The 57,671-nt window shown below is 72.1% G+C and carries 46 protein-coding genes and 2 pseudogenes (1 of these 48 running past the window's edge); 31 read left to right on the top strand and 17 right to left on the bottom strand.

The genetic code is table 11. The features are described from left to right. The 3 genes from ACZ6IM_RS27285 to ACZ6IM_RS27275 all read right to left on the bottom strand — a co-directional run. On the bottom strand, positions 1 to 1,768 hold the 5' end (the start) of the coding sequence (locus ACZ6IM_RS27285; RefSeq protein WP_469559860.1) for a discoidin domain-containing protein. The gene continues 2,525 nt to the left of window position 1, outside the view; only the first 1,768 of its 4,293 coding nucleotides appear in the window; it begins with the start codon at positions 1,766 to 1,768; its stop codon lies off the left edge, out of view. A 258-nt stretch (positions 1,769 to 2,026) separates the two neighbouring features. Further along, positions 2,027 to 3,037: a LacI family DNA-binding transcriptional regulator gene (locus ACZ6IM_RS27280; RefSeq protein ID WP_469559857.1), complete on the bottom strand. Its 1,011-nt coding sequence runs from the start codon at positions 3,035 to 3,037 to the stop codon at positions 2,027 to 2,029. Positions 3,038 to 3,075: 38 nt separating this feature from the next. Continuing rightward, positions 3,076 to 4,020, bottom strand: coding sequence for an endonuclease/exonuclease/phosphatase family protein (locus tag ACZ6IM_RS27275; protein ID WP_052843422.1), 945 nt, complete (start codon positions 4,018 to 4,020; stop codon positions 3,076 to 3,078). 259 nt (positions 4,021 to 4,279) lie between these two features. On the opposite strand from ACZ6IM_RS27275, the gene ACZ6IM_RS27270 reads away from it, so the two are divergent. The 3 genes from ACZ6IM_RS27270 (at position 4,280) to ACZ6IM_RS27260 (ending at position 8,247) form a co-directional block, all read left to right on the top strand. Continuing rightward, positions 4,280 to 6,004 (top strand): carbohydrate-binding module family 20 domain-containing protein, encoded by a 1,725-nt coding sequence (locus ACZ6IM_RS27270; protein WP_052843420.1) that lies wholly within the window; start codon positions 4,280 to 4,282, stop codon positions 6,002 to 6,004. Positions 6,005 to 6,185: 181 nt separating this feature from the next. Beyond that, entirely contained in the window at positions 6,186 to 7,295 is a 1,110-nt protein-coding gene (locus ACZ6IM_RS27265) for a C40 family peptidase (protein ID WP_469559853.1), read from the top strand. Between the two features lie 4 nt (positions 7,296 to 7,299). Beyond that, a complete protein-coding gene (locus ACZ6IM_RS27260) occupies positions 7,300 to 8,247 on the top strand; it encodes a hypothetical protein (protein ID WP_469559850.1) in 948 nt (315 codons plus the stop codon). A 208-nt stretch (positions 8,248 to 8,455) separates the two neighbouring features. Here ACZ6IM_RS27260 and ACZ6IM_RS27255 read toward each other — a convergent pair whose 3' ends face one another. The 3 genes from ACZ6IM_RS27255 to ACZ6IM_RS27245 are packed head-to-tail and all read right to left on the bottom strand — an operon-like array spanning position 8,456 to position 10,403. Then, positions 8,456 to 8,653: a hypothetical protein gene (locus tag ACZ6IM_RS27255; protein WP_052843412.1), complete on the bottom strand. Its 198-nt coding sequence runs from the start codon at positions 8,651 to 8,653 to the stop codon at positions 8,456 to 8,458. Then, a complete protein-coding gene (locus ACZ6IM_RS27250) occupies positions 8,653 to 8,805 on the bottom strand; it encodes a hypothetical protein (protein WP_469559847.1) in 153 nt (50 codons plus the stop codon). The genes ACZ6IM_RS27255 and ACZ6IM_RS27250 overlap by 1 nt, the downstream gene beginning before the upstream one ends. After that, on the bottom strand, positions 8,802 to 10,403 hold the full coding sequence (locus ACZ6IM_RS27245; RefSeq protein WP_469560030.1) for a glycosyltransferase family 39 protein: 1,602 nt from the start codon (positions 10,401 to 10,403) through the stop codon (positions 8,802 to 8,804). The genes ACZ6IM_RS27250 and ACZ6IM_RS27245 overlap by 4 nt, the downstream gene beginning before the upstream one ends. A gap of 143 nt (positions 10,404 to 10,546) precedes the next feature. Between ACZ6IM_RS27245 and ACZ6IM_RS27240 the strand changes: the two genes are divergently transcribed. The 4 genes and pseudogenes from ACZ6IM_RS27240 to ACZ6IM_RS27225 form a co-directional block, all read left to right on the top strand. Further along, on the top strand, positions 10,547 to 11,227 hold the full coding sequence (locus ACZ6IM_RS27240; protein WP_052843410.1) for a response regulator transcription factor: 681 nt from the start codon (positions 10,547 to 10,549) through the stop codon (positions 11,225 to 11,227). Beyond that, positions 11,214 to 12,710 carry a sensor histidine kinase gene (locus ACZ6IM_RS27235; RefSeq protein WP_469559844.1) on the top strand — a complete coding sequence of 499 codons (1,497 nt, stop codon included), beginning with the start codon at positions 11,214 to 11,216 and terminating at the stop codon, positions 12,708 to 12,710. The genes ACZ6IM_RS27240 and ACZ6IM_RS27235 overlap by 14 nt, the downstream gene beginning before the upstream one ends. A gap of 131 nt (positions 12,711 to 12,841) precedes the next feature. After that, positions 12,842 to 12,982, top strand: a complete 141-nt coding sequence (locus ACZ6IM_RS27230; protein ID WP_469559841.1) for a hypothetical protein — start codon at positions 12,842 to 12,844, stop codon at positions 12,980 to 12,982. Beyond that, positions 12,979 to 13,452 (top strand): annotated as a pseudogene (locus ACZ6IM_RS27225) (nucleotidyl transferase AbiEii/AbiGii toxin family protein); the annotation flags it as partial. The gene ACZ6IM_RS27230 and the pseudogene ACZ6IM_RS27225, both read left to right, overlap by 4 nt. A gap of 221 nt (positions 13,453 to 13,673) precedes the next feature. Here ACZ6IM_RS27225 and ACZ6IM_RS27220 read toward each other — a convergent pair. Further along, a complete protein-coding gene (locus tag ACZ6IM_RS27220) occupies positions 13,674 to 14,006 on the bottom strand; it encodes a hypothetical protein (protein WP_469559838.1) in 333 nt (110 codons plus the stop codon). Here ACZ6IM_RS27220 and ACZ6IM_RS27215 point away from each other — a divergent pair. From ACZ6IM_RS27215 to ACZ6IM_RS27195, 5 genes and pseudogenes are all read left to right on the top strand, one after another. After that, positions 14,005 to 15,571: pseudogene (locus ACZ6IM_RS27215) on the top strand (RHS repeat-associated core domain-containing protein); the annotation flags it as partial. The gene ACZ6IM_RS27220 and the pseudogene ACZ6IM_RS27215 sit on opposite strands and share 2 nt — an antisense overlap. 1,144 nt (positions 15,572 to 16,715) lie before the next feature. After that, positions 16,716 to 17,402 carry a hypothetical protein gene (locus ACZ6IM_RS27210; RefSeq protein ID WP_469559835.1) on the top strand — a complete coding sequence of 229 codons (687 nt, stop codon included), beginning with the start codon at positions 16,716 to 16,718 and terminating at the stop codon, positions 17,400 to 17,402. Between the two features lie 224 nt (positions 17,403 to 17,626). Further along, on the top strand, positions 17,627 to 18,046 hold the full coding sequence (gene panD / locus ACZ6IM_RS27205; RefSeq protein ID WP_030186950.1) for an aspartate 1-decarboxylase: 420 nt from the start codon (positions 17,627 to 17,629) through the stop codon (positions 18,044 to 18,046). Between the two features lie 41 nt (positions 18,047 to 18,087). Next, entirely contained in the window at positions 18,088 to 18,432 is a 345-nt protein-coding gene (locus ACZ6IM_RS27200; protein ID WP_469559831.1) for a GNAT family N-acetyltransferase, read from the top strand. A gap of 43 nt (positions 18,433 to 18,475) precedes the next feature. After that, entirely contained in the window at positions 18,476 to 19,144 is a 669-nt protein-coding gene (locus ACZ6IM_RS27195) for an aspartate/glutamate racemase family protein (RefSeq protein ID WP_469559828.1), read from the top strand. A 411-nt stretch (positions 19,145 to 19,555) separates the two neighbouring features. Here ACZ6IM_RS27195 and gndA read toward each other — a convergent pair whose 3' ends face one another. Continuing rightward, complete coding sequence (gene gndA / locus ACZ6IM_RS27190; RefSeq protein ID WP_469559825.1) at positions 19,556 to 20,995, bottom strand: NADP-dependent phosphogluconate dehydrogenase; 1,440 nt, start codon at positions 20,993 to 20,995, stop codon at positions 19,556 to 19,558. A gap of 316 nt (positions 20,996 to 21,311) precedes the next feature. Here gndA and ACZ6IM_RS27185 point away from each other — a divergent pair, with 316 nt between their 5' ends. After that, positions 21,312 to 22,589: a transglycosylase family protein gene (locus ACZ6IM_RS27185; RefSeq protein ID WP_469559822.1), complete on the top strand. Its 1,278-nt coding sequence runs from the start codon at positions 21,312 to 21,314 to the stop codon at positions 22,587 to 22,589. Here ACZ6IM_RS27185 and ACZ6IM_RS27180 read toward each other — a convergent pair. Then, positions 22,579 to 23,808, bottom strand: coding sequence for a DMT family transporter (locus ACZ6IM_RS27180; protein ID WP_469559819.1), 1,230 nt, complete (start codon positions 23,806 to 23,808; stop codon positions 22,579 to 22,581). The two genes, ACZ6IM_RS27185 and ACZ6IM_RS27180, sit on opposite strands and share 11 nt — an antisense overlap. Before the next feature lie 227 nt (positions 23,809 to 24,035). Between ACZ6IM_RS27180 and ACZ6IM_RS27175 the strand changes: the two genes are divergently transcribed. The 7 genes from ACZ6IM_RS27175 to ACZ6IM_RS27145 all read left to right on the top strand — a co-directional run bounded on the left by ACZ6IM_RS27175 (position 24,036) and on the right by ACZ6IM_RS27145 (position 35,773). Continuing rightward, positions 24,036 to 24,833, top strand: coding sequence for a (2Fe-2S)-binding protein (locus ACZ6IM_RS27175; protein ID WP_469559817.1), 798 nt, complete (start codon positions 24,036 to 24,038; stop codon positions 24,831 to 24,833). A 37-nt stretch (positions 24,834 to 24,870) separates the two neighbouring features. Next, positions 24,871 to 26,046 (top strand): glycogen synthase, encoded by a 1,176-nt coding sequence (glgA, locus tag ACZ6IM_RS27170; RefSeq protein WP_052843391.1) that lies wholly within the window; start codon positions 24,871 to 24,873, stop codon positions 26,044 to 26,046. Between the two features lie 50 nt (positions 26,047 to 26,096). After that, positions 26,097 to 27,317 (top strand): glucose-1-phosphate adenylyltransferase, encoded by a 1,221-nt coding sequence (glgC, locus tag ACZ6IM_RS27165; RefSeq protein WP_469559812.1) that lies wholly within the window; start codon positions 26,097 to 26,099, stop codon positions 27,315 to 27,317. A 214-nt stretch (positions 27,318 to 27,531) separates the two neighbouring features. Further along, positions 27,532 to 30,150 (top strand): glycoside hydrolase family 2, encoded by a 2,619-nt coding sequence (locus ACZ6IM_RS27160; RefSeq protein WP_052843388.1) that lies wholly within the window; start codon positions 27,532 to 27,534, stop codon positions 30,148 to 30,150. 58 nt (positions 30,151 to 30,208) lie between these two features. After that, positions 30,209 to 32,527, top strand: a complete 2,319-nt coding sequence (locus ACZ6IM_RS27155) for a GH92 family glycosyl hydrolase (RefSeq protein ID WP_469559809.1) — start codon at positions 30,209 to 30,211, stop codon at positions 32,525 to 32,527. Positions 32,528 to 32,748: 221 nt separating this feature from the next. Then, positions 32,749 to 34,092, top strand: a complete 1,344-nt coding sequence (locus ACZ6IM_RS27150; RefSeq protein WP_052843383.1) for a wax ester/triacylglycerol synthase family O-acyltransferase — start codon at positions 32,749 to 32,751, stop codon at positions 34,090 to 34,092. Positions 34,093 to 34,195: 103 nt separating this feature from the next. Continuing rightward, complete coding sequence (locus ACZ6IM_RS27145) at positions 34,196 to 35,773, top strand: SDR family NAD(P)-dependent oxidoreductase (protein WP_469559806.1); 1,578 nt, start codon at positions 34,196 to 34,198, stop codon at positions 35,771 to 35,773. 48 nt (positions 35,774 to 35,821) lie between these two features. Here the strand turns inward: ACZ6IM_RS27145 and ACZ6IM_RS27140 are convergent, their stop codons facing one another. Then, a complete protein-coding gene (locus ACZ6IM_RS27140; protein WP_469559803.1) occupies positions 35,822 to 36,265 on the bottom strand; it encodes a hypothetical protein in 444 nt (147 codons plus the stop codon). A 473-nt stretch (positions 36,266 to 36,738) separates the two neighbouring features. Between ACZ6IM_RS27140 and ACZ6IM_RS27135 the strand changes: the two genes are divergently transcribed. Both ACZ6IM_RS27135 and ACZ6IM_RS27130 read left to right on the top strand, forming a co-directional pair. Beyond that, entirely contained in the window at positions 36,739 to 36,915 is a 177-nt protein-coding gene (locus ACZ6IM_RS27135; RefSeq protein ID WP_052843378.1) for a hypothetical protein, read from the top strand. A gap of 55 nt (positions 36,916 to 36,970) precedes the next feature. Next, on the top strand, positions 36,971 to 37,453 hold the full coding sequence (locus ACZ6IM_RS27130; protein ID WP_052843376.1) for a GNAT family N-acetyltransferase: 483 nt from the start codon (positions 36,971 to 36,973) through the stop codon (positions 37,451 to 37,453). Positions 37,454 to 37,458: 5 nt separating this feature from the next. Here the strand turns inward: ACZ6IM_RS27130 and ACZ6IM_RS27125 are convergent, their stop codons facing one another. Then, on the bottom strand, positions 37,459 to 38,802 hold the full coding sequence (locus tag ACZ6IM_RS27125; RefSeq protein WP_052843374.1) for an amidase family protein: 1,344 nt from the start codon (positions 38,800 to 38,802) through the stop codon (positions 37,459 to 37,461). 463 nt (positions 38,803 to 39,265) lie between these two features. Beyond that, complete coding sequence (locus ACZ6IM_RS27120; protein ID WP_469559799.1) at positions 39,266 to 40,315, bottom strand: LacI family DNA-binding transcriptional regulator; 1,050 nt, start codon at positions 40,313 to 40,315, stop codon at positions 39,266 to 39,268. A 224-nt stretch (positions 40,316 to 40,539) separates the two neighbouring features. On the opposite strand from ACZ6IM_RS27120, the gene ACZ6IM_RS27115 reads away from it, so the two are divergent. The 5 genes from ACZ6IM_RS27115 (at position 40,540) to ACZ6IM_RS27095 (ending at position 48,125) form a co-directional block, all read left to right on the top strand. Next, positions 40,540 to 41,832: an ABC transporter substrate-binding protein gene (locus ACZ6IM_RS27115; protein WP_052843369.1), complete on the top strand. Its 1,293-nt coding sequence runs from the start codon at positions 40,540 to 40,542 to the stop codon at positions 41,830 to 41,832. 6 nt (positions 41,833 to 41,838) lie between these two features. Continuing rightward, positions 41,839 to 42,768 (top strand): carbohydrate ABC transporter permease, encoded by a 930-nt coding sequence (locus ACZ6IM_RS27110; RefSeq protein WP_469559796.1) that lies wholly within the window; start codon positions 41,839 to 41,841, stop codon positions 42,766 to 42,768. Next, the gene (locus tag ACZ6IM_RS27105; RefSeq protein ID WP_469559793.1) at positions 42,765 to 43,685 is read left to right on the top strand and encodes a carbohydrate ABC transporter permease; all 921 of its coding nucleotides are present in this window, start codon (positions 42,765 to 42,767) and stop codon (positions 43,683 to 43,685) included. The genes ACZ6IM_RS27110 and ACZ6IM_RS27105 overlap by 4 nt, the downstream gene beginning before the upstream one ends. Positions 43,686 to 43,716: 31 nt before the next feature. Next, positions 43,717 to 44,964: a glycoside hydrolase 5 family protein gene (locus ACZ6IM_RS27100; RefSeq protein ID WP_469559790.1), complete on the top strand. Its 1,248-nt coding sequence runs from the start codon at positions 43,717 to 43,719 to the stop codon at positions 44,962 to 44,964. A gap of 137 nt (positions 44,965 to 45,101) precedes the next feature. Beyond that, on the top strand, positions 45,102 to 48,125 hold the full coding sequence (locus tag ACZ6IM_RS27095) for an alpha-mannosidase (RefSeq protein WP_052843360.1): 3,024 nt from the start codon (positions 45,102 to 45,104) through the stop codon (positions 48,123 to 48,125). A 51-nt stretch (positions 48,126 to 48,176) separates the two neighbouring features. Here the strand turns inward: ACZ6IM_RS27095 and ACZ6IM_RS27090 are convergent, their stop codons facing one another. Continuing rightward, positions 48,177 to 49,598, bottom strand: a complete 1,422-nt coding sequence (locus tag ACZ6IM_RS27090; RefSeq protein ID WP_469559787.1) for a lipase maturation factor family protein — start codon at positions 49,596 to 49,598, stop codon at positions 48,177 to 48,179. Between the two features lie 147 nt (positions 49,599 to 49,745). Between ACZ6IM_RS27090 and ACZ6IM_RS27085 the strand changes: the two genes are divergently transcribed. Next, entirely contained in the window at positions 49,746 to 51,836 is a 2,091-nt protein-coding gene (locus tag ACZ6IM_RS27085) for a SpoIIE family protein phosphatase (protein WP_052843356.1), read from the top strand. A gap of 36 nt (positions 51,837 to 51,872) precedes the next feature. Next, the gene (locus ACZ6IM_RS27080; RefSeq protein WP_052843354.1) at positions 51,873 to 52,736 is read left to right on the top strand and encodes an Fpg/Nei family DNA glycosylase; all 864 of its coding nucleotides are present in this window, start codon (positions 51,873 to 51,875) and stop codon (positions 52,734 to 52,736) included. Between the two features lie 39 nt (positions 52,737 to 52,775). Here ACZ6IM_RS27080 and ACZ6IM_RS27075 read toward each other — a convergent pair whose 3' ends face one another. The 3 genes from ACZ6IM_RS27075 to ACZ6IM_RS27065 all read right to left on the bottom strand — a co-directional run bounded on the left by ACZ6IM_RS27075 (position 52,776) and on the right by ACZ6IM_RS27065 (position 54,810). Then, positions 52,776 to 53,426 (bottom strand): zf-HC2 domain-containing protein, encoded by a 651-nt coding sequence (locus tag ACZ6IM_RS27075; RefSeq protein ID WP_469559784.1) that lies wholly within the window; start codon positions 53,424 to 53,426, stop codon positions 52,776 to 52,778. A gap of 172 nt (positions 53,427 to 53,598) precedes the next feature. Further along, positions 53,599 to 54,114, bottom strand: coding sequence for a hypothetical protein (locus tag ACZ6IM_RS27070; protein WP_052843350.1), 516 nt, complete (start codon positions 54,112 to 54,114; stop codon positions 53,599 to 53,601). 141 nt (positions 54,115 to 54,255) lie between these two features. Further along, complete coding sequence (locus tag ACZ6IM_RS27065) at positions 54,256 to 54,810, bottom strand: sigma-70 family RNA polymerase sigma factor (RefSeq protein WP_003977918.1); 555 nt, start codon at positions 54,808 to 54,810, stop codon at positions 54,256 to 54,258. Positions 54,811 to 55,062: 252 nt separating this feature from the next. On the opposite strand from ACZ6IM_RS27065, the gene ACZ6IM_RS27060 reads away from it, so the two are divergent. After that, positions 55,063 to 56,217, top strand: a complete 1,155-nt coding sequence (locus ACZ6IM_RS27060) for a CapA family protein (protein WP_469559780.1) — start codon at positions 55,063 to 55,065, stop codon at positions 56,215 to 56,217. Position 56,218: 1 nt separating this feature from the next. Here the strand turns inward: ACZ6IM_RS27060 and ACZ6IM_RS27055 are convergent, their stop codons facing one another. Further along, positions 56,219 to 56,692 (bottom strand): MarR family winged helix-turn-helix transcriptional regulator, encoded by a 474-nt coding sequence (locus ACZ6IM_RS27055; RefSeq protein ID WP_052843346.1) that lies wholly within the window; start codon positions 56,690 to 56,692, stop codon positions 56,219 to 56,221. A 57-nt stretch (positions 56,693 to 56,749) separates the two neighbouring features. Here ACZ6IM_RS27055 and ACZ6IM_RS27050 point away from each other — a divergent pair, with 57 nt between their 5' ends. Continuing rightward, positions 56,750 to 57,565: an alpha/beta fold hydrolase gene (locus tag ACZ6IM_RS27050; protein ID WP_052843345.1), complete on the top strand. Its 816-nt coding sequence runs from the start codon at positions 56,750 to 56,752 to the stop codon at positions 57,563 to 57,565. The last annotated feature ends 106 nt before the right edge of the window (positions 57,566 to 57,671 follow it).

Here is a 57,671-nt window from a genome sequence, read left to right as displayed (position 1 = left end):
CCAGGGAGGTGAAGCCGGACGCGTCCTGGGCGCGACCGAGCACCTGGATGTTCTGGGTGCGCTTCGACCAGCCGGCGTCGGGGTTCAGCTTGAGGACGACGCGGTCGACGTCCGCGTTCGCGCCCAGCTTCAGGGTCAGCGTGTTCGGGTAGCTGCCCGCCGCCCCCTCCCAGTAGGTGGAGGTGCTGTTGTCGTTGGCGTTCTCGGCGACGTAGGTGTGGACGACGGACGAGGCGCTGATGGGCTTGCCGACTGCCAGGTTCGAGCCCTCGCCGCCACTGCCGGTGCGGGTCACGGAGTTGCTGTTGCCCGACTCGTTGCCGGCCGCGTCCTTCGCCCGCACGAAGTAGGTCACGTTCGCCGAGGCCGGCTGGGTGTCGGTGTAGGCGGTGACGTCACCGGCGACGCTCTTGCGCAGCTGGTTGTTGGCATAGACGTCGTATCCGGTGACGCCCCTGTCGTCGGTGGAGGCGGTCCACGTCAGCTTGACCTGACCGGCGGCCGGTTCGGTGAGGGCGAGGTTCGCGGGCGCGGTGGGCGCCTGGGTGTCACCGGTGTCGGCGCGGCGGGTGACCGAGTTGCTGTTGCCCGACTGGTTGCCGGCCGCGTCCCTCGCCCGCACGTAGTAGGTGACCGCCGTGCCGGCCGGCCTGGTGTCCGTGTAGGTGGTGAGGTCACCGGCGACCGAGGTCAGCAGGTCGCCGTCGGCGTAGATGTCGTATCCCGTGACGGCTGTGTCGTCCGAGGACGCGTTCCAGGTCAGCCTGATCTGCCCGGTGGCCGGTTCGGTGAACGCGAGGTTCGCCGGGGCCGTGGGCGCCTGGGTGTCACCCGTCTGCGGGCCGTAGACCTCCAGCTCGGAGACCTGGGCCGCGGGCTGACCGGTGTTGGCCGTCACCAGGACCCGCACATAGCGCGCGGTGGCCGCGTCGAAGGTGATCGTGGCCGACTGGCCGCCCGCCGCGTCGAAGGTGTACGCCTTGTCCGCGGTCAGGTCGGTGAAGTCCGAGCCGTTGTCACTGGCCTGGATCTTCAGGGTCTGGCTGCGGTTCGGCCAGCCGTCCGGCAGCCGCAGCACGACGCGGTCGACCCGGCGCGAGGAGCCGAGGTCGGCCTGGAGCCACTGCGGCAGGGCGTTGTTGGCGCTCTCCCAGTAGGTGGCCTTGTTGCCGTCGTTGCCGTTGCCGGGGGTGTACGCGCCCGTGGAACTGCTCGCCGTCAGCCGTCGGCCGGCGGCGAGGTTCACGGACGACTCCCCGGCCCCGTGCACCTCCAGCTCGGAGAGCTGAGCCGCCTGCCACCCGGTGTTCGCCGTGATGTTCACCCGCACGAACCGGGTCTGGGTGGCGGGGAAGGACACGGTGACCGTGTTGCCCGAACCGGGATCGAAGGCGTAGGTGGCGGACGTCTTCAGCGTGCTGAAGCCCGTGCCGTCGGCGCTGCCCTGGACCGAGAGCGTCTGATCGCGGCTCTCCCAGCCGGCGGGCAGTCGCAGGACGACCTCGTCGATCCGCTCGGTGGCACCGAGGTCGGTCTGGACCCACTGGGGCAGGCTGCTGCCGCCGCTCTGCCAGTACGTGCCCTGGTTGCCGTCGGTGATGTTGGCGGCGCCGTACTCGCCGTGCGAGCTGCTCGCCGCCGTGGCGTCCCCCACGGCGATGTTGGGTCCACCGGCTGCCGTGGCCGACAGCAGCGGTCCTCCCAACGCCAGGAGACTGGTCGCGACCACCGTGCACAGGGCACGTGATCTCCAGTTCCGGTTTCTCATCTGTCCCCACATCAGGTAGACACTCAATGTTCTCTGGCATTTACGCTGAGCGCTCGCAGAGTTGCAGAGAAATGTTGAGTCGTCTACAGGGTGAGCAGCGGAAAGTCGGCACACGGCAGCGCCCGGTGGGGGCGGTGAGAACCGGGCGGGCGCCGGGGCATGCCTCGGATCAGCGGCTTTCACGGGCTACGTCGGGTAGCCGCAAGCCACTGTCATTTCCCGCAAGGAACTTGCGGTGGAGAGGGGGGCGGAGTACCGCTAGTCGGCGGCCGGCTGTGCGGTGGAGCCGCGGACGACGAGTTCCGGTTCGAAGAGCAGTTCGCCGTGGGGGACTTCGGTGCCTTGGATCTGTGCGCACAGGAGGTCGACGGCGGCGCGGCCCATGGCCTCGATGGGTTGGCGGACGGTGGTGAGGGGTGGTTCGGTGCAGGTCATGAAGGCGGAGTCGTCGTAGCCGACGACGGAGACGTCGTGGGGTACGTGGTGTCCGTGGCGGCGGGCGGCGCGGATGGCGCCGAGGGCGAGGGGGTCGCTGGCGCAGATGATGCCGGTGACGCCGCGTTCCAGGAGGCGGGTGGCGGCCGCCTGGCCGCCTTCCAGGGAGAACATGGCCCGCTCGACGAACTCCTCGGCCAGTTCCGTGCCGGCGGACCGGGCCGCCTCACGGGCCGCGGCCAGCTTCCGGCGCGAGGGGACGTGGTCGGAGGGGCCCAGCACCAGGCCGATGCGCTCGTGGCCGAGGGACGCCAGGTGCCGCCAGGACTGCTCGACCGCGACGGCGTCGTCACAGGCGATGCACGGGAAGTCGAGGTTCTCGATCGACGCGTTGATCAGCACCACGGGGATGTTGCGCTCGGCGAGCAGCCGGTAGTGGTCGTGCGGTGCGTCCGCCTGCGCGAACAGCCCGCCCGCGAACACCACGCCGGAGACCTGCTGCTGCAACAGCAGCTCGACGTAGTCGGCCTCCGAGACGCCGCCCTTGGTCTGCGTGCACAGCACCGGCGTCAGCCCCTGCTGGGCCAGGGCGCCGCCGATGACCTCCGCGAACGCGGGAAAGATCGGGTTCTGCAGCTCCGGCAGGACCAGGCCGACCAGACGGGCGCGCTCGCCCCGCAACTGGGTGGGCCGCTCGTAGCCCAGGACGTCCAGGGCGCTCAGCACGGACTGCCGGGTAGCCTCCGAGACCCCCGGCTTGCCGTTGAGCACCCGGCTGACCGTGGCCTCGCTGACCCCAACCTTCTTCGCCACCTGAGCAAGTCGTCGCGTCACGCCCGAAAGGCTAACGCAAACACCGCAAGCGGTTTGCTTCAATCCCAGACGACCCGGGCGGCGACCGGAAGGTGATCGCTGCCGGTGGCGGGCAGGGTCCGGACGGCGCCGACGGTCCCGGCGCGCGCCATCACCTGGTCGATCCGGGCCAGCGGGAACCCGGCGGGGAAGCTGAAGGCGAGACCGCGCTCGGCCACGTTCAGGGAGTCGGTCAGGGGACGCAGCGCCCGGTCGTCGACCGTGCCGTTGAGGTCGCCCAGCAGGACCACCCTGCGCAGCTCCTCCCCGGCGAGGGCGTCGCCCAGCAGACCGGCACTCTCGTCCCGCCGGGACGACGCGAGACCGTTCGCCCGCACCCGGACCGACGGCAGGTGCGCGACGTAGACGGCCACCTCGCCGCGCGGCGTGTGCGCCACGGTCCGCAGCCCGCGCTCCCACGGCTCCTCGACGCCGCGCGGCTTGATGTCGAGGGGACGGGAGCCGGTGAGCGGATGCTTCGACCAGAGCCCGACGGTGCCCCGGACCGTCCGGTACGGATAGTCGGCGGCCAGGGTCTTCGCGTAGACCTCCAGCGCCGGCGGCACCAGCTCCTCCAGCGCGACCAGGTCGGGCTCGGCACGGGCCAGGGCGCGCGCGGTGCCCTCCGGATCGGTGTTCTCGTCGCTGACGTTGTGCTGCACCACGACCAGGTCGTCGGAGTGAGGCTCCGGCGCGGGCAGGAGCAGCCCGCCGAAGAGGTACGTCCAGGCGGCCGCCGGCAGGAGCAGGGCCTGCAGCGCGAGCGCCGAGCGGCGCACCAGCGCCAGGGCGAGCAGCACCACGACGAGCACACCGAGCCACGGCAGGAAGGACTCCAGCAGACTCCCCAGCCCGCCGAAGCCGTTGGGCACGCTCCCGTGGAACGACAGCAGGAGCGCGGTGACCACCGCCACCCCGGCGAGTCCCCGTCCTGGCCCTCGCGTCCAGGCGGCCCGGTCGGTCATCGTGCCCTGTCTCCTCGTCCTCGACGGCAAATTGCAGAAACCTCTTACAGCGGCGCGGAGTTGCCCGTGGGCAGCGGTGTTGTGAAGGGATTCGACGGGGCGTGTCCAGAGGGTTGACCGTAGTTGAACGCCGCCCTTACGGTCACGACCGCAACCTCTTGCAGTCGTCTTGCTGCAACACGTTGCAAGCGTGTGCCGACTCCCCGGCCACCCCCGGCACCGCACTCCGGGACACCCGCATCCTCACACGGGAGGCTCCATGCACGGCAACACCAGCACGGCGCGAAGAGTCACCGCCACGGCGCTCGCCCTCACCGCCGGAGTGGCAGGCAGCCTCCTGGCCACCGCTGCACCGGCCCAGGCGTCTGCCCCAGGAGACAAGGACGTCACCGCGGTGATGTTCGAGTGGAAGTTCACCTCCGTCGCCCAGGCGTGCACCGACACCCTCGGACCGGCCGGTTACGGCTTCGTCCAGGTCTCGCCGCCCCAGGAGCACATCCAGGGTGGACAGTGGTGGACCTCGTACCAGCCGGTGAGCTACCGGATCGCGGGTCGGCTCGGTGACCGCGCGCAGTTCAAGAGCATGGTCGACACCTGCCACGCCGCCGGGGTGAAGGTCGTCGCCGACTCGGTCATCAACCACATGTCGGCCGGCAGCGGCACGGGCACCGGCGGTTCGTCGTACACCAAGTACGACTACCCCGGCCTCTACTCGTCGAGCGACCTCGACAACTGCACCGCGCAGATCAGCGACTACGGCGACCGCTTCAACGTCCAGGAATGCGAACTGGTCGGCCTCGCCGACCTGGACACCGGCGAGGAGTACGTACGGGGCAGGATCGCCGGTTACCTCGACGACCTGCTGTCCCTCGGCGTCGACGGCTTCCGCGTCGACGCGGCCAAGCACATGGCCGCCGGCGACCTGGCCGACATCAAGTCCCGGCTCAGCGACCCGGACGTGTACTGGAAGCACGAGGCGATCCACGGCGCCGGCGAGGCCGTCTCCCCGAGCGAGTACCTCGGCAGCGGCGACGTGCAGGAGTTCCGCTACGCCCGCGACCTCAAGCGGGTCTTCGACAGCGAGAACCTCGCGTACCTGAAGAACTTCGGCGAGGCCTGGGGCTACCTGCCCTCGGACAAGGCCGCCGTCTTCGTCACCAACCACGACACCGAACGCAACGGCGAGACGCTCACCTACAAGGACGGCGCCAGCTACACACTGGCGCACGTGTTCATGCTGGCATGGCCGTACGGCAGCCCCGACGTGCACTCCGGCTACGAGTTCACCGACCACGACGCGGGCCCGCCGAACGGCGGCCAGGTGAACGCCTGCTACAGCGACGGCTGGAAGTGCCAGCACGCCTGGCGCGAGATCTCCTCCATGGTCGGCTTCCGCAACGCAGCCCGCGGCCAGGCCGTGACCGACTGGTGGGACGACGGCGGTGACCGGATCGCCTTCGGCCGCGGCTCCAAGGCGTACGTCGCCATCAACCACGAGGGCACCTCGCTGACCCGCACGTTCCAGACCTCGCTGCCCGCCGGTGCCTACTGCGACGTCCAGTCGGGCAAGGGCGTCACGGTCGACGGGGCAGGCCGGTTCACCGCGACCCTCGGAGCCGACACCGCCGTGGCCCTGCACGTGGGCGCCCGCACCTGTGACGGCGGAAGCGAACCCGGCGACCCCGACCCGGTGGCCCCCGGCGCCTCCTTCGCTGTCAACGCCACCACCAGCTGGGGACAGAACATCTACGTGACCGGCGACCGGCCCGAACTCGGCAACTGGAACCCGGACGGCGCCCTCGAACTCGACCCGGCCGCCTACCCGGTGTGGAAGCGGGACGTCGAACTCCCCGAGGGCACCTCCTTCCGGTACAAGTACCTCCGCAAGGACCAGGCGGGCAACGTGACCTGGGAGAGCGGCGCCAACCGCACCGCGACGGTGAACACCACGAGAACCCGTCTCGACGACACCTGGCGCAACTGAGTACCCCGCGATGAACAGTCGCGTGTGAGCAAGCTGACACACATGGGGAGACCGAGGTCGGCCGTTCGGGGGAAGGTAGTGTGTTCAAGGCTCGAACGGCCCACCGCGTGACCCGCGGTGACGACCGCGGCGGCAGCCGTCCGTCTGAGCCGCCCGCACGCGACCTCTGAAAGTGGAGCTCATGAACGTGTCGACCGGCGGCATGCGGTTGCTGAGCCGGGGCGCCACAGCAGCCCTCGTCTGCGCGATCCTCCTGTCGCCCGGCCCCGGTTACGCGGCGCCGAACGAACCCGACCCCGGCGACGGCAAGTCGATCGAGGACATCCGCGCCGAACTGGACGGCCTCTACCGCGAGGCGGAGGTGGCCACCGAGGCGTACAACGCGGCCAACGAGAAGGCGGCAAAACAGGAGAAGCGGCTGACGACGCTGCGCAAGGACCTGACCCGCGCCGAGAAGCGGGTGAAGGACCTGCGCGACCTCGCCGGTGCGGCCGCCCGTACCCAGTACCGTGGCGGCGACCTCGCCGCCACCGGCATCCAGTTGCTGCTCGGTGACCACCCGGAGCAGGCCCTCGACGAGGCGTCCCAGGCCCGCCAGGCCATGCGCGGCCTGGTCAACGTCTCCGAGACCCAGAAGACCGCCCGCGAGGAGCTGAGCGAGCAGACCGAGGCCGCCACGAAGGAACTGCGGGAGCTGAAGAGCACCCGTGCGGACAAGGCCGCGGCGAAGCAGAAGATCGAGAAGAAGATCGCCACGGCCGAGCGGATCGAGGCGGGCCTCGAAGAGGAAGAGACCCGCAGGCTGGCGGCGTTGGAGAGGGAGCGGGCCCGACAGGCCGAGGCCCGCTGGACCGGCCCCGGCGGCACCCCCGCGGGCACGGGGACGGGGAAGGGGAAGAAGGGCAAGGGATCGGCGCCGGGCGGCGGGACACAGGCGAGCGGGGCGGCCGCGAAGGCCGTCGGCTTCGCGATGGCGCAGATCGGCAAACCGTACGTGTGGGGCGCCGTGGGCCCGTCGTCGTACGACTGCTCCGGACTCACCTCCGCGGCCTGGGCGGCGGCCGGGCACCCCATCCCCCGCACCTCGCAGGCGCAGTGGGGCGGCCTGACCCGCGTCAGCCTGTCCTCGGCCCGTCCCGGAGACCTGATCATCTACTACAACGACGCCACTCACGTGGGCATGTACATCGGAGGCGGACAGATCGTCCACGCGCCGCGGCCCGGCCGCAGCATCACGACCGCGCCGGCCGCCTCCATGCCCGTCCTCGGCGTCGTACGCCCCGGAGCCTGAACGGATGACCCACTCCCTGACCCCCCGTGACAAGGGGAACCTGCCCGCAGTCGGCGCCCCGCCGCTGATCCGGCTCGACGCCTACGTGGCCGAGGACGGGTCGACGGTGGTCAACGGCCACCTGCTGGACATGGGTGGCACGCGACCGCCCAACGAGGCCATCCTCGACGCCGTCGCCATGTTCGCCCGCACCCTGGGGGCGCCGGTCGCGGCCACCGTCATCGACCGCACCGCGCAGCAGGTGGCGCGACTGCGGGTGCACCCCGACGGCTCGAGCCGGACCATCGGCGAAGAGGAGGACCTGCCGCCCGGGCGCGAGCGCACCGCCGCCGAGGAGGAGGCGTTTCCGCCGCTCGCCCGCGTCGAACGAATCATCCAGCACGCGCAGCGCGAGGAACTGCACGCCGCGTTCGTCCTCGCCAGCGCGCTGCGGGAACACCTCACGCTGCGCCGGGGCGCCGAGGACGAACTGTCCCTGGAGGCGAGGGCGATCGAGGCGTACCTCGCGTACCTGCGCGGCGACTACATGCTCTCCACCGTCCTCGCGCTGACCGTCGCCCGCATCCGCTGCCGCACCGACCTGAACCGGGCCGCCCCCGACGTGGCCCGCGCCACCGCGGCATGGCAGCGGCTGTGGGACGATGGACAGGTGGCCACCCGCGGGCAGGAACTGCTGCACATGTGGGAACGGCTGTCCGCGGCGGGCCTGTTGCAGGAACCGTCCCACCACGCCATGGCGCAGGCCGTGCGGAGCAGGCTCGCCCAGGGCGGCCGTTCCGTACCCCAGCGGTCCGCGCCCGCGGCGGCGGCCCTGACCGCGGGCCCCGGCTCGGCCCCCGCGCCCGTCGCCCCCGCGCCCGTCGCCCCCGAGGACAAGCCCCTCAAGCCCACCCGCCGCGGCCTGCGCCGCTTCACCCGACGGGCCGGCCGCTCTCCCGGACAGCCCTCCTGAGGACCGGACGCAGGAAGCGAGACCGTGTCCGTCCCGGCGGAGCCGGTCCGGCTCCAACGGGTGTTCACCGTCCGCTCGGCGGTCTACCGGGCGTTCACCGGGCCGGTGCTGGATGTGCTCGTGCCGGAATCCGGCAGGGGGCCCGGCTCGTCGACGGCTCCGGTCCGGGCCGCGCCGGCAGCAAGGCGCGTCCGGTCACCGAGGACGGTCAGTGCCTGAGGTCCGTCTCCTCGATCCGGGTCTGCACCGTCCGGCCGCTCTCCCACGCGTCGGCGTCCGGTGCCACCTCCGGCGTGGGGATGTCCGACCGGTTCTCCCGCTTGCGGGAGGTCGAGAGGCCGAGCCGGTCGTCCCGGGCCCGGATCATCTCGTCCGACGCCTGTCCGTCCTCCGTGAAGCCCATCATCAGCTGCGGGATGCCGTAGGGGAAGCCGCCGCGGTCGTGGCCACCTTGCGGCCGAGCAGGAGACCGGCGGCGGTCGCCAGGCCCGCGGCGACCCCGGTGCCCGTGGCCGGGGCCGGGCCGGGTGAGCGGTGCGTGCCCTGTGTGAGGCTCATGGCCGGCGAGTCCCCGGTGTCGGGTGGCCGTAGCGGGCCGCACACCCGGAAGGCGATGCGGGCGCGTGCCCCCTCGGCCGGGCACAGCGTCTCCTGACGGTGGCGCCCGGTGCCGGGTCGTGGTCCCGGACGTAGACGGTGATCCGTGCCCCGTTGACATGGGTGGTTCCGTACTCGTGGAAGTGGCGCCGCAGGGTGCTGGTCTTCGCCGCTTCCCGTGGGTCGGTCAGCGAGTGCGCCCCCGCCGCGCGGACCGCGACGATCCGGTCGAACTCCAGCATGCGTGCCGCGATCTCCCGGGCGGGAAGCTCGACACCCGCAAGGGTGTTCGACGAAACAGGGTCTCGTGCCAGGGCCAGATCCATCAGGGCGCTGGTGTCCTCGGGGTCCGCCCCGGTCAGGAGCCGGTGCCGGCCGGAGAGATAGAGCAGACCGTCGCCGGGACGGCCTTCCTCGCGTACGGCGTTGCCGATGGCGGTGGCGTCGTCGCTTCGGCTGTGGGGCGTCCTCAGCGAAAGACTCGGCGGCACGAGCCCGGCCAGCACGGCGACCGCCGCGATCCACACGTAGCGCGAGCAGCGCCGCAGCCGGTGCACATAGTCCATCGCGGCGCCCAGCAGCAAGGCGAATCCGACATTGCTGAACACCACATACCGGTCGACGAAGAGTGGCTTGACCAGTGAGGCGATCAGCAGCAGAAGGCCCGGCAGCACGAGAAGCGGCACAGCCAGCGCGGAAAGCCGCACCGGCCCCCTGCCCCCCAGGGGCGCCAGGGCACACACCATGCCGACGACCGCCACCACCAGGAAGTACTGAAGCCGCACCGGTCCGCCGATCCAGGCCACCTGCTCCGACTGCCCCGCGCTGAGGATCGCCAGGGGCGACAGCCCGGCCACCACACCCGCGGCAGCCACGCTCCACGCCCTCAGCACCGGTTGTGGCACACGGCAGACGGCCAGGGTGACGCCGTGTGCGAGCAGGGCGAGGACCGCGAACTCATGGAGCAGACAGGCCAGCAGCATGGTGGAGCCGTAGACCGCCCACCGCCACCGGGCGCGCTGCGGGACGCTGACCACGAGCGCATAGGTGGCCCAGGCGACCAGGGCGCACACCATGGCGTACGAGCGGCCTTCCTGCGCGTACTTCTGCACCTGGGGAAGGACCGGGAACACCAGCCCGGCCAGCAGCCCGGCACGGGGCCCCGCCAGACGCAGTCCCAGCAGCCCGACCCCGCTCGCCGCCACGGACATCGCCAGCACGGACGGCAGCCGCAGGGCCAGCAGCCCTCCGCCGAAGAGGCCGAAGATCCCATGCATCACGGCGTAGTAGAGGGCATGGACCAGATCGACATGCTGGGCGGTGTGCCATATCTGTGAGAGATCGCGGTGCGCGAGCTGATAGGTGACGGACTCGTCCCCCCACAGAGTGTCCTCCCGGCGGATGCCCCAGAGCCCCAGAGCGAGGGTCAGCAGCAGGGGAGCGACGACGACAACGGCCTTGGACGGGCCGGGCGACCGCCGGCGGGCTGGCACCGAAGGGGAAACCGTCCGGGACAGGGCCGGGGCACGCTCATCGAGGGACAACGACTCGAAGGACATCGACTCAACGGGCATCGAAGACAGGGCCTTTCAGCGGTGGCGAGGAAACCCCGCCAGCGTGCCCGGACCTCCTTGACCGGCTGCTGATCCAACCTGACCGGCCGATCAGGAAGGCGGCCCTGCCATGTGCGAGGCTGCACCGCATGCGCATCCTGGTGGTCGAAGACGAGGTCGACCTCGCCCACACCCTGCACACCGGTCTGACCGCCGAGGGCTACAGCGTCGACCTCGCCCATGACGGCAGGCAGGGCCTGTGGATGGCCCGGACCGGCGAATACGCCCTCGTCGTCCTGGACTTGATGCTGCCCGGCCTCAACGGCTACAAGGTCTGCGCCCAACTGCGCCGGGAGGGCAACGCGACCCCGATCCTGATCCTCACCGCCAAGGACGGGGAATGGGACCAGGCAGAGGCCCTGGACACGGGGGCCGACGACTACCTGGTCAAACCCTTCTCCTACCTGGTGCTCGTCGCGCGGCTGCGGGCCCTGGTCAGGCGGGCCGCCACGGTGGTTCCGCCCGTCCTCGCCGTGGGCGACCTCTCGTTGGACGTCGCCGGCCGGGTCTGCCGCCGGGCCGGGGTACGGGTGGACCTCACACCCCGCGAGTTCGCCGTGCTGGAACTGCTGGCCCGCCGGGCGGGCCAGGCCGTCTCCAAGTCGGACCTGCTCTACCACGCGTGGCCGGACGAGGCCGAGGACCCCAACCTGGTGGAGGCGCGCGTCAGCGCCCTCCGCAAGAAGGTGGACGCCGCGTTCCACCGCCAGTCCCTGCAGACCGTACGGGGCACCGGCTACCGGCTGGTGGACGACCGTGACCGCGACTGAGCCGCGACGCCGCTGGTGGCCGCGTTCGGTACGGGCCCGCACCGCCCTGGCCGCCGCCTTGACCGCCGCTCTCGTCCTGGCCGGCATCGGCTGGTGGGTGCACCAGGAGGTCTACCGCGAGAGCATGGCCATCGCCCACGAACGTGCCGAGCGGAACCTCGCCGCTCTCGTCGATCAGCTGAGGGACGGTTCGGTTCCCGGTCCCCAGAGCGCAGCGCCGTACGAGGTCGTCGCGACCGGCCGGCGCACCGCTGTCGCCTCCGGCGGCGCCATGCAGGACTTCGATCCCCGCGCCCGCCATGTGCTGCCCGTCCCACCCGCGCTGTCCGCCCCGACGGATGACGGTGACGACTGGGGCTACACGATGCAGCCCCTGCGCATACCGGAGCGCCGCGACTACAACCCCGAGTACGGATACGACTTGGCCGGCCAGACCTACTTGGTCCTGTACAACGACATCTGGGCCGGTGAACTGGGCAAGGACAAGGCCGCCGCCCTGGGTGTCGCCGCCGACGCCACGCTGCGGGCGTATGTGGTGGTGCTCCCGGACACGGCCGAGGAGATCGCCGGCACCACCGACGACCTGCTGCTGCGGGCCGGTCTCGTCGGCCTGGTGCTGATCGCCGCCATCGCCTACTGCACCGTCCGCATCGCGCTGCGGCCGGTCGAGGCCATCCGCGTCCTCACCGCCTCCGTCACCCCGAGCGACCCGCGCCAACGCGTCACCGTCCCCGCCTCGGGACACGAGATCACCGCCCTGGCCACCACCATCAACACCACCCTCCAACGCCTCGACGACGCCGCCGCCCGGCAACGCCGCTTCGTCGCGGACGCCGCCCACGAACTGCGCAGCCCTCTCACCACCCTGCTGACCAGCCTGGAAGTCGCACTCGCCTACCCAGAACGCACCGACTGGCCCGCCACGGCCACCACCGCCGCACGACAGACCCGCCGCCTCCAGGCCCTCGCCGAGGACCTGCTGCTCCTCGCCCGCCTCGACACCCGCACCCCCGAAGCGAGCCCCGAAACCGTCGACCTGACGGCCCTCGCCTCCCGGCTGACCGAGCAATACCCGCTCACCGAACGTCCGTTGACCCTCACCTGCGACAGCACCGCGCCCGCGCACGTACAGGGAAACCCCGACGCCTACGAACGCCTGCTGCGCAACCTCGTCGACAACGCCGCCCGCCACGCCGCACACCGCATCCAGATCACCGTCCGGAACCAGGACTCCTGGGTCGTCCTCACGGTGCACGACGACGGACCGGGCGTGCCCGGCGAGGACGCCGAGCGCATCTTCGAACGCTTCGTCCGGCTCGACGACGCCCGCTCCCGCGACCACGGCGGCACCGGCCTGGGCCTCGCCATCGCCCGGGACCTGGCCCACCGCCACCGGGGCACCCTCACCCTCACCCCCCGCACCCTCGGAGCATGCTTCGAGCTGCGCCTTCCCCGGGCCCCGGCCGCCCCGGCCGAGGAATGACGCCCGCCCCCCCGCGACCAGTCACCGACACCGACGAAGCACAGCCTCGCCCTCCACCCTTCGAGTACGACACGTGCCGGCGTAGCTTGATCGCCTCGATCAGGTGAGCAAGCGGTCAGCGTCGGGCCCTGGTGGCCCTCCTGCACCACCGGCTGCTCACCGAGCGGTGGCCCGTGCTGCGGCGCTTGATCAGTCCCTACGTCCGAGAAGTCTGGGAGGACGCCTTCCCCGAGCTGCTCCGCACCGCTCCGGCCGGCACGACCGCCGCGTGAAGCTCACTCCGCTCCACGAGCGTCTCCTCGCCGACATCCTCGACCTCAGCTTCCCCCTGTCCTCTGGTCCTCACCGGCGGATACGCCGTGCATGCCCACGGCCTGGTCGAACGCTTCAGCCGTGACCTCGACGTCGCCACCGAGAACCCCGCTCCGATGCGGGAGATCGTCGCCTCACTCACAGCAGGGCCCGGCGCGCGCGGATGGCGGACCACGCATGTCCAGACCGATCCGCTCAGCGGCCGGTTCCTCGTCACCGGTCCGGACACCGCCGAGGAGTGCGAGGTCGATGTCCTCAAGGAGGCGTTCTGGGCTCCGCCTGCCCAGACCCCCTACGGCCCCGTTCTTTCCCTCGACGACTGATCGGCACCAAGGTCCGTGCCCTCGCCGACCGGGGCACCGCCGACCTCGAATCCCTGGGCCGCCGTCGCGCCCACGACCGCCTCACCGGGATTGGGGCGGCATGGTTTCGTCGCGGCCACCAGACGGCCTGCGGTCGCGCGGACGTTGCGAAACCCTCGGCGGGCGCCGACGACCTGCCCGTCGTGGAGTGGACCGGCGGGCCTGGCGCTGGGGCGCCCTCACCACCTGGACCCTGGTCCTCCTCGCCATGCTGCACGCCCTGGTCCCCGCAGGGGCACGGGGCGGAACCCGGACCTGATTCCGGTTCCGCCCCGTGCCCCGTGCGGCGTCAGCCGATGGCGAGACGCGTTTTCCAGTAGCTCGCGGCGCCGATGATCTGCGTGCCGGAGCCGGTGAGCACGGTCCGGCCGCCCGCGTAGAACCTCACGGACCCGTCGGAGCGCACCGTCCAGATGTCGGGGATCGCGTCCCCGTTGACGTCCGGCGTGCCGATCAGATGCGGGATGCCGGCGCTGCCCCAGCCGGAGGCGCCGTACTCGGTGTCCACACCCCCCGCCGAGTTGGCCGCGGCGGCCAGCGAGGTGAGGTCCACAACTCCGCCGGAGGCCGAGATGCCCTTGCGGAGCAGCAGCCTGCCGGTGACATCGGTGCGGTGGGCCACCGGCTACGACGCCGGATACCGGCCCACCGGCCAGGAGACCGTGATCCCCGCGAACTCCATGACCACCGGTGTCTCCGGCACCTACGGCTACACCTACAGTCCCACCGGGCGCCCGCTGACCGTGACGATGCCGGCCAAGGGCGGACTCGCGGCCGAGAAGGTCATCACGCGCTACAACGACGACGGACTGGCCGAGTCCACCTCCGGGCTCTCCTGGTACACCTCCGACGCCACGTACTCGCCCTACGGAGAGGTCCTGCGCACGGTTTCCGGGGCACAGCCCTACCGGGTGTGGACGACCAACTTCGTCGACGCGCACACCGGGCGTCTCCAGCGGACGGTCACCGACCGGGAGACCGCCTCCCCGCACGCCGTCAACGACAGCTACTACTCCTACGACGCCTCCGGCACCATCACCTCCAACGCCCGTAAGCTCAGCGGCGCGACCGGCTCCGTCTGGGACAACCAGTGCTTCACCTACGACGTGCTGGGCGAGCTGGTCAACGCCTGGACGTCCGGCATCGCACCGACCGGCAACGGCACCGGGTGCAAGGCGGCGAACGGGGCCACGTGGGGCCACCGCACCGACGCCGCCCCCTCCTCCGGCCCGATCGCCGAAGCCCCCGACGCGGCGTCCGACGGCGACACGCCCGACGGGGCGCTCTCGGCCTCCCTGACCGCCGCCGCGCCCGACGCGGCCACGGTGTCGACCGGCGCCACCGCCTACCACCAGTCGTTCACCTTCGACTGGCTCGGCAACCGCGCCACGATGACGGAGCACAACACGGCAGACGCGACGAAGGACGTCGGCTTCGTCTACAGCTACGGAAAGACGGTCACGGGCGCCACACCGGCCCAGACCGTCACCACCCAGCCCCACACCCTGTCCTGGACCGCGTCCACGCCCTCCGGCCAGGGCAGTTCCTACAGCTATGACGCCACCGGAAACACCGAGGTCCGCGACCTGGCGGCGACCACCCAGTCGCTGAAGTGGTCGCCCGACAACAAACTGGAGTCCCTGACCGACGACGGCAACAAGACGTCGTACATCTACGACGCGTCGGGCAACCGGCTGCTGGAACACTCACCGTCGGGTGCGACACTCCACCTCGGCGAGACCGAACTGACCACCGACGCCACCGGAAAGATCACGCGTGCCTCCCGGTCCTACGCGCATCCCGGAGCGCCGACCGTCGTCCGCACCGCGACCAACGGCGCCACCACCGGCCACAAACTCCACGTTCTGATCGCCGACCACCTCGGCACGGCCGGCACATCGGTCGAACTGTCCGGCACCCAGCCGGTCACCCGGCGCGAGTTCAAACCGTACGGCGAGTCCCGCGGCCCGAAGCCGGCGAGCTGGCCCAACAAGCGGGGCTACCTCGGCGTCGGCATCCGACGACTCGGCGACCGGACTGACCCACATCGGAGCGCGCGAGTACGACCAGAACGCCGGCCGCTTCCTGTCCGCCGACCCGGTCACCGACCTGGCCGATCCGCTGCAGATGAACGGATACGCCTACAGCAACGGCAGCCCCGTCAGCAAGAGCGACCCCACCGGACTGCTCTTCTGCTACTGCTCATGGCTGGGCAACCAAGGATCGGGCGGCGGCGGCGGTGACACCGGCGGTGGCGGTGACACCGGCACCGACCAGGGCGGTGGCGGCGGCACGCCCGTCGTTCAGCGCAACGGCGGAAAGACCAATCTCGGCAACTGCCTGTCCCGGCAGAACACGGCCCACGACGGCGCCGTCTGCGCCACCGGCTTCGCCGCCGCGTCGTGGGCGAAGAAGTACGGCGTCCAAGGGTTCGCCACCGTCGACGTCGGGCGCGGCGGCCACGCGGCCAACGAGATCCCGGGCGCCAAGGCCGACGGATCCGGGGCCGACGGCAGAGCAGACGTCATCTTCTGGTCCAACGGCACCGTGTACATCTGGGAAGTGAAGCCCACGGCCTCCAAGAAGCCGAAGCCGGGCGACCAGGCGGCGGCGAAGAAGCACAAGTACGCATTCGCCGACGGCCCCGCGCAATTGCAGGGCTACGTCGACAAACTCGAGGACCATCTGGACTCGAAGGGCGACACCCGAAGGGTCGCCAGAGGCCCGTCACTTGCCACAGCGAAATTCGCCTTCGGAAAGGACCGCACGGGAACGGTCTGGAGCGACAAGGACGTCGCCTACCAAGGCATGCGCTATTACGGCGTCGATCCCAAGCGCAGGAGAACGCCGTCCCCCGCGCCGGGACCCGGCCCCAGCCCGGACTCCTCGACGGCCTCACGCCCGTCGGCGAAGTCGGGGGCCGAGCCCAAGCCGTCGGCCACCGGCATGGCGAATCCCCCGAGCCAGGTCAGCCCTGGTGGAGCTCGGAGTGGGGCAGGGCGGTGGTCGCAGTCGGCGCTCCGTTCTTCCTGTTCGCGGCGCCGAGCGGTGGCGGGGTGGCCGTGGGTACGTCGGTGACTGTTGGCGGCGTAACGCTCTACGAGCTCGCGGCGTAGCGCCTGACCACCGGCCGGCGGGACCCGGCCAGTGGTTAGGCTGTAGGGGAACAGACCGAGGAAGGGGCGCGGGCGTGGGCTTGCGTGCCATTGCGACGTTTGATGCCGCCACCAGAGGCGGGGTCGGGAACGGGCTTGCCTCGTGGTATGGGTCCGCCCTCTCGGGGCCGCTGAAAGATCTGGTCGAGCAGGAGCGGCGGGGAGCCATGTTCACCATGGCGAACTCGCGTGCCGACGAGAGGGCCGAGGAACGGGAGTACCAACCACTCTCCATGGCGTGGACGGCCATGCGCCAGGAACTGCTGCGCGAGCCCGCACTGGCCCACGTGCTCTTCATGCGGAGGCCCCTGGGCAGACCGTTCGTCCACTTGCGCAGCGCGAACATCGGCAGCCGCCCCCCGAACATGGGGGCGCAACTCCTGCTGGGTGATGCGATGGGCGGACTCGACGATCCTCGGTTCTGCGCCGACACTGTGCGGTTTCTCGTTGCCGCGCTGGACGCCGTGAATCCGGCCTTCGCATGGATGGGGGTCGACGGGCCGGCCACCGACGACACCAATCTTGACTGCGTGCTCAACCGCCGGGTGCGGGACTCGGTGCGGGAGGCCAGGACATTCCTCCGGGGTTACTCCTGGACCACGGTGTGCCCCGAGGAGCTGTCCGTGCGGCTGGGCGGCCCCGGGGCGCTGGCCGCGACCGGGGTGTTCCACCGGGTCGTTCCGCTCTCGGCGGGCGGTGTGGTCCTCCAGGCGACCGAGACCGTGGCGGCGTACACCGACGAGGCCGTGCGCGGTGTCTTCGAGGCCCTGCGCCCCGTCCTGCCGCCCGGTGTCCCGCACTTCGACCCGGCCCACCCGGAGCTGCGCTACTTCCCCGCGGACGCGTCCCGCTTCGGCGGGTGACGGGCCGGTGCGGGCGGGTCAGCGTCCGGTCAGCACGAGTCTCCGGGCTTCCCGGAGGCTTTCCTGAACAGGCGCCGACGCGGCGCGAGAGTCCAGGCATGAAGCCGTCTCGCCCGAGCGAAGCGATGTTCCTCACAATCCTCGACCAGCATGTCCCGGTGTACAGTCGAGACCGCCCTTGACCTGCACAAAGCAGGCAGGGAGCCGTCTTCCAGGAGTCCGACATGCTGCGCACCATGTTCAAGTCCAAAATCCACCGCGCCACCGTCACCCAGGCCGACCTGCACTACGTCGGCTCCGTGACCATCGACGCCGATCTGCTCGACGCCGCCGATCTGCTGCCCGGTGAGCTGGTGCACATCGTGGACATCACCAACGGGGCCCGGCTCGAGACGTACGTCATCGAGGGGGAGCGGGGGTCCGGGGTGATCGGGATCAACGGGGCCGCGGCTCACCTCGTGCACCCCGGTGATCTGGTGATCCTCATCAGCTACGCCCAGGTCACCGACGCCGAGGCGCGGTCGCTGCGGCCCCGGGTCGTGCACGTGGACGGCGACAACCGTATCGTCGCCCTGGGCGCTGACGCGTCCGAGCCGGTACCGGGCTCGGACCAGGAGCGCAGCCCGCAGGCCGTGTCGGCCTGACCGTACTGACCTGCGATCCCGCGGGGACGAGGAGCGTGGCCGTGAGTGACATCGAGATCCGGGACGACCGGGCGGCCGGACGGCTGGAGGCGGTCGCGGCCGGAGAGGTCGTCGGGCGCATCGAGTACTTCGTCCTCGACGCTCCCGAGCGGGCCGTCGTCCCCGTCCACACGATCGTCGAACCGGCCCACGAGGGCCAGGGCATCGCCGGTTCCCTGGCGCGTGAGCTGTACGGGCTCGCGCGTCGGGAGGGCGTCACGGTCGCCCCGATGTGCCCGTACGTCGTGAAGTGGGCCGAGCGCCACCCGGACGAGGCACCCGCCGCCGATCCGGAGCTGCTGCGCGCGGCGAAGGAGTGGCTCGTGGCGCATCCCGGGCTGTTCTGACCGCGGACCAGGAGAACAGGCAAGAGAGAGACGGGGGACACGCGTGCTGGCGCTCCTGCACACCTCGCCGGTGCACGTGCCGGTCTTCGACGCGCTGCGTGACGCGGCGCATCCCGGTCTGGAACTGCGGCATCACGTCGACGCAGGGCTGCTGGAGCGGGCGCGGCGGGACGGGCCCGAGGCGGTGGCCGAATCCGTCGCGGCCGTGCTGACGCGGGCGGTGGCGGAAGGCGCGCGCGCCGTGCTGTGCACCTGCTCGACGATCGGGGGTGTCGCCGAGGCGGCAGCCGCCGGGGCCGGCGTGCCCGTGCTGCGCGTCGACCGGCCCATGGCCGCCGCCGCGGTGGCCGTCGGTCCCCGTGTCCTCGTCCTCGCCGCCCTGGAGAGCACACTCGCGCCGACGGCGGCACTGATCGAGGAGGAGGCGCGGCGCGCGGGCCGTCCCGTGGAGGTGCGGACCCGGCTGGTGGAGGGCGCCTGGTCGCGGTTCGAGGCCGGTGACGGCGAGGGCTACCTGCGCCGGGTGACCGAGGCGGCCGACTCCGTCACCGGTGCGGACGTGGTCGTGCTGGCCCAGGCGTCCATGGCGCCCGCCAGGGAGTCGACGCGGGCCCGCGTCCCCGTGCTGGCCAGCCCCGCGCCGGGACTGGCGGCCGGGGCGGCGGCGGCCTGCCTGGGCCACTCGGGCCCGGCGGTTCATACGGCGGAGTGAGTGGAGCGGCGGCCGTCGGGTAGGCGGGGGACAAGTCCAGAGCCGACGTCGACCGACTGGCCGGAGGACAGCGCCATGACGAACCCGTATCCGGATCCCGTCCCGCCCGGGCCCACCCCGGGACCCACCCCCGGTCCGGACCCGGAGCCCCCACATCCGCACCCGGACCCGGTCTCGCCACCGGCCCCGGGCCCCGGGCCGGAGCCGGCCCCTCCGCCCCCGCCGCCGGGTCCCGGCCCCGAACCGACACCCCAGCCGCCGGGCCCCGGCCCGCAGCCGACGCCCCAGCCCCCTGATCCTCCGGCTCCGCCCGGGCCCTCGCCGTCGCCGATCCCGCCGGGGCCCGAGCCCGTACCGAATCCCGAGCCCGGGCCGCCGCTCACCTGACGCCCATGGACGAACCCGGGACGGCTATGCGGTGACCTCCGACCGGTCCCCGCCCCACAGCGTGTGGAAGGCGCCGTCCCGGTCCGTCCTGCGGTACGTGTGCGCCCCGAAGAAGTCCCGCTGCCCCTGGGTCAGCGCGGCGGGCAGCCGCTCGGCGCGCAGGGCGTCGTAGTAGGAGAGGGCCGCGGCGAAGCCCGGCGTCGGCACGCCCTGCCGGGTCGCCGCGACCAGGACCTCGCGCCAGTCGTCCTGCGCGGCGGCGATCTCCTGGGCGAAGGTCTCGTCCGACAGCAGGCTCGGCAGGTCCGGCCGGGCGTCGTACGCCGCGCGGATCCGGTCCAGGAAGGCCGCCCGGATGATGCAGCCGCCGCGCCAGATCGCGGAGACGGCGCCGAGGTCGATGTCCCAGCCGTACTCCTCGCTGCCCGCCGCGATCTCGTGGAAGCCCTGCGTGTACGACACGATCTTCGACGCGTACAGCGCCTGCTCGACACGGTCGGCGAAGGCGGCCGCCTCCGACTCCCCGAGCGGCGCCGCCTTCGGTCCCGCCAGGCCGCGCGAGGCGTCGCGCAGCGCCGCGTGCCCGGACAGGGACCGCGCGAAGACCGCCTCCGCGATGCCGGACACCGGCACGCCCAGGTCCAGCGCGATCTGCACGGTCCAGCGGCCGGTGCCCTTCTGCTCCGCCTGGTCGACCACGACGTCCACGAACGGCTTGCCCGTCGCCGCGTCGACGTGCGACAGCACCTCCGCCGTGATCTCGATCAGGTACGAGTCCAGGCGGCCGGTGTTCCAGGTGCGGAAGATGTCCGCGATCTGCGCGGGGGAGTACCCGGCGACGTCGCGCAGCAGCTGGTACGCCTCGCCGATCAGCTGCATGTCGGCGTACTCGATGCCGTTGTGCACCATCTTCACGAAGTGCCCGGCGCCGTCGGGACCGACGTGCGTCACACAGGGCGCCTCGTCCGCGGCCTTCGCCGAGATCTTCTCCAGCATCGGGCCCAGCGATGCGTACGACTCCTTCGAGCCACCCGGCATGATGCTCGGCCCGTGCAGCGCGCCCTCCTCACCGCCGGAGATGCCGGTGCCGACGAAGTGGATGCCCCGCTCGCGCAGTTCGCGCTCCCGGCGCCGGGTGTCCGCGAAGTGCGCGTTGCCCCCGTCGATGATCATGTCACCGGGCTCCAGCAGCGGGGCGAACTCCCGGATCACGGCGTCGGTCGGGTCACCGGCCTTCACCATGATGACCAGGCGCCGCGGCCGCTCCAGTGCCGCCACGAACTCCTTGGCGGTCTCGGTCGCGACGAAGTCGCCCTCGCTGCCGAACTCCTCCACCAGCGCGTGCGTGCGCGACGCGGTCCGGTTGTGCACCGCGACGGTGTAGCCGTTGCGGGCGAAGTTGCGGGCGAGGTTGCGGCCCATGACCGCGAGCCCCGTGACGCCGATCTGCGCTGTCGTGCTCATTGGGTTGGCTCCTAATGACCTTGGTGTCCGTGGTGCCCTGTGTACGTGGTGCCGGTGCCCGCCAGTATCGCCGGTTTCGCCCCTCGACCACGCTGACGTGCCGGGGCGACGGTCGCACTTTCCGCTTTCCGTTCCCCCTCCGGGACTCCAGTACGGGCGGGAGGGGCCGGGTGCCTCAGCGGGCCGGCAGCCCGCCTGCCAACGGCCGCGCGTTCCCGGCCACTCGGGGTGACCAACCGGCCGGTTGCCGTCTTGTCATGGCCTGTTCGCGGCGCTTACTTTTGCCCCTCCTGACGCAATGTCGAGGGGGACCTCCATGGCCGTACGCGGCCGGCACCGCCGGTATCAGCCGAACAGGATCAACCGCGCCTCACTGACCGTCACCGCGGGGGGTGCGGGACTGGCCCTCCCCCTCGTCGGCACCGGCACGGTCCACGCGGCCGACGTGGAGACCTGGGACAAGGTCGCCGCCTGCGAGTCCACCGACGACTGGGACGCCAACACCGGCAACGGCTACTACGGCGGGTTGCAGTTCACCCAGTCCACCTGGGAGGCCTTCGGCGGCACGCGGTACGCCCCGCGCGCCGACCTGGCCACCAAGGAACAGCAGATCGCCGTCGCCGAGAAGGTGCTCGACGTACAGGGCCCCGGCGCCTGGCCGGCATGCTCGCAGCGGGCCGGGCTGACCCGGGGCGGCGACACCCCCGACATCCGGCCGGCCGGGGGAGCGGTGCCCGCGCAGCGGTCGGGTTCGGTGAAGGACGTCCAGCCGCAGACGACCCCGCAGTCCCGCGCGGGCAAGGCCCGGATGTACACGGTGGTCACCGGCGACACCCTCTCCGGAATCGCCGACGTCCACGAGGTCCGGGGCGGCTGGCAGCGCCTGTACGAGGCCAACCGCGGCGCGATCGGATCCGACCCCGACCTGATCCTGCCCGGCCAGCGCCTGGCACTGCGCGGCGAGGGGGCCACCGCGGCGCCGTCCGGTGCCGGGCCGAGGGAACACCACAAGCAGGACAAGCAGCACAAGCAGCAGAAGCAGACGCAGACGCCGCAGAAGAAGGAACAGAAGCGGGAGCCGAAGTCCGAGCCGAAGGAACACAAGCGGCAGGAGCAGCGCAAGGCGCCGCAGAAGCCCTCCTCCGACAGCGGCAAGACCAAGGCCAAGGCCGGCAAGGCCACCACCCACCGGGCCGTCGTGGCCCCCGTCGACGCCGCCACCGGCACGCCCTACCACCAGTCGGGCTCCTCCTGGTCCAAGGGCTACCACACCGGCGTCGACTTCCCCGTCCCCACCGGGACCTCGGTCAAGTCGGTCGCGGCAGGCCGGGTGGTCAGCGCGGGGTGGGGCGGTTCGTACGGCTACCAGGTGGTGGTCCGGCACGCCGACGGCCGCTACTCCCAGTACGCGCACCTCTCGGCGATCTCCGTGAAGAACGGCCAGTCGGTGGGCGTCGGCCAGCGTCTGGGACGCTCCGGCTCCACGGGCAACGTCACGGGCCCGCATCTGCACTTCGAGGTGCGGACGGGGCCCGGCTTCGGTTCGGACGTCGACCCGGTGGCGTACCTGCGGGCCGGCGGCGTCAGGATCTGATCCGGACCCGTCGGCCGCCGAGCATGTGCGGGCCGAACGGACCGCCGTAGAAGGGCCCGTAGGAGTACGGCACGTCGTCGCTCTCGGCGGGTGCCGAGACTTCGTACGCCTCCTCGGCGCGGGCGGTGTCCCGGACCGGCGGAGCCACCGGGGACGGCACGACGACCTTGTCGGAGAGCCGAGCCACCGGTTCCCGGAGGGGGACCTCCTCGACCGGCACAGCAACCGCCGGGACAGCAATCGAGGGTACAGCGGCCGGTACGGCCACCGCCGCCGCCACCGGAGCGAGCGCCACGGTCCCCAGCCCCGCAGTCCCGGCCTCCGCAAGCGCCACGGAGTCCCCGGCCAGGGCCGAGGCCTCACCAGTGACGGAGCCCTTGTCGGAGCCCTCCCGGGCGATCCGCTCGGTCGTCAGCATGATCAGCCCACCGGCGGCCACCACACCGCAGCTCAGGGCGAGTACGGTGCCCGTCGTGCCGTACCGGAACGTCTCGCCGAACATCGTGATGCCGACGACGGCGGCCACCACCGGGTTCACCACCGTCAGCGTGGCCAGCGGGGCCGCGAGACCGGCGCCCCGGTAGGACGCCTGGGACAGCACCATGCCGGCCGTGGCGAGCACGCCGATCACGGCCAGCGACGGCAGGTCGCCGGCCGACACCCCGCCGGTCCAGTCGACCGCGACGGTCTTGGTGAAGACCGAGGACATCCCGAAGGCTATGCCGGACGCGGTCGCGAGCAGGATGCTGCGGACCGCCGGGTGCCGGTGCGCGGCCCGGCCGGCGATCATCAGCGCCACGACCGCGCCGCCGGTGACCACGGCCGCCGCGATCCGCTGCGCCGTGTCCAGCGACTGCGCGTCGGAGGTGCCGACCAGGGAGAGCAGACCGGCGAGCCCGACCGTGGCCATCAGCGCGCCCCGCCAGGCCGTCGCGCCGGCCCTGCGGCCCACGAAGACCGCCGCCATGGGCAGCGCGAAGACGATGGTGAGAGCTCCCAGCGGCTGCACCAGACTCAGCGGACCGAGCGCGAGGGCCACCACGTGCAGCAGACCGCCGAGGCCGTTGAGCGCGACCGCCGCCCACCAGCCGGGGCGGCGCAGCGGAGCGTACTGGGCACCCGGCGACGACGCCGCGACCTGCTCCTGCACGATCGCTCCGCCCGCGTAGGCCACGGCGGAGACAAGCGACAGCAGCACGGACAACGCGAGGGCGCTCATCGGCTGCTCCTCTGCGTGAGGCGGGGGCGCTGGGCCCGGCGCGGCGAAGGGTCGTCATCCATGGACAACACGATGCCGTCCCAGGGTCTTCCCGTCGTCGTCCCTGAGCATTCTTTGGGTCCTACTACCGATGGAGTACGACGGCCCCGCCGTCCTCCCCAGGGTGGGCGACTTCCGGCTCCGACCCCTGGCCCCGCCCCCTAAGGGCCCTGATACTACTGCTCTCCGTGGACCTCGACCCCGCCCTCCGCGCCCTCCGTCCGCTCGGCGGCTTCTTCGTCCTGCACGCCTCGCGTCCGGTGCCGTCACGGCGGGCGGACGCCGCCGTCGTGCCCCTCGCCCACTCCTACGCACCGGAACACGTGAACGCGGCTGCGGACGTACACGTTCCGGTGCAGGGCGACGATCCGCTGGGCCGCCGCGTCCGCAAGGTCGCCGTCGCGCTCGGCGCCCCCGAGACGCGGGTCGCCGCATCCGTGGCCCAGCAGGGGCTCGCGGCCCGCCTGTGGTCGGTGTCCCTGGCCTGCGCCGTCCTGTACGGACACGTCCCGGATCTCGATCCGCGCCTGCTGCACTGGGACCCCGAGGCCACCGCCCCCGACGACCTGTGGCTCACCGAGGCGCACGCCCTGCCGGGGGACGCCGCCACCGTCGCGGACGTCGTTCTCACCACCCACCTCGCGCCCCTCACGGAGGCCGTGCACACCCGCTACGGCGTCGCGCGGGGACTGCTGCGAGGCAACGCGGCCTCCGCCCTGACCGGCGCCGGACGCGAACTGGACCGCTGGGCCCGGTGCCACGGCCGTACGGACACCGCCGCCCGCGCCCGGTCGCTCACCGCCGAGCTGCTGGCCCACCCGCTGCTCGCCGGCACCGGGACGCTCACCGGCACCTCCTTCCGGCGCCGCAGCTGCTGCCTGTACTACCGGGTGCCGGGCGGGGGCGTCTGCGGCGACTGCTGCTTCCCGAGCCCTCCGAGCCCTCCGGGCCCTCCGCGGTCTTCCCCAGGCGCCCCCTCTGGGTGACCATGAGGGAACCAGCCGCCGAGACGGGAGGTTCCGGGTGCGCGTGGGACTGCTGAGCCGTGAGTTCCCGCCGGACGTGTACGGCGGCGCCGGAGTCCACGTCGAGTTCCTGGCCCGGGAGCTCGCCCGCCTGGTCGACCTGGACGTGCACAGCTGGGGCGAGGGCCGCAGCGACGGCGTACTGCGCCACCGCCCCTGGTCCGCGCTCGACGGCGCCAACGACGCGCTGCGCACCTTCTCGGTCGACCTCGCCATGACCGCCGCCCTCGAAGGGCGCGAACTGGTGCACTCCCACACCTGGTACGCCAACCTCGGCGGCCACCTCGCCAAGCTCCTCCACGGCGTCCCGCACGTGATGACCGCCCACTCCCTGGAGCCCCTGCGACCCTGGAAGGCCGAGCAGCTCGGCGGCGGGTACAGCCTGTCCGGCTGGGCCGAGCGCACCGCGATCGAGGCGGCCGACGCGGTGATCGCCGTCTCCGGCGCGATGCGCGAGGACATCCTCGGCTGCTACCCGGCCCTGGACCCCGCCGCGGTCCACGTCGTGCACAACGGCATCGACACCGGGCTCTACCGGCCCGACCACGGCACCGACGCGCTGGACCGGATCGGCCTGGACCGCTCCCGCCCCTACGTCCTGTTCGTCGGCCGCATCACGCGCCAGAAGGGCGTGCCCCACCTGCTGCGCGCGGTACGGGACATCGACCCGGCCGCGCAGGTCGTGCTGTGCGCGGGCGCTCCGGACACCCCCGAGATCGACCGGGAGTTCCGCGACCTCTTCGCCGAGCTGAGCCGCGCCCGCGAGGGCGTGCACTGGATCCCGCGCATGCTGCCGCGCCCGGAGGTGATCCAGCTCCTGACCCACGCCGCCGTCTTCGTCTGCCCCTCCGTCTACGAGCCCCTCGGCATCGTCAACCTGGAGGCGATGGCCTGCGCCACCCCCGTGGTGGCCTCCCGGGTGGGAGGGATCCCCGAGGTCGTGGCCGACGGCGAAACGGGGGTACTCGTCACCAAGGAGAGTGACGGGGACACGGCGGCGGACGACGACTTCGAGGCGGGTCTCGCACGCGCACTGGACTCCGTACTCGGCGATCCGGCGGGCGCCCGCCGGATGGGCGAGGCGGGCCGGGCGCGCGCGGTGGAGGAGTTCGGCTGGGACGCGGTCGCGCGCCGCACGGTCCGGCTGTACGAGGAGATCCTCAAGCAGGCTTAGGCCGCCCCGCCCGGGGCAGCCGGGGGTGAACGAGGGTAAGGGGAGCGGCCATGCGTCGTGGAGGTCCTTCGGTGCTCGGCATCGTGCTGGCGGGCGGAGAGGGCAAACGCCTGATGCCCCTGACCGCGGACCGCGCCAAACCCGCGGTCACCTTCGGCGGCACCTACCGGCTCGTCGACTTCGTCCTGTCCAACCTGGTCAACGGCGACATCCTGCGGATCTGCGTCCTCACGCAGTACAAGTCGCACTCCCTGGACCGGCACATCACCACCACCTGGCGGATGTCCAGCCTGCTCGGCAACTACGTCACCCCCGTCCCCGCCCAGCAGCGCCTCGGCCCGCGCTGGTACCTCGGCAGCGCCGACGCGATCCTCCAGTCGCTGAACCTGGTGCACGACGAACAGCCCGAGTACGTAGCGGTGTTCGGCGCCGACCACGTGTACCGGATGGACCCGCGCCAGATGCTCGCCCAGCACATCGAGTCCGGCGCGGGCGTCACCGTCGCCGGGATCCGGGTCCCGCGCGCCGAGTCGCCGTCCTTCGGCGTGATCACCCCGGGCTCCGACGGGCAGACCGTCACCGGTTTCCTGGAGAAGCCGGCCGACCCGCCCGGTCTCGCCGACGACCCCGGGTGCATCTTCGCCTCGATGGGCAACTACGTCTTCACCACCAAGGCCCTCGTCGAGGCCCTGCAACGGGACGCCGAGGACGAGGACTCCGTGCACGACATGGGCGGTTCGATCCTGCCCCAGCTCACCGACCGGGGCGAGGCCGCGCTGTACGACTTCAGCGCCAACCACGTCCCGGGGGAGACCTCCCGGGACCAGGGGTACTGGCGGGACGTGGGCACGCTGGACGCCTACTACGACGCCCACATGGACCTGATCGCCGAGCGGCCCGCGTTCAACCTCTACAACCGCGACTGGCCCGTCTACACCCACTCGGCCCAGCTCTCGCCCGCCCGCTTCAACGCCGGGGGCATCGCCAGCGAGTCGATCATCAGCGCGGGATGCCTGATCCGCGGCCAGGTCACCCGCTCCGTGCTCTCCCCGGGGGTGGTGGTCGACCCGGGGGCGGTCGTGCAGGGCTCGGTGCTGCACGACAACGTGCACATCGGCCGGGGCGCGGTGGTGCGCGGCGCGGTGCTGGACAAGAACGTGGAGGTGCCGCCGGGCGCGACGATCGGTGTCAACCCGCAGCGGGACGGCGAGTTGTACACGGTCTCCAAGGGCGGCGTGATCGCGCTGGGCAAGGGGCAGCGGGTGCCGTGACGGACGCCCGGCCGGACGAGCGTCCGCAGCGGCGATCGGACGGGCGGCGGCTCCGGGCGCGCGTGATACGCGCGTTGACTCCGGGGCCGTTGTCATGTCCCTGGACGTCAAGCGGAATCCGTGTTGTCATGCCTCTGCACCGCTGCTGTTACATCGATGTATGACATCGATGTCCTGAGCCATCAGCCACCACCCGTTCTCGAGGAGAGGGTCAGTGCGCACCAAACGACTCAGAGACAAACTCGCCCTGTTGCTGGCCGCCGCGCTAGGCGTCGCGGGTCTCGCCGCCGTACCGGCCGCCAACGCGGCCGACGCCGACGACACCGCGGAGGTCCACGGGCTGAAGGGCGAGTACTACACCCAGTCCGCCCCCGGCGCCTTCGACTTCCACGAGCTCAAGGCCACCGGCTTCGACCCGCAGGTCGACTTCAACACCCTGGAGCCGCGACTCGCCTTCGCCACCGGGCGGTCGGACGACGTGAGCGTCCGCTGGACCGGCAAGCTCGTCCCGGAGAAGACCGGCGCCCACACCTTCTCGATCACCGGCGACAACGGCTTCCGCCTCTGGGTCGGCGGACAGCTCGCCATCGACCACTGGGTCGACGACTGGGACGTGGAACAGACCGCCCAGCCCGTCGAGCTGACGGCCGGCCAGTCCTACGACATCAAGCTGGAGTACTTCGAGCACTACGGCGGTTCCAACCTCCACCTGCGCTGGACCGAGCCCGGCGGCAGCAAGGAGGCCGTGCCGCAGTCGGCGTTCCGCCTGCCCGACGGCTTCGACTACAACGGCGCGACGGCGACCACCGTCCAGTCCACGGGCCGCACCCTCAAGCTCGACTTCGCCAGCCCTCTCGCCGCCCCCCCGGCCGGTCTCACCGACCACCTCGAAGCGGTGATCGGCGGCGCCACGTGGCCGCTCGGCGAGACCAGGCTCGACCCCGCCGACCCGAGCGCCCTGCTCGTCGCCCTCGACCAGCCCGTCGTCGGCAACAAGAACGGCGACGCCCCCGGCACCGCCGACGTCCGCTACGACGGCGAGGGCGGTCTCACCGACGCCGAAGGCAACGTTGTCAACGCCTTCTGGAGCAGCGGCGGCAACGAGTCCACCTACGAGCTGCGCACCGACTGGGCCGACGAGGTGGGGCCGGACAACGCCCTCCCGGAGTACCCGCGCCCGCAGCTCACGCGCGACGACTGGCAGAACCTCAACGGCCGCTGGCAGTTCGCCGCCGCCGAGGCGGGCGAGCAGCCGCCGGTCGGCAAGAACCTCAAGGAGCGCATCCTCGTCCCGTACCCGGTGGAGTCCCAGCTCTCCGGAGTCCAGCGGCACGAGGACCGCATGTGGTACCGCCGCACCTTCACCGTGCCCCGCGACTGGCACATCGGCTCCGCCCAGCGGCTGAAGCTGAACTTCGGCGCCGTCGACTGGCAGTCCGAGGTGTACGTCAACGGCACCAAGGTCGCCGACCACAAGGGCGGTTACGACAAGTTCAGCGCCGACGTCACCGACGCGCTCAAGCCCGGCCGCACCCAGGAGCTGATCGTCGGCGTCTACGACCCGACCGACGCGGCGAACGGCGAGAACCCGCCGCTCGGCAAGCAGCGCCTTGACCCGAGCGGCATCTGGTACACGCCCAGTTCCGGCATCTGGCAGACCGTCTGGATGGAGCCGGTCGCCCGGGACCACGTGGACTCCCTCAAGCTCACCCCGCACGTCGACGGGGCGGCGAGCACCCTGACCGTCGAGCCCAAGGGCGTGCGCGACGGCGTACGCGTCGACGCCACGGCGTACGCCGGGCACCGCAAGGTCGCCACGGTGAGCGGCCGCACCGGTGAGCCGCTGACCCTGAAGATCCGCGACCCGCGCCTGTGGTCGCCCGACGACCCGTTCCTGTACGACCTGAAGGTCACCGTCGGACACGACCGGGTCGAGAGCTACTTCGGGATGCGCTCCATCGCCGTCGAGAAGGTGAACGGCGTCCCGCGCACCCTGCTCAACGGGAAGCCCACGTTCCTGATGGCCACCCTCGACCAGGGCTTCTGGCCGGACGGGCTGCACACCGCGCCCACCGACGAGGCCCTGGCGTACGACCTCAGGCTGCACAAGCAGCTCGGCTTCAACTCGGTCCGCAAGCACATCAAGGTGGAGCCCGACCGCTGGTTCTACTGGGCCGACAGACTGGGTCTGATGGTGTGGCAGGACATGCCCGCGATGACCGCCGGGAAGAACCCGTCCACCGCCGCCCGGGCCGAGTACGAGCGGGAGATGAAGGAGATGATCGACGAACACGTCAGCCACCCGTCGATCATCATGTGGGTCACCTTCAACGAGGGCTGGGGTCAGTACGACATCGGCCGCGTCGCCGCACAGGCCAAGGCCTGGGACCCGACCCGGCTCGTCAACAACCAGTCGGGGCTGAACCTCGGGGCCGACGGCGGCGCCGGCGACATCATGGACGAGCACGGCTATCCGAGCCCGGCGCTGCCGCCGTCGCCGGACGGCGAACGCGCCCTGGTCACCGGCGAGTACGGCGGCCTGGGCCTCGCGGTACCCGGTCACGCCTGGTCCGTGCAGCAGTCGTACGTCGACGTCGACCCGCAGACGTACACGGACGACTACCTCACCAAGCTCGACGAGGTGCGCGCCCTGGTCTGCCGGGGCAGCAACGGCGCCGTCTACACCCAGATCTCGGACGTCGAGGGCGAGCTGAACGGCCTGACGACCTACGACCGCAAGGTGCTCAAGCCGGACGTCGAGCGGGTGAAGGCCGCCCAGGAGGCACTCATCCACGACGCCTCCCAGCCCACCCCGGCGGGCTGCACCGCCTGATCACCCGCACCCGAGGAACGACCGCACGACACCGCAGACCTTCCGGAGGTCACCGCACATGAGAGGCACCCGGCGTCTGCGGCTGTGCGTGGCCGGGGTGGTGGCAGCGTCCGCGCTGCTCACCGCCCCGGCGGCGCAGGCCGCCCCGACGACCGACCAGAACCTGACCGACCTCGTGAACCCGTTCATCGGGACCGAGAACGAGGGCAACACCTATCCCGGCGCCGCCGTGCCCTTCGGCATGGTGCAGTTCTCGCCGGACACCGGCCACAACGTCGGCTACGACTACTCCAACGACCACATCCGGGGCTTCTCCCTGGTCCACCTCTCCGGCGTCGGCTGCGGACTCGGCGGCGACCTGCCGGTGCTGCCGACCACCGGCGACGTCACCGAGACGGACTACGCGAAGTACGCCGCCTCCTTCGGCCACGACGACGAGGAGGCGAGCCCCGGCTACTACCGGGTCGGCCTCGACACCGGTATCGACGCGGAGCTGACCGCCACCGAACGCACCGGAGTGCAGCGCTACACCTTCCCGGCCACCGACAAGGCCAACGTCCTGCTCAACGCCGGCCAGTCGCTGCACAAGAACATCAGCACCGAGGTCGAGGTCCTGGACAGCCGCACGGTGCGCACCGCGATCACCGGAAGCGGCTTCTGCCAGGACACCAAGCCGTACACGGTCTACACGATCACCCGATTCGACCGGCCCTTCGCCTCCTACGGCACCTGGGACGACGGCACCGTGACCGCGGGCGCGAAGAGCGGCGGGGACGGCGCCTACGTCCGCTTCGACACCACGAAGGACCGCACCGTCGAGGCGACCACCGCCCTGTCCTACGTGGACGCGCGCGGTGCCGCGCTCAACCTTCGCGCCGAGGGCGGGCACTCGTTCGACTCCGTGCGCCGGGGCGCCGAGCGCACCTGGGAGGAGCGGCTGGACGGCGTCAAGGTCCGGGGCGGCGACGACACCCTGCGCCGCACCTTCTACTCGTCCCTGTACCGGTCCTTCCTCGCGCCCAACGTCGGCAGCGACGTCGACGGGCGCTATACCGGCTGGGACCAGGAGATCCACCGCGCCAAGGGCTTCACCTATTACCAGAACTGGTCGCTGTGGGACACCTACCGCACCCAGTCCCAGCTCCTCTCGCTGCTCGCGCCCCGAGAGGCCCGCGACATGGCGATCTCGGTCATCAAGATCGACGAGGAGAGCGGCTGGCTGCCCAAGTGGGGCTACGGCACAGTCGAGACCAACATCATGACGGGTGACCCGGTGACCCCCTTCCTCACCAACGCCTACCAGCAGGGCCTGCTGCACGGCTGGGAGGAGAAGGCCTACCGGGCGCTGAAGAAGAACGCCGACGGCGTCCCGCCCACCGACTCGCCGGCCGTCGGCCGGGAGGCCAACCGCGAGTACCTCGCCGACGGCTTCGCCCCGTACGTCAAGGGCCGCCCGCACGCCAAGCCCGGCGACTCCGACTACGACCACGGCGCCTCCGCGACCCTGGAGTACGCCCTGTCCGACGCCATGCTCTCCCGCATGGCCCGCGACCTCGGCCACGACGCGGACGCGAAGCGGTACGCCGAGCGCGCCCAGAACTACCGCACCGTCTTCGACCCCTCGACGGGCTTCTTCCGGGCCCGCGACGCCGAGGGCGCCTTCACCGGGCCGGACGACCCGGCGCAGAGCGAGGGCTTCCACGAGGGCACGTCCTGGCAGTACCAGTGGCTGGTGCCGCAGGACCTGCCCGGCATGATCGACCTCGTCGGCGGGACCAAGGCCGCGAACGAGAGGCTCGACTCCTTCTTCGCCTACGACCAGCTCCTCGCCGATCCGGCGAAGACCGCCCGCGAGGTGTGGGTGAACGGGCCGTACGACTACTACAACGCCGACAAGTACAACCCGCAGAACGAGCCCGACCTCATCGCCCCGTACACCTACCTGTCGACCGGGCAGCCCTGGAAGACGACCGACGTGGTGCACGCGGCACTCACCCTGTTCACGGACACGCCGACCGGTATGACCGGAAACGACGACCTCGGGACCATGTCCGCCTGGAACGTGCTGTCCTCGATCGGGATCTTCCCGATCCAGCCCGGATACGACACCTGGGGTCTGTCCACCCCGCTCTTCGACCGCGTCGACCTCACCCTCGACCGCCGCTACTACCCGCGCGGCGCTCTGACGATCACCGCGCCCGGCACCTCGGACACCGACCGGTACGTCCAGTCGGCCCGCACCGACGGCTCGGCCTACGCCCGCACCTGGCTGACCACCGACGCCCTGCGCTCCGTCCGGTCGCTCGCGTTCACGGTCGGCCCGCAGCCGTCCGGGTGGGGAACCTCGGCCCAGGCGGTGCCGCCGCCCCTGACGTGAGGCGGATGTGAGCACAGGCGCCCCATGAGTCACAGCAGTCCCGCCCCTGCCGAAAGGGGCGGGACTTTTAATCTCCTGTTAACTGTGCGTAACTTGATCGTACTTGACCGTAATCGACGGAGGACGATTGACTGCTTGTTCAGCCGTCGTCCGTCCGTCGTCCATCCGTTGCCCCCGCGCCACCATCCGCCGCCCGTGCGTCGTCCTTGCGAGGCAAGCCCTTGACTCCCGATCCGCTCGCTCCCCTCGACCTGGCGTTCTGGAACATCGAGTCCGCCGAGCACCCGATGCACCTGGGCGCGCTCGGCGTCTTCGAGGCCGACTCGCCCACCGCGGGCGCCCACGCCGCGGACCTGCTCGCGGCCCGCGCCCCCGCGGTGCCCGGTCTGCGGATGAGGATCCGGGACACCTGGCAGCCGCCCCTGGCAGCCCTGCGCCGCCCGTTCGCCTTCGGCGGCGCGACCCGCGAGGCCGACCCCCGCTTCGACCCGCTCGACCACGTGCGGCTGCACGCCCCGACCACCGACTTCCACGCCCGGGCCGGACGCCTCATGGAACGCCCCCTGGAGCGCGGGCGGCCGCCGTGGGAGGCGCATGTGCTGCCGGGCGCGGACGGCGGGTCCTTCGCCGTGCTGTTCAAGTTCCACCACGCCCTGGCCGACGGTCTGCGCGCCCTGACCCTGGCCGCCGGGGTCCTCGACCCGCTGGACCTGCCGGCCCCCCGCCCCCGCCCCGAGCCGCCGCCGCGCGGACTCCTGCCGGACGTGCGCGCCCTGCCGGACCGGCTGCGCGGGGCCCTGGCCGACGCGGGGCGCGCCCTGGACATCGGAGCCGCCGCGGCGCTGTCCACCCTCGACGTGCGCTCCTCGCCCGCGCTCACCGCCGAGTCCTCCGGCACCCGCCGGACCGCCGGCGTGGCCGTCGACCTCGACGACGTGCACCACGTCCGCAAGACCACCGGCGGCACCGTCAACGACGTACTGATCGCGGTCGTCGCGGGCGCCCTGCGCCGCTGGCTGGACGAGCGCGGCGACGGCAGCGAGGGCGTCGCGCCCCGGGCCCTGATCCCCGTCTCCAAGCGCCGCCCGCGCACCGCCCAGCCACCGGGCAACCGGCTCTCCGGGTACCTGATGAGGCTTCCGGTCGGCGACCCCGACCCGCTCTCCCGTCTCGGCACGGTGCGCGCCGCCATGGACCGCAACAAGGACGCCGGACCCGGTCGCGGCGCCGGAGCCGTCGCCCTGCTCGCCGACCACGTGCCGGCGCTCGGCCACCGGCTCGGCGGGCCGCTGGTCTCGGGGGCCGCGCGGCTCTGGTTCGACATCCTGGTCACCAGCGTGCCCCTGCCCAGCCTCGGGCTGCGGCTCGGCGGCCACCCGCTCACCGAGGTCTATCCGCTGGCACCGCTGGCCCGCGGCCACGCCCTCGCGGTGGCCGTCTCGACCTACCGCGGACGGGTCCACTACGGCCTGGTCGCCGACGCGAAGGCGGTGCCGGACCTCGACCGGTTCGCACGGGCGGTGGCCGAGGAGGTGGAGACGTTGCTCACGGCGTGCGGCCCCTGACCCCGACGGGTTTGGATCCACGCCGCGCGCTGAATAAAATCCGCTGTTCGACAGCGGTCGCCTCCCGGAGCGCCGCAACGGTGACCAGGGAACGGCAGCGGCGATGACGGTGACACAGGACGGCTCGGCGACCAGGGGCGACGCGCCCGCGGTCCAGGCGCCCGGGCAGGAAGCGCCCGCGGACGGGGCGACCACGTCGGGGTACGCCCCCGACGAGGCGACCGCCCCCGCCTGCGGACCCGGCATCGACCCGGAGCGGCTCGCCGTCTGCCTGAGCGTGCTGGAGGAACTCGACGGGCTCGAGATCGACCACCCGGACGCGATCCGGGTCCGGCGGGCCACCTCGCACATCTACCGCATGGTCAAGCAGCGCCGCCGCCAAGAGCGCCGCGCCGCCAAGACCGCCCACGACAAGGCGGTCACCGAGGCCACCGCCACCGGGTCCGCCGAGCGCATCGACGACGAGACCGAGGGCCTGCTTCCCTCCTCGCGCACCGAGCAGGGCGCGATCGCGGGGATACTCCAGCGCCCCCGCTCCTGCTACATCTGCAAGCAGCGCTACGTCGAGGTCGACTACTTCTACCACCAGCTCTGCCAGGACTGCGCCGCAGAGAACCGGGCCCGCCGCGACGCCCGCGCCGACCTCACCGGCAAGCGCGCGCTGCTCACCGGCGGCCGGGCCAAGATCGGCATGTACATCGCGCTCAGGCTGCTGCGCGACGGCGCGCACACCACGATCACCACCCGGTTCCCCAAGGACGCCATCCGCCGCTTCAAGGCCATGGACGACTCCGCGGACTGGCTGCACCGCCTGGAGGTCGTCGGCATCGACCTGCGCGACCCCGCCCAGGCCGTGGCCCTCGCCGAGCAGGTCACCGAACAGGGCCCGCTCGACATCCTGATCAACAACGCCACCCAGACCGTACGGCGCCTGCCCTCCGCGTACGCCGCGTTGGTCGAGGGCGAGAGCGCCCCGCTGCCCGCCGGGGAACTGCCCGCCCACCAGGTGATCGGCGCCTTCAACTCCGGTGCGGTGGACGGTCTGGCCGCGCTGCCGCTGGGCGCCTCGGGGCTGGACGCGCAGAAGGTCGCCGACCTCGCCCTGGTCGCCGGCAACGCCAGCGTGGTCCGGCACCGCGAGGGCACCGCCATCGACGCGGGCGGACTGGTCCCCGACGTCGTCGACTCCAACACCTGGGTCCAGACCATCGAGCAGATCTCGCCGGTGGAGCTGCTGGAGACCCAGCTGTGCAACTACACGTCGCCGTTCATCCTCATCAGCGCCCTGCGCGCGTCGATGGCCGAGGCCGCGCGCAAGGCGCCCGCGGGGCGCGCCTACGTCGTCAACGTCTCCGCGATGGAGGGCGTGTTCGCCCGCGGCTACAAGGGCGCCGGGCACCCGAACACCAACGCGGCCAAGGCCGCGATGAACATGGTGACCCGGACCAGCGCCCAGGAGATGTTCGACACCGACAAGATCCTCATGACCTCCGTCGACACCGGCTGGATCACCGACGAGCGTCCCCACTACGACAAGCTGCGCCTGGCCGAGGCCGGCTTCCACGCCCCGCTCGACCTGATCGACGGCGCCGCCCGCGTCTACGACCCCATCGTGCGCGGCGAGGCGGGCGAGGACCTGTACGGCGTCTTCATGAAGGACTACGCACCCGGCAAGTGGTGACGGGGCACGCCGGACGGCCGGGCCCGCCCGGCCGCGCCGGGCGGAGCCTCAGTCGACCGCGCCCAGCCGCGAGTTCCGCGCCGCCGTCAGCTCCAGCACCGTGCGCCAGTCCTCCAGGACCCCGGCGTCGAAGTCGGCGGTGCGGGCCTCCTCGTCGGCCTGGCGCAGGCTGACCAGATCCTCGTCGTGGGCCGAGATCTCCGGGTCGGCCCGACGGCGCACCAGGCGGGCGACGCGCGCGCCGAGCAGCGGCCGTACCGCATCGGCGGTCCTGGCGGCCGGGCTGCCGGGCCACAGCAGCCGGCCCACGGGCGCCACCAGCCCCGCGACCTGGAGCTCCTTGTCGGCGGGGCGGCGCCGTCGCAGCAGCGCGGCCGTGCGCAGCGCGTGGCCGTACGGATCCCCGGGCACGCGGCCGGGCCCGGCCGCGGGCCGCTCGACCCGGCAGGCGTACAGCAGATCCATCAGCTCCTCGACGCTGCGCAGTTCCATGCCTCGGTCCTCCCACGAGACAGCCGTTGCCGACAAGCAGCGGACCATGGCGAGCTTGCGGCGCGGCCAACAGCAACTGAACTGCGTGACGGTCACCGCCGACATTCGAAGGTGTGGACGCCGATTTAGGCCAAACGGGTGAGTTGCGCACGGTGCGGAAGCGGATGAACCGGTGCAGACTCGGGTCAACTGCGCACGGAGCGAAGGGCAATGGTTCTCCCATCTTTTGAGCCCCATAGAGCGCACCCCCGCTCATTTGGTTAGTCTGGATCGGACGGACGGCGGCACAGGGCACTACCCACACCCGGGGTCCGTCATCGGGCGAGCCGGTTCACAGCGGTTCGCCTCCGCACGAGTTACCGGCGCCACCGCGTCCGAACTGCTTCGACTCACACCCGGGCGGGCGCCGGGCGCCGGACAGGAGACCGGCGCCGACAGGCCCCGAGGGTGACCCGACACATAAGGAGTGCGCGGTGACACCGGAAACGACGACCAAGCCAGAACGACGCACCGAGGAACGCGGCGGGCGCGCCCGCCGCCGGCCCGGCGAGATCGGCAGCCTCGACGTGTGGGCGCGCTCCGCCCCCATCCGCCTCGCGGGCTACGAGGAGGACCTCGCCGAGCCGCACATCCTGCCGAGCGTGGACTGACCCGCCCGCCACCCGCCGAGGCAGCCGAGCGCATGGGCGTGCCACACTCACGCCCATGCTGATCAGGGAAGCCGCGGCCGGCGACTGGCCGCACATCTGGCCCTTCTGGCACCGTATCGTCGCCGCCGGCGAGACCTACGCCTGGGACCCGGAGACCTCCGAGGAGGAGGCGCGGGCCCTGTGGATGAACCCCGCCAAGCGGGTCTTCGTCGCCGAGGACGACAGCGGTGCCGTCGTCGCCTCCGCCTACCTCACCCCCAACTACGGCGGACCCGCTGCCCGCATCGCCAACGCCGGCTTCATGGTGGACCCCGGCCGGGCGGGACGCGGCACCGGCAGGGCCCTCGCCGAGTACGTCCTGGACGCCGCCAGGGCCGACGGGTACCGGGGCATGGTCTTCAACGCCGTCGTCGAGACCAACCCCGCCGTACGGCTGTGGACCTCCCTCGGCTTCACGATCCTCGGCACCGTCCCGGACGCCTTCGACCACCCGCGGCACGGACGGGTCGGCCTGCACGTCATGCACCGGGCCCTGTAAGCACCTCAGTCGAGCGGCGCCGTCCGCCGCCAGGGCCGCAGCGCCTCGATCCGCTCCGCCAGCTCCAGCAGCGCCGCCTCCGACCCCGGGCGCCCCACCAGCTGTACGGCGCAGGGGGCGCCCGAGTCCAGCGTGCCGAACGGCACCGACATCGCGGGCCAGCCGGTCAGGTTCCACGGTGGAGTGAACGGCGAGTACGCGGAGTTCGCCACCACGTTGCGCAGCCAGCCCCGCTCGTGCCAGGGCCCCGCCGCGGGGGAGCGGCGGGCCAGCGCCGGGGTGAGCAGGACGTCGTACTCGGTGAAGAACGGCTCCAGGCGCCCGCGCAGCCGCTCCCGGCCCCCGCCCGCCGCCACCCGGCCGACGAAGCGCCGCCCGAGGGCCGCGTGCACCCGGGTGCGCCTGGTCAGCAGCCGGCGGTCCAGGTCCCGTGCGTCCACCGACGTACCGGCCGTCCAGTGGGTCAGAGCGGTCACGCCCAGAGACGCCGGATAGGGCGGGTCCGCCCGCCGCACCTGGTGCCCCGCCTTCATCAGGACCCCGGCCGCCTCGCGCACGGCCCGCGCGTAGGGCCGTGAGACGGGGACGCCCGCCAGGGGGCTGCGCAGCGAGGCGGCGACGCGGAGGGCGCCGGAGTCCTCGCGGTCCGGCAGGGCTCCGTCCGCGAGGACCGCGAGCATCAGGCGGGCGTCGGCGACCGTCGTGGCCAGCGGCCCGTTCTCGGACATGCCGAACCAGTCGCCCTCGCCGATGCCGGCCGGCACCACACCCCGGCCCGGCTTGAGGGTGACCAGACCGCAGTTGGCCGCGGGGATGCGCAGCGAGCCCATGCCGTCGTTGCCGAGCGCGAGCGGCACCATCCCGGCGGCGACCGCGGCCGCGCTGCCGCCCGACGAACCGCCCGCCGAGCGGGCCGGGTCCCACGGGTTGCGGGCCGTGCCCAGCACCCCCTCGGTGGTGCCGAACACGCACAGCTCCGGCACGTTCGTCAGCCCCACCACCACCGCGCCGGCCGCCCGCAGCCGGGCCACGGTGACATGGTCGGCGTCCGCGGGCGTGTGCGGCGTGGCGGCCGTGCCGACGCGGGTGGACTCCCCGCGCACCGCGAGATTGTCCTTGACCGCCACCGGCACGCCGGCCAGCGGCAGTTCGCCCAGATCGCCCCGGGCGGCCACCTCCTCCGCCTCGGCCAGCGCGGCCTGGGCCCGCACCGCGCGGAAGGCGCCGACGCGGCCGTCGAGCCGCTCGATGCGGGCCAGGTGCTCCGCCACCACCTCGCGGGGCGTGGCCCGCTTCTCCCGTACGGCGGCGGCGATCTCGACGGCGGTCCGGCCGGCCCAGTCGGTCACGGAGGGCTCCTAGGGGTGCGGGAACGGGGATGCGGATTACTGGCGAGTACGCAGGACAGCACTCTGCCCGTCCCGGGCGCGCACGTCGAGAGCCCGCAGCCGCCGGAATCGCCACGGGCCCGCCGCTCACCGGTGAGCGGCGGTGGTCGGTGCTCATCGTGCGGGGCGTGCGCGGGGGTTCTGTCTTCCGTGGTCGGCGGCCTCTTCTGCGGTCGGCGACGGTCCCGGGCGTGCGTGGCGGGAGTGCGGGCCCGTGGGGAGGGCCGTCGGGCCCGCCGCTCACCGGTGAACGGCGGTGGTCGGTGCTCATCGTGCGGGGCGTGCGCGGGGGGCACGGGCGGACCGCGGGCGGGCATGCCGTTTGTGCGGTCGGGGTCCCGCAGGCGCCCTTCGGCGCCGGAGCGGCGTCGAAGGGCGACGCCGGGACCTGTCGGCCGGGGCCCGGGCCGTTCCGCCCCGGCCTTCAGGCCGAGGGCCGCACCACTCCCGTGCTGTCCCGCTCGATCAGGCGCGGCACCGGTACCCGCACCTTCCGGGCCGGGCCGCCGTCGAGCAGGGCGGTCAGCTCCGTCGCGGCCGTGCGGCCGAACTCCACACTGTCCCGGGACAGGGCGGACAGCCACGGCTTGACCATGCGGCACAGCGCCGAGTCCTCCCAGGCCACCACGGACACGTCCGCCGGTACCGAGAAGCCGAGTCCGGTCGCGGCGGCGACCCCGGCGACGGCCATCACGTCGTTGTCGTAGATCAGGGCGGTCGGGGGAGCGGGCGCCTCGAGCACCCGGTGGGTGACGGCCGCGCCCTCGGCGTCCGAGTAGTCGGTCGTCACCGACTCGACCTCACCGAGACCGCGCCGCCCGGCCTCCGCGCGCAGGGCGCGGATACGGCGTTCGGTGTGGGCCAGGTCCGACAGCCCGGCGATGTGCACGATCCGCCGGTGCCCGAGCGCGTACAGCCCGTCCACCAGCGCGGCCATCGCACCCGCGTCGTCCGCCCACACCGTCGACAGCCCCGGGTGGCGCTCGTCCGGCGCCCCGCCGATCACCACGGCGGGCAGGCCCAGTTCGTCGAGCAGGTCCGGGCGCGGATCGTCGGTGCGCGGGTCCACCACGAGGACGCCGTCCACCCGGTGTTCGGCCCACCAGCGCCGGTACACCGCGCACTCGTCCTCGACGTCCCGCGCCACCTGGAACAGCAGCCCAAGATGGCGCCCGGCCAGCACCTCCTGGATGCCCGAGACCAGTTGCAGGAAGAAGGAGTCGACGCCGAGGGTGTGCGCGGGCCGCGCCAGCACCAAGCCGACCGTCGCCGCGCCCTCCCCGGACAGCGCGCGCGCCGCCGTGCTGGGCCGCCAGCCGAGCTGCTCGGCCACCCGGCGCACCCGGTCCCGGGTGACCTCGGAGACCCCCGGCCGGTCGTTCAGCGCGAACGACACCGCGCTCTCGGAGACCCCGGCACGGCGCGCGATGTCCTTCATCGTCGGCCGGCGCGCGGCGGGCCGCTTGGCCGGCATGCGCGCTCCTTTCCTCGGTGCGAGCGGTGAGAGCTAAAGCGCTTGAGTGGAAGGATCCTAAAGCGCATTAGTGGTTCCTGGCAAGCTGCCCGGCACACCGCTCTGACCTGGACTAATGCTGGGTCGTCTGCTTTAGTTGGCGTGAATCCATTGACTTTCCGAGGAATCGCCGTGCATGGTCGCTGGCATCCCACCGCCGACGTCCTTCAGGGAGACGTGTCACCGTGCCCACCTCGCGCAGAACATTCGCCGCCGCAGCCGTCGCCGCCCTCGTCCTGCCGCTCAGCGCCTGCGGCTCCGGGGGTGACGGCGGCGGCTCGACCGACGCCTCGGGCAAGGTCGAGGGAGACATCACCTTCCAGACCTGGAACCTGCGGGCCAACTTCAAGGACTACTTCGAGAACCTGATCGCCGACTTCGAGAAGAAGTACCCCGGCACCCACGTCAAGTGGGTCGACCAGCCCGGCGAGGGCTACGCCGACAAGATCAGCGCCGACGCCGCCGGCGGCACCCTCCCCGACGTCGTCAACGTCTCCCCGGACCTGGTCGCCCCGCTCGCCAAGGCGGGCCTCGCCCTCGACCTGGACAAGGCCGCCGGCCAGTACGAGAAGGAGTACCTGGAAGGGGCCTGGGCCAGCCACCGGATACCGGGCATGGACGGCACCTACGCCTTCCCCTGGTACCTCAACACCGGTCCGCTCTTCTACAACAAGTCCCTCTTCGAGAAGGCCGGACTCGATCCCGAGCAGCCGCCGAAGACGTACGACGAGGTCTTCGACGCCGCGCTGAAGATCGCCGACAAGACCGACGGCGAGGTCGCCACGCTCGCCAACGTGCCCACCATCGAGGACTTCGGCCGCTACGGCGTACCGCTGATGAACAAGGAGGGCACCGCCTTCGCGTTCAACGACGCCAAGGGCGTCCAGCTCCTCACCCGCTACAAGGAGCTGTACGACGCCAAGGCCCTCGACCCGCAGGCGCTGACCGCCACCCCCGAGTCCTCCGGGAAGAAGTTCCTCACCGGCGCCGTCGCCATGAACCCGGGCAGCGCGCTCGACCTCGCCAACTTCAAGAAGCAGGCGCCGAACCTGTACAAGAACATCGGCATCACCGACCAGATCACCAGCACCGGCCACGTCAACATGTACGTGATGGGCCTGATGGTGAACGCGCAGAGCCAGCGCAAGCCCGCCGCGGTCGCCTTCGCGCACTACGCCACCGACGCCGCGCACCAGATGTCGTTCGCCAAGCAGGTCGCCATCTTCCCGAGCACCGCCGGTTCGCTGGACGACCCGTACTTCACCAAGGAGGACGGCACCGACGAGACCCGCGTCCGGATCGCCGCCGCCAAGTCGCTGAAGACGGCCGTCAACTACACGCCCGTGCTGTTCAGCGAGCAGATGAAGACCGAGCTGCGCAACGAGGTCGCCAAGGCGCTCCAGGGCAAGCAGAGCCCGAAGGAAGCCCTCGACAACGCTGTCAAGGCGTGCGACCGGCTCCTTCAGCAGCAGGGCTGAGACATCATGGCGAGTCCCACCCTCACCACCGGCACCCCGGACACCCGCAAGGGCGGCGCCCGACGCGTGCGGCGCCAACTGCCCACCAGCCCCTGGCTGTTCGCCGCGCCCGGTCTGCTGATCACCGGCGCGTTCATCCTGTACCCCTTCGTCTCCACCCTCGTCAACTCCTTCACCGACCGCCGCACGCTGGTCCCGGGCGAGTTCGTGGGCCTCGCCAACTTCCGCGAGCTGCTCCACGACGACATGTTCTGGATCGGCCTGCGCAACAGCTCCCTGTACGTCCTCGGGGTCGTCCCCGCGCTGGTCCTGCTGCCGCTGCTGCTCGCGCTGCTGGTGCAGAAGAACATCCCCGGCATCACCTTCTTCCGCTCGGCCTTCTACACCCCGGTCGTCGCCTCGATCGTCGTCGTCGGGCTGATCTGGGTCTGGCTCCTCGACGAGCGCGGCCTGGTCAACTCCCTGCTGGAGACGCTCGACGCCAGTCCGGTCGGCTTCCTCAGCGACCAGTGGCTGATCCTGCTCAGCGCGATGGGCGTCACGGTCTGGAAGGGCCTCGGCTACTACATGATCATTTACCTGGCGGCGCTGGCCAACGTGCCCCGCGAGCTGCACGAGGCCGCCGCCGTGGACGGCGCGGGCGCGGTCCGCCGCTTCCTCACCGTCACGGTGCCCGCGGTCCGCTCCACCATGGTCCTGGTCGCGGCGCTCTCCTCGGTCGCCGCCTTCAAGGTCTTCTCCGAGGTGTACCTGATGGCGGGCCCGAGCGGCGGCCCGGCCGGCGAGGACACCACCCTGGTGATGCTGGTCCAGCGCACCGGCACCGGTCTGACCGGCCGGGTCGGCTACGCCTCCGCCATCTCCGTCGTCGTCTTCATCGTGACCGTCGTCCTGATGCTGCTCGTCCTGCGCGCGGACCGGAAGGAGGAGTCATGAGCCTCGCCCAGAAGACCCGGCCCGCCGGCAAGCCCCGGGCCGCCTTCGGGACCCGGGAACGCGAACCCCGGATCACCGACGAGCACGGCCGCCGGGTACAAGGCTGGGAACTGGCCCTGCGCTACCTGCTGCTGCTCGGTGTCCTGGCCCTGACCATCGGGCCGTTCCTGTGGCAGCTGTCGACCTCGCTCAAGGGACCCACCGAGGACATCTTCAGCTCCCCGCCGAAGTTCCTGCCCTCCGATCCCACCCTGCACAACTACGAGCGGGTCGCCGACACCATCCCGGTGTGGGACTACGCCCTGAACTCGCTGAAGGTCGCCGCGGCCAACGTCGTCACCAACTGCGTCGGCGCCGCCCTCGCCGGGTACGCCCTGGCCCGGCTGCGCTACCGGGGCCGGCGCGTCGCCACGCTGGTGTTCATCCTGGCCATGCTCGTGCCGGTGGAGGGCATCATCATCGCCCAGTTCACCACCATGCGGGAGCTGGGGCTCAACAACACCCTGGTCGGCGTGCTCCTGCCCGGCTGCGTCAGCGCCCTGAACGTGCTGCTGATGCGCAACGCCTTCCTCAACCTCCCCTACGAGATCGAGGAGGCCGCCTTCGTCGACGGCGCCAACGTCTGGCAGCGGTTCTACCGGATCGCGCTGCCCGCGGTGAAGGGCACCCTCGCCGTCGTCGCGATCTTCGCCTTCATGGGCGCCTGGGACGACTTCCTGTGGCCCCTGATCGTGCTGAGCGACCCCTCCAAGTTCACCCTGACCATCGGCCTGAACTATCTGCACGGCACCTTCGCCAACGACGAACGCCTCGTCGCCGCGGGCACGATCATCGCCGTGGCGCCGCTGATCGTCCTCTTCGCCTGCCTCCAGCGGTACTTCTTCCGCGGCGTGGGCGAGGGCGCCGTCAAGGGCTGAACCACCCGTTTCCCCCTCACAAGGACACCGCATGCCTTCTGCCGTGCGCTTCGGCGTCAACTACACCCCGAGCGTGGGGTGGTTCCACCACTGGCTCGACTTCGACCTCGACTCCGTACGCGCCGACCTGGACTCCATCGCAGCCCTGGACGTGGACCACGTCCGCGTCTTCCCGCTGTGGCCCTACTTCCAGCCCAACCGCGCCCTCATCCGCGAGCGCGCGGTCGAGGACCTGGTGGCGCTGGTCGACGCGGCCGGTGAACGCGGCCTCGACGTCAACGTGGACGGCCTCCAGGGCCATCTGAGCAGCTTCGACTACGTGCCCGCCTGGACCCGCACCTGGCACCGGCGCAACCTGTTCACCGACCCCGACGTCATCGAAGGCCAGGCCGCCTACCTGCGCACCCTCGCCGCCGCCCTGGCCGGCCGCGCCAACTTCCTCGGCATGACCCTCGGCAACGAGGTCAACCAGTTCTCCGCCGGACCCCACCCCGACCCGGACCGCGCCACCAGCGCCCAGATCGACGCCTGGCTGGAGCGGATGCTGGCCGCCTGCGAGGAGGGCGCCCCGGGCCGGCTGCACCTGCACGCCGAGTACGACGCCACCTGGTACCAGGACGACCAGCCCTTCACCCCGGCCCAGGCCGCCCGGCGGGGCGCCGTCACGGCGGTGCACTCCTGGGTCTTCAACGGCACCGCGCAGCGCCACGGCCGCGCCTCCGTGCCCAGCGAGCACCACGCCGCCTACCTGATCGAGCTGAGCAAGGCCTGGGCCGAGGACCCGCACCGCCCGGTCTGGCTCCAGGAGGTCGGCGCCCCCGCACCCCTCGTCCCCGCGGAGCACGCCGCCGCCTTCACCGAGGCGACCGTCGAGAACGCCCTGGACTGCCCCGACCTGTGGGGCGTCACCTGGTGGTGCTCCCACGACGTGTCCCGGGCGCTGGCCGACTTCCCCGAGCTGGAGTACGGGCTCGGGCTCCTCACCAACGACCGCCGCCCCAAGGACACGGCACGGGTCCTGGCGAGCGCGGCACGTGCGGCCCGCGAGGGCGCCCGCCCGGCCCCGGCCCCCCGCACCACGGCCCTCGCCGTTCCGGCCGACCCCGCCGGGCGCTCGGCCTGCGCTCCCGGCGGCGCCGTCTTCGACGCCTTCTTCCGGCTGGTCGCCGACGGCGCCCGCCCCACCACCGTCCTCGACACGCTCGCCGCCGACAGCGGACACCTCGCGGCCCGCGGCATCACCGAGGTCGTCACCCCCGACCGGGTGACCGCCCCGTGACCCCCACCCGGCGCGGCAGAACGAGGACGCCGCACGATTCGAAGCGCGTGCCGCTGGGGAGCTGTACCTGACGTCGGCCCCCGCCACCACCCACCCAACCTCTGGCAATCACCCGCCCCCGACCCCGGAGCACCCGCATGCATGACGACCGCACCCTGGTCGAAGCCCGCCTCAAGCGTGTCCTTGACGAGCGCCTGCGCCCCGCCCTCTACCCCGAGTCCGTACCGCTGGACGTGGCCGTCTGGGACGCGCCCGGCGAGCCCGTCCCGGTCGAGGAGGGACTCGCGGCCGAACCGCGGCCCATCGAGGTCGGCGCCCGCTGGGGCGCGCCCTGGGGCACCAGCTGGTTCCGCGTCACCGGAACCGTGCCGAAGGAGTGGGCCGGGAAGACCGTCGAGGCGATCCTCGACCTCGGCTTCGACGAGAACATGCCCGGCTTCCAGTGCGAGGGGCTGGTCTACCGCCCCGACGGCACTCCCGTGAAGGGCCTCAACCCGCGCAACCAGTGGGTGCGGATCGGCGCCCCCGTCGAGGGCGGCGAGCAGGTGCGCCTGCACGTCGAGGCGGCCTCCAACCCCGTCATCCTCGACTACCACCCCTTCGTGCCCACCCAGCTCGGCGACAAGGACACCGCGGGCAGCGAACCGCAGTACACCCTCGCCCGCATGGACCTCGCCGTCCTCGACGAGACGGTGTGGAACCTGGTGCTCGACCTTGAGGTGCTCGGTGAGCTGATGGCCGAGCTGCCGGTGGAGTCGCCGCGCCGCTGGGAGATCCTGCGCGCCGTCGACAAGGCGCTGGACGCCATCGACCTCCAGGACGTCAACGGCACGGCCCAGCGGGCGCGTTCCCGCCTCACCCAGGTGCTGTCGGCGCCCGCCGTCCCCTCCGCGCACCGCATCAGCGCCGTCGGGCACGCGCACATCGACTCGGCGTGGCTGTGGCCGCTGCGCGAGACCGTGCGCAAGGTGGCGCGCACCACCTCCAACATGACCGCCCTCCTGGAGGACGAGCCGGACTTCGTCTTCGCCATGTCGCAGGCCCAGCAGTGGGCATGGGTGCGCGACCACCGGCCCGAGGTGTGGGCGCGGGTCAAGAAGGCGGTCGCCGACGGCCGGTTCGTGCCGGCCGGCGGCATGTGGGTGGAGTCGGACACCAACATGCCCGGCTCGGAGGCGATGGCCCGGCAGTTCGTGCACGGCAAGCGTTTCTTCCTCGACGAGTTCGGTGTCGAGAACGACGAGGCGTGGCTGCCGGACACCTTCGGCTTCGCGGCCGGCCTCCCGCAGATCATCAAGGCGGCCGGCGCCAAGTACCTGCTGACGCAGAAGATCTCCTGGTCGCAGACGAACAAGTTCCCGCACCACACCTTCCGCTGGGAGGGCATCGACGGCACCCGGATCTTCACCCACTTCCCGCCCGTCGACACCTACAACTGCTCGATGAAGGGCAGCGAGATCGCCCACGCGGCGAAGAACTTCAAGGACAAGGGTGTCGCCCGGCACTCCCTCGCCCCCACCGGCTGGGGCGACGGAGGCGGCGGCACCACCCGCGAGATGGTCGCCAAGGCGGCCCGGCTGCGCGACCTGGAGGGCTCGGCCACCGTCGAGTGGGAGACCCCGCACGCCTTCTTCGAGAAGGCCGAGGCCGAGAACCCCGAGCCGCCGGTCTGGGTCGGCGAGCTGTACCTCGAACTGCACCGCGCCACCCTCACCAGCCAGGCCAAGACCAAGCAGGGCAACCGCCGCAGCGAGCACCTGCTGCGCGAGGCCGAGCTGTGGGCGGCAACGGCGGCGGTGCGCGCCGGGTTCCCCTACCCGTACGACGACCTGGACCGCATCTGGAAGACTGTCCTGCTGCACCAGTTCCATGACATCCTGCCCGGCTCCTCCATCGCCTGGGTGCACCGCGAGGCCCGCGCCACCTACGACCGGGTCGCGGCCGAACTGAACGGCATCATCGACGCCGCCCAGCGCGCCCTGGCCGGCGAGGGCGACACCCCGCTGGTCTTCAACTCCGCCCCGCACGCGCGGGCCGGGGTCCCGGCGGGCGCCGCCGCGGCCCCCGCCACCGAGGACCGCACCCGGCTCACCCCCCGCCCCGGCGGCGGCCACGTCCTGGACAACGGCCTCCTGCGCGTCGAGATCGACGACCGGGGGCTGGTGGTGTCGGCGTACGACCTCGCCGCCGACCGCGAGACGATCGCGCCGGGCGGGGCGGGCAACCTGCTCCAGCTCCACCCGGACTTCCCGAACATGTGGGACGCCTGGGACGTCGACGAGTTCTACCGCAACACGGTCACCGACCTCACCGACGCCGACGAGGTCGCCCCCGGCGACGACGGCGCCTCGGTGCGGATCGTCCGCTCCTTCGGCTCCTCCCGCGTCACCCAGGTACTGACCCTGGCACCGGGGGAGCGGCGGCTGGAGGTGGACACCGAGGTCGACTGGCACGAGACGGAGAAGTTCCTCAAGCTCGCCTTCCCCCTCGACGTGCACGCCGAACGGTACGCCTCGGAGACCCAGTTCGGGCACTTCCACCGGCCCACCCACACCAACACCAGCTGGGAGGCAGCCAAGTTCGAGGCGTGCAACCACCGCTTCGTCCATCTGGAGGAGCCCGGCTGGGGCGTCGCCGTCGTCAACGACTCGACGTACGGCCACGACGTCACCCGCACCGTCCGCACCGACGGCGACGCCGGTACGACCACCACGGTGCGCGTGTCCCTGCTGCGCGCCCCGCGCTTCCCCGACCCCGAGACCGACCAGGGCGTGCACCGCTTCCGGCACGCGCTGGTGCCCGGCGCGGGCATCGGGGACGCGGTGCGCGAGGGCTGGCGGATCAACCTGCCGGAGCGGCACCTCACGGGCGGCACCGACGGGGTCGCGCCGCTCGTCACGGTGGACCGGGACGCGGTCGTCCTCACCGCCGTCAAGCTCGCCGACGACGGCAGCGGCGACGTCGTGGTCCGCTTCCACGAGGCCCACGGCGGCCGGGCCCGCGCCACGCTCACCACCGGGTTCGCGGTCACGGACGTGCAGGTGACCGACCTGCTGGAGCGCCCGCTGGCGGACACGGAGGCCCCCCGGCCGGACGGCGACCGGATCACCGTACGGCTGCGTCCGTTCCAGCTGATGACCCTGCGGCTGAAGCGCGCCTGACGCCTCCGGCGGGCCCGGCCCACCCGCGAACGGTGAGCCGGGCCCGCACGGCTAGGACCGTTCCCTCGTCCCGGTCAGCCGGGTCGGCGGCAGGTACTCCCGGACATACGTCCGCTGCCAGCACGCGCCCGTCTCCCGCAGCTCCCGCCAGGTCGTGTACCGGTAGCGGAACAGCCGGGCCCGTACGAAGCGTGGTGGCGTGTCGGGCGGGAACGGTGAGCGGCGCAGCAGCCGCAGCGTGGCGCGGTCGTTCTCCAGCAGCCTTTCCACGAAGGTGCCGAACCACGAACCGGCGTATGAGGGAGACAGCGCGGCGAACCACATCAGCCAGTCGAGGCGCAGGTGGTACGGCGCGAACTGGCGCGGCCAGCGGCGCGGGTCACCGGGCTTGCCCTTGAACTCGTACTCCCGCCAGTCGCCGTCCTTCCTGGCCACCTCGTCGGCGGTGCCCTCGACCACGACCTCGTAGCGGACCCTGCTGACGGAGCCGAAGGCGCCGTAGGTGTTGACCAGGTGGAGCGAGTCGAAGGAGCGGTTCATCACCTGGCGTCGGGAGATCATGTTGCGCACCGGCCGGTGGCTCAGGAACACCAGCATCGCCGCCACCGCCAGGACCACGACCTCGTACCAGAGCGGCGCGGCGGCCGCGGACGGGGCGTCGGCCGGGAAGCGGACCACGGACAGGGCCAGCACGATGGTGATCCAGTTGAGCCAGGAGAAGTTGCCCGAGAGCACCAGCCACAGCTGGGTGGCGATCATCAGCGCGGCGGCGGCCGTCGACACGGGGTGCGGGGCGAACAGCAGGAAGGGCACCACCAGCTGCGTGACGTGGTTCGCGGCCACCTCGACACGGTGCAGGGGCCGGGGGAGGTGGTGGAAGAACCAGCTCAGCGGGCCCGGCATCGGCTGGGTCTCGTGGTGGTGGTCCAGGCAGGTCAGCTTCCGCCAGCACTCGTCGCCGCGCATCTTGATCAGACCGGCCCCGAACTCCACCCGGAACAGCAGCCAGCGCAGCAGGAACAGCACCACGACCGGCGGCGCCACCTCCTCGTTGCCCAGGAACACGGCGACGAAGCCGGTCTCCAGCAGCAGCGACTCCCAGCCGAACGAGTACCAGGTCTGTCCGACGTTGACGATCGAGAGGTACAGCGCCCACGGCACCAGCCACAGCAGCATCGCGCCCCACAGCGGCAGCAGCGAGTCCAGCCCGGCCGCCAGCGCCGCCGACACCGCGCAGCCCGCCCAGGCGCAGCCCGCGAAGAGCCGGTCCGAATAGCGCCACTGGAACAGGCTGGGCGCCCGCCGGAACGGCACCCGCTCGACGAAGCGGGGCACCGGGGTCAGACCCCGCTCGCCGAGCAGCGCCCGGAACTGCAGGGCGGCCGTCAGGAACGCGACCAGGTACACGACGGCCAGGGCCCGCTGGAAGACCAGCCGGGCCAGCCAGTAGTCGGGTGCGGTGAACCACTCCACGGCCGGGCTCCTCTCGTACCCGCACCGTGTACCCCGCCGGGCCGGGCCCCCTGCGGACCTTTCCCCCTCTCCGGCACCAGGAACCGAATTCATCCCGTCCGGCACCAGGAGTCGAAGATTCGGACAAATCCTGGCAAGGTGGGGTCCATGTCTGATCGGGGAGCGAGCGCCCCGTCACTCCCGGACGACTGGCCCGCCCACCCGGACCCGATCCTGGCGCTCAACCGCATGGGCAGCTTCGACTGGGACCTGGACGCCGGTCTGTTCCACATGGACGCCCAGGCCCACGAGGTGTTCGACCTGCGCCCGGAGGAGTACGACGGGCGCCCCGAGTCATTGGCGCTGCGCGTGCCCACGGCGGAGAGCCGCCGCATGGACACCATCGTCGCCCGGGCCATGAAGGACGGCAGCGAGACCTACGGCACCTACTTCCGGCTGCGCCGCCGCGACGGCACCCTGCGCTGGACCCACACCCAGGGCTACATCCGCCGGGACGAGACCGGCCGCCCCCGCCGGATCATCGGCATCGTCCGCGACGCCACCCAGGAGGTGGCCGACATCGCGGTCAACCGGGAGCAGGCGGAGCAGGACGAGGCACGCCGCCGGCTCACCAACGTCGTCCAGCTCGCCACGGCCGCCCTCGCGCACGCCCGCACGGTCGACGACGTCATCGACGTGCTGCGCGACACCCACGGACTCACCCGGCTGGGCGCCACCAGCCTGGTGATGGGCCTGGTCGAGGCCGGCCGCATCCGGCTGGTCGCCGACGGCCCCGAGAACAGCTTCGTCCCCGGGACCCGGGTCACCCGGATCGACGAGCCGTACCCGATGAGCGAGGCCGTACGGACCCTGAGCCCTCGCTTCATCGAGTCGCCGGAGGAGTTCGCGGAGCGCTACCCCCGGCTGTGGCAGGACATCACCCACCTCGACATCACCGCGGCCGCCTACCTCCCCCTGATCGCGCAGGCCCGGCCCATCGGCGCCATCGGGCTGCTCTACAGCGACCGGCACGGCTTCTCCCCGGAGGACCGCAACGTGCTGGTCGCGCTCGGCAGCGGCATCGCGCAGAGCCTCCAGCGGGCCATGCTCTACGAGCAGGAGATGGACCTCGCCGAGGGGCTCCAGCAGGCCATGCTGCCGCGCACCATCCCCAGCGTGCCCGGCTGCGACGTCGCCGTCCGCTACCGCGCGGCCTCCATCGGGGGCGCCCTCGGCCGGGACATCGGCGGCGACTGGTACGACCTGATCCCGCTGCCCGGCGGGCGCGTCGGCGCCGTCATCGGCGACGTCCAGGGCCATGACACGCACGCCGCCGCCGTCATGGGCCAGCTGCGCATCGTACTGCGGGCCTACGCGGCCGAGGGCCACCCCCCGGCCACGGTGATGGCCCGGGCCTCCGTCTTCCTGCACGAACTGGACACCGACCGCTTCGCGACCTGCCTGTACGCCGAGGCCGACCTGGGTACCGGAGTGGTCCAGGTGGTCCGCGCCGGACACATCGACCCGCTGCTGCGCTTCGGCGACGGCACCTGCCGCCTCGTGCGCGTCGAGGGCGGGCTGCCGCTCGGACTGTCCGCCGAGTTCGGGCGCCTCGCCTATCCGGTCGCCACCCTGGAACTGGACCCGGGAAACACCCTGCTGCTGTGCACCGACGGCCTGGTCGAGCAGCCGGGGGCCGACCTCGACGAGGGCATGGACGTCCTCACGGCGCTGATCACCTCCGGGCCGCAGGACGTGCGGGACCTGGCCGACCGGCTGATCGACGTGGTCGACGAGCGGCGCGGCGACGACGACGTCGCGCTGCTGGTGCTGCGCCGCCACGGCCTGGGCGCCCCCCGGACCTTCGGCCGGGTGCAGCAGCACGTCTCCCCGGGCGACCCTGAGGGCCTCACCGAGGCCCGGCACATGATCCGCGCCGCGGTCCGGTCCTGGGGCGCCCGGGGCCAGAGCGACGAGATCGAACTGGTCGCCGACGAGCTGATGACCAACGCCCTCATGCACACCGAGGGCTCCGCGATCGTCACCCTGCGGCTGCTCACCGGAACCGACCGGCGGCTGCGGGTCGAGGTCGAGGACTCCTCCAGTGCCCTGCCGCGCCGCCGGGAGGCCGGGGACGACGGGGTGTCCGGGCGGGGCCTGCTGCTGGTCGACACGCTCGCCGACGAGTGGGGCGTGGAGGCACGCGGCGGCGGCAAGGTCGTCTGGGCGGAGTTCGTGGTGGCCCACGGGGCGGGCTGACCCGCCGCCGTCGCAGGCGGGTGGCACCCTGGACGTATGCCAGAACTGCCCGAGGTCGAGGCGCTCCGCGACTTCCTGACCGAGCACCTCACCGGCCGCGAGATCGTCCGGGTCCTGCCCGTGGCGATCAGCGTCCTGAAGACGTACGACCCGCCGCTGACGGCGCTGGAGGGCCACCGGGTGGCGGCCGTGCACCGCCACGGCAAGTTCCTCGACGTGGAGACGGCCGGCGGCCCGCACCTGGTGACCCACCTGGCGCGGGCCGGCTGGCTGCACTGGAAGGACGGCCTGCCCAGCGGCATGCCCAAGCCCGGCAAGGGCCCGCTCGCGCTGCGGGTCGCCCTGGAGACCGGCGCGGGCTTCGACCTGACGGAGGCGGGCACGCAGAAGCGGCTCGCGGTGTACGTCGTGGCCGATCCGCGGCAGGTGCCGGGTGTGGCCCGGCTCGGCCCCGACCCGCTCGCCGACGACTTCGACGAGGCACGCTTCGCCGCCCTCCTCGACGGTGAGCGGCGGCAGCTCAAGGGCGCCCTGCGCGACCAGAGCCTGATCGCGGGCGTGGGCAACGCGTACAGCGACGAGATCCTGCACGCGGCGAAGATGTCCCCGTTCAAACTGGCCGCCTCCCTCACCGACGAGGAGACCGCCCGGCTGTACGCGGCTCTGCGCACCACGCTCACCGAGGCCGTGGCCCGTTCCCGGGGCATCGCCGCCGGACGCCTGAAGGCCGAGAAGAAGGGCGGGCTGCGGGTCCACGGCCGCGCCGGAGAACCCTGCCCGGTGTGCGGCGACACCATCCGTGAGGTCTCCTTCAGCGACTCCTCGCTCCAGTACTGCCCGACCTGCCAGACCGGCGGCAAACCGCTGGCGGACCGCAGGATGTCACGGCTGCTGAAATGACGGCGGCGCCGCGGGCGACGGCCGTCGCCGGGCCGGTGGTCATCCGGCCGGCAGCGTCACCAGGTGCTCGCCGCCCGCCGTGCGCACCTCGTAGCGGTCGATCTGGCCGGGATGCAGCGCGGCCCCGCCGCGCATCGTGTGCGGCCGGGCGTCGTGCCGGGGGACCATCCAGCTGGTGACCGTCTGTTCGGTCCCGTCGCGGCCGACTGCGACGAGCCGGCACGAACGCGGGCCGGCCCCGTCCTTGACCTCGAGTCGCACGTCCGTGCCCCAGGTCTCGCCCTCGGCCGTGATCCGCGCCCACACCCCCGTCCTGGCGTTGGTCGCGGCGACCGGCGCCGCCCGGTCGCCCTGGCCCGCGTACAGCACGGCGCCGGGCCCGGCCACGGCGCACACGACGGCGGCGGCCACGGCGTACAGCACCCGCCTGCGGCCGGCCCGCCGGCGGGTGGCCACCGTGGACAGCAGCCGGTCCAGCAGTCGCGGTCCGGGCCTGGTCAGCGGGTGGACGATACGGGGAGTCGCCTGCCGGTACAGCATCAACTGGCGGGTGGCGGGGCCGAATTCGGTCACCTGGGCCGTGCACCGGGGGCATTCCATGAGGTGGTCCTCGAAGCGGAAGGCCTCCGCCTCGTCCAGCACGCCGAGCGCGTAGGCGCCGGCGTCACGATGCCTTTCCAGGGACCTCATGCCGAATCCTCGTACCGTTGGGTGCGGGTGGGGTTACTCCTTGCTCCCACCCGTACGCAACGGACCGCCGAATCACTCAAGCCACCGCGGAATCGCGACCAAGGTGTTCGGAGCGGTCCGAGGCGCGGATTGGTCCCTCCCGCGGGAAAGTCCGCGGGCACGGTCGGGGCGGCTAGAAGAGGTGGATGGCGAGGTGCCCCAGCGGCAGCCCGAGCTGCCAGGCGGGCGTCCACACCTTCGGTCCCTCGTCCTCTCCGGTCACCGCCGCCCCACCGGGTACCGCGTTCAGGTCCGGGGCGAGCAGTTCGGTGTCCTGGAGCCAGCGCCAGGCGGCCCGGGCCAGCTCCAGATCGGGCGAGTGGCGCCCGGCGGCGACCGCCTCGGCCGTGACCTCGGCCAGCCGTCCGTGCACCCACTCGTGCCAGGGCTGGTCGTAGGCCGTCAGCGACAGCCAGGTCTCCAGGTGGGTGACGACCCGGATGCCGCTCAGCTCGTTCTCCGTGTCGGACAGGAAGACGGTGAGCGCCAGCGCGTCCCGGCCGGCGCGGAACTCGAAGGACGTCGGCGGCATCAGGTCGCCGGTCCGCAACAGTTCGTCGGCGATGTACTCGGCGTACAACCACGCCATGGGAACGCTCAGTTCGCCCCCACCGGCGCCGTCCGTGCTCTCTTGACCTCTGTGCAGCATCCCTTCCTGCCTTCCTCCGGTGCGTGCGCGTCGCCCGACCCGGGTCATGGACCCCCGTCCGGAACACGGATGAGGACAGCCGATTACTCAACCGGGGTCCTGGGCAAGGCGCTTTACGGAGGCTTGACCATAAGGCCGGTTTCACCGCAGGTCGGCGGCGTATCCCGGTAGCACCCTGCGCATGGCGCGCAGCGCGTAGTACGCGCGGGACTTCACGGTACCGGGTGGGATGCCGAGGGCGGCCGCGGCTTCCGCCACACTCGCCCCCTGGAAGTACACCAGCACCAGGACTTCACGGTGCTCCGGAGTGAGTGTCTTCACAGCCTCGCGCACATCGAGGGCCGCGGCGGCCCGTTCGGCGTGATCCGCGCAGACGCGGGCGTTTTCCAGTACGGCGTCGCCGACCTCCGGGGGGCGCGCCTGGCGGGCGCGGCGCGCGTCGATGGCGAGCCGCCGGGCCACGGTGAGCAGCCACGGCCGTACGGAGTCGAAATCGTCGGCGCGCAGGGCCTCGGGGTGCTGCCAGGCGCGGACCAGGGTCTCCTGCACCAGGTCCTCGGCGCGCTGCCGGTCGCCGTCGCTCAGCCGCAGCAGCAGCGCGAACAGCGGCCGGCCGTGCTCGCGTTGCAGTGCGGCGAGCTCGTGCTCGGCGGTCGTCCCGTTCGCCGTGTCCGTCAGGGTGATTCCGGCCGTCATGGCCGTATGGCACCGCAGGGGGCCGCGCGGGGACAGGGTGCGCGCACAGGTGTGCGGCGGACGGTCGATCGCGTCGACGAACGGTTCGACGAACGGTCGCCGGGCGCCGGGCGTGCGGTCGGGTCACCCCCTTCGCGCACGCCGGACGGGCTAATGAGCGTGTCGGAGCCCCTGTGGCACGTCATGACTCTCTATCTGTTTGTACGTAAATGTGACTTTTCATCGGTGTGTGCGACCCAGCGGAGTGAACGGATGATCACACGCAGTCGGCAGGTGGCCCTGGCCCTGACCGCCCTCCTCACCGCGGGCGCGGCCTGCCAGGCCCGCGACCACGAACCGCCGAAGCCGCCGGCGCCGGCCCCGTCCGCCGCGGACACCGGCGCCTTCACCCTGGTCGCCTCCGGAGACGTGCTCCCGCACGACTCGATCATCGAGCGGGCCCGCTTCGACGCGGGCGGCACCGGCTGGGACTTCCGCCCCATGCTCGCCGGTGCCCGGCCCGTCGTCGCGCGGGCCGACCTCGCGCTGTGCCACATGGAGACCGTCTACGGCGCGAACGGCGACTACAGCGGCTACCCGCTCTTCAAGTCGCCGCCCGAGGTGGCGAAGGCGCTCGCCGCCACCGGCTACGACGGCTGCTCCACCGCCTCCAACCACAGCGTCGACGACGGCGCCGACGGCATCCGCCGCACCCTGGACGCCCTCGACCGCGCGGGCGTACGGCACGCCGGTACGGCGCGCACCGAGGCCGAGGCGGACATGGCGACGGTGCTGCGCGCGGGCCGGGCCCAGGTGGCCCACCTCGCCTACACCCTCCACACCAACGGCCACCCGCTGCCCGCGGACCAGCCCTGGGCGGTCGGCCTGATCGACGAGGCGCGCATCGTCGAGGACGCGCGGGCCGCCCGGAAGGCCGGCGCCGACGTCGTCGTCGTGTCGCTGCACTGGGGCACCGAGTGGCAGGACGAGCCCGACCAGGACCAGCTGGCCCTCGCCCGGAGCCTGACCGCCGCCCGCACCGGCGACCGCCCCGACATCGACCTGATCCTCGGCACCCACGCCCATGTCCCGCAGGCCTACGAGAAGGTCAACGGCACCTGGGTGGTCTACGGCATGGGGGACCAGATCGCGGGCGAGATGGTCAACGACGAGGGGGTCCGCGATCCGCGCGGCAACCAGTCGGCCATCGGCCGCTTCACCTTCGCCCCGCCCGGCCGGGCCGGCGAACGCTGGAAGGTGACGAAGGCCGAGTTCGTGCCGCAGCTGTTCGACGTCGACGCCGGCCGGGTGGTCAACCTCAACCGGGCGATCGACGAGGGCGCCGACGTGCGCGCCGTGCGCGACCGCATCCGCGACGTGGTGCTCAGCCGGGGCGCCGCCGGGGACGGGCTGGTGATGGGCGAGTAGGTCACGCGTCCGCCACGTGGTCCAGGGCCGTCAGCATGGCCCCGAGCACCCGCAGGCAGGTGGTGACGTCGGCGTCCGTGAGGCCGGAGCCGACCTCGCGCAGCAGCAGGTGCTCCCGGTCGAGGACCTCGTCGATCGTCTCCCGGCCCCGGGCGGTCAGCCGGATCAGCGAGGACCGGCGGTGCGCCGGATTCGGAATGCTCTCCACCAGCTCCTGGGCGGCGGCGTCGTTGACCATCCGCTGGACGAACTGACGGCTGATCGCCTGCGCCCGGCCCATCTGCGGCACGGTCATTGGCCCGCCGCGCCGCAGCATCGTCAGCACGGCGCGGACGCCCACCGACAGGCCGTCGTCGGTCAGGCCCTGCTCGACACCGCGCTGCGCGCGCCGGTAGAGGGGGCCGACCAGGTCGTACACCTCGGTGAGGCGCCGGGCGAGCGCGTCCGGGGGGAGGGGTGCGTCGATGTCGTTCACCCCGCCATCATGACACCCAGGTTGCCAAGTCGATCCTCACATGACACCTTGGTTGTCATGACTACCGCCTCGGACCTCCGCTTCTTCACCTCCACCGACGGCGATCTCGCCTACCGCGACACCGGTGCGGGCGACCCCGTCGTCCTGCTGCACTCCGGCTTCACCGACCACCGCGTGTTCGACGCCCAGATCCCGGCCCTGGCCCGCCAGTACCGCGTGATCGCCCCCGACGTACGCGGACACGGTGCCTCGGCCAACGCCACCCGGCCGTTCCGCTGGGCGGACGACCTGGCCGCCCTGCTGCGCCACCTGGACACCGGCCCCGCGGTGCTCGTCGGCGTGTCCATGGGCGGGGCCATCGCCACCGACACGGTCCTCGAGTACCCGGAGCTGGTCCGCGCGGTGGTCGTCTGCGGGGCGTCCACCAGCGAGTTCGAGTACACCGACCCATGGGTGCGGCAGGTGAGCGCCGACCAGGCCCGCGCCCTGGGCGCCGGGGACGTCGAGGGCTGGCTCACGGCCTTCCTGCGCTTCGTGCCGGGGGAGCACCGCACCCTCGACGACGTCGACCCCGACGTGCTGCGCCGGGTGCGCGAGATGGCCCTCGGCACCCTCTCCAAGCACACGCCGGACGAGGAGAACCACCACGTGCCCCTGACCGGCACATGGTCCCGGGTCCCGAAGATCGGCGTCCCGGTCCTCGCCGTGAACGGCGCCCTGGACGCGCCCGATCTGATCGCGGACGCGGAACGGCTCGCCCGTACCGTCCCGGACGGCCGTTCCGTCACCGTCGAAGGGGTCGCGCACTACCCGAACATGGAGCGTCCCGACGTCTTCACGGACCTCGTCGCCGAGTTCCTGCGCACCCTCTGACGCCCTCTAGCTGTGTTGTCCCGGGACGTTGGTGACACGCGTGCTGGGTGCTTGAACGGGTGAGGGCCTTCTGGGTTCGGTGTGGATTGCGACATTCACGCCCGAC

This window comes from Streptomyces sp. NPDC042336, assembly GCF_055581985.1.
The sequence above is the reverse complement of the archived record's forward strand: the minus strand, read 5'-3'. Positions and strand labels throughout refer to the sequence as shown.

Bases quoted from the DNA above. Each gene is read 5' to 3' on its own strand.
- ACZ6IM_RS27180 (WP_469559819.1), bottom strand. From the start codon at position 23,808: ATGAGCGCCCTCGCGTTGTCCGTGCTGCTGTCGCTTGTCTCCGCCGTG.
- ACZ6IM_RS27275 (WP_052843422.1), bottom strand. From the start codon at position 4,020: ATGACCGACCGGGCCGCCTGGACGCGAGGGCCAGGACGGGGACTCGCC.
- ACZ6IM_RS27270 (WP_052843420.1), top strand. From the start codon at position 4,280: ATGCACGGCAACACCAGCACGGCGCGAAGAGTCACCGCCACGGCGCTC.
- ACZ6IM_RS27130 (WP_052843376.1), top strand. From the start codon at position 36,971: ATGCTGATCAGGGAAGCCGCGGCCGGCGACTGGCCGCACATCTGGCCC.
- ACZ6IM_RS27145 (WP_469559806.1), top strand. From the start codon at position 34,196: ATGACGGTGACACAGGACGGCTCGGCGACCAGGGGCGACGCGCCCGCG.
- panD (WP_030186950.1), top strand. From the start codon at position 17,627: ATGCTGCGCACCATGTTCAAGTCCAAAATCCACCGCGCCACCGTCACC.
- ACZ6IM_RS27095 (WP_052843360.1), top strand. From the start codon at position 45,102: ATGCATGACGACCGCACCCTGGTCGAAGCCCGCCTCAAGCGTGTCCTT.
- ACZ6IM_RS27260 (WP_469559850.1), top strand. From the start codon at position 7,300: ATGACCCACTCCCTGACCCCCCGTGACAAGGGGAACCTGCCCGCAGTC.
- ACZ6IM_RS27245 (WP_469560030.1), bottom strand. From the start codon at position 10,403: ATGTCCTTCGAGTCGTTGTCCCTCGATGAGCGTGCCCCGGCCCTGTCC.
- ACZ6IM_RS27060 (WP_469559780.1), top strand. From the start codon at position 55,063: ATGATCACACGCAGTCGGCAGGTGGCCCTGGCCCTGACCGCCCTCCTC.
- ACZ6IM_RS27255 (WP_052843412.1), bottom strand. From the start codon at position 8,653: ATGATGGGCTTCACGGAGGACGGACAGGCGTCGGACGAGATGATCCGG.
- ACZ6IM_RS27210 (WP_469559835.1), top strand. From the start codon at position 16,716: ATGGCGAACTCGCGTGCCGACGAGAGGGCCGAGGAACGGGAGTACCAA.
- ACZ6IM_RS27050 (WP_052843345.1), top strand. From the start codon at position 56,750: ATGACTACCGCCTCGGACCTCCGCTTCTTCACCTCCACCGACGGCGAT.
- ACZ6IM_RS27105 (WP_469559793.1), top strand. From the start codon at position 42,765: ATGAGCCTCGCCCAGAAGACCCGGCCCGCCGGCAAGCCCCGGGCCGCC.
- gndA (WP_469559825.1), bottom strand. From the start codon at position 20,995: ATGAGCACGACAGCGCAGATCGGCGTCACGGGGCTCGCGGTCATGGGC.
- ACZ6IM_RS27100 (WP_469559790.1), top strand. From the start codon at position 43,717: ATGCCTTCTGCCGTGCGCTTCGGCGTCAACTACACCCCGAGCGTGGGG.
- ACZ6IM_RS27120 (WP_469559799.1), bottom strand. From the start codon at position 40,315: ATGCCGGCCAAGCGGCCCGCCGCGCGCCGGCCGACGATGAAGGACATC.
- ACZ6IM_RS27265 (WP_469559853.1), top strand. From the start codon at position 6,186: ATGAACGTGTCGACCGGCGGCATGCGGTTGCTGAGCCGGGGCGCCACA.
- ACZ6IM_RS27085 (WP_052843356.1), top strand. From the start codon at position 49,746: ATGTCTGATCGGGGAGCGAGCGCCCCGTCACTCCCGGACGACTGGCCC.
- ACZ6IM_RS27080 (WP_052843354.1), top strand. From the start codon at position 51,873: ATGCCAGAACTGCCCGAGGTCGAGGCGCTCCGCGACTTCCTGACCGAG.
- ACZ6IM_RS27070 (WP_052843350.1), bottom strand. From the start codon at position 54,114: ATGCTGCACAGAGGTCAAGAGAGCACGGACGGCGCCGGTGGGGGCGAA.
- ACZ6IM_RS27075 (WP_469559784.1), bottom strand. From the start codon at position 53,426: ATGAGGTCCCTGGAAAGGCATCGTGACGCCGGCGCCTACGCGCTCGGC.
- ACZ6IM_RS27185 (WP_469559822.1), top strand. From the start codon at position 21,312: ATGGCCGTACGCGGCCGGCACCGCCGGTATCAGCCGAACAGGATCAAC.
- ACZ6IM_RS27140 (WP_469559803.1), bottom strand. From the start codon at position 36,265: ATGGAACTGCGCAGCGTCGAGGAGCTGATGGATCTGCTGTACGCCTGC.
- ACZ6IM_RS27155 (WP_469559809.1), top strand. From the start codon at position 30,209: ATGAGAGGCACCCGGCGTCTGCGGCTGTGCGTGGCCGGGGTGGTGGCA.
- ACZ6IM_RS27065 (WP_003977918.1), bottom strand. From the start codon at position 54,810: ATGACGGCCGGAATCACCCTGACGGACACGGCGAACGGGACGACCGCC.
- ACZ6IM_RS27250 (WP_469559847.1), bottom strand. From the start codon at position 8,805: ATGAGCCTCACACAGGGCACGCACCGCTCACCCGGCCCGGCCCCGGCC.
- glgC (WP_469559812.1), top strand. From the start codon at position 26,097: ATGCGTCGTGGAGGTCCTTCGGTGCTCGGCATCGTGCTGGCGGGCGGA.
- ACZ6IM_RS27110 (WP_469559796.1), top strand. From the start codon at position 41,839: ATGGCGAGTCCCACCCTCACCACCGGCACCCCGGACACCCGCAAGGGC.
- ACZ6IM_RS27240 (WP_052843410.1), top strand. From the start codon at position 10,547: ATGCGCATCCTGGTGGTCGAAGACGAGGTCGACCTCGCCCACACCCTG.